Annotated in this window: 44 protein-coding genes and 5 pseudogenes (2 of these 49 only partly in view); 19 read left to right on the top strand and 30 right to left on the bottom strand. The window is 68.1% G+C overall.

Features of this window, described 5'->3' with window-relative positions:
- Window positions 1–222 carry the 3' portion of a PIN domain-containing protein gene (locus OHT52_RS31125; protein WP_328723517.1) on the top strand. Its footprint begins 1,077 nt before the window's first position, so the window shows 222 of its 1,299 coding nt (coding positions 1,078–1,299); its start codon lies beyond the left edge, outside the window; its stop codon occupies window positions 220–222.
- 181 nt (window positions 223–403) lie between these two features.
- Here the strand turns inward: OHT52_RS31125 and OHT52_RS31120 are convergent, their stop codons facing one another.
- Complete coding sequence (locus OHT52_RS31120; RefSeq protein WP_328723516.1) at window positions 404–1,216, bottom strand: hypothetical protein; 813 nt, start codon at window positions 1,214–1,216, stop codon at window positions 404–406.
- 643 nt (window positions 1,217–1,859) lie between these two features.
- On the opposite strand from OHT52_RS31120, the gene OHT52_RS31115 reads away from it, so the two are divergent.
- From OHT52_RS31115 to OHT52_RS31105, 3 genes are all read left to right on the top strand, one after another.
- Window positions 1,860–2,084, top strand: coding sequence for a hypothetical protein (locus OHT52_RS31115; protein WP_328723515.1), 225 nt, complete (start codon window positions 1,860–1,862; stop codon window positions 2,082–2,084).
- A 592-nt stretch (window positions 2,085–2,676) separates the two neighbouring features.
- A complete protein-coding gene (locus tag OHT52_RS31110) occupies window positions 2,677–3,987 on the top strand; it encodes a DUF1254 domain-containing protein (RefSeq protein ID WP_328723514.1) in 1,311 nt (436 codons plus the stop codon).
- 58 nt (window positions 3,988–4,045) lie between these two features.
- On the top strand, window positions 4,046–4,675 hold the full coding sequence (locus OHT52_RS31105; RefSeq protein ID WP_328723513.1) for a GAP family protein: 630 nt from the start codon (window positions 4,046–4,048) through the stop codon (window positions 4,673–4,675).
- A gap of 375 nt (window positions 4,676–5,050) precedes the next feature.
- Here the strand turns inward: OHT52_RS31105 and OHT52_RS31100 are convergent, their stop codons facing one another.
- The 4 genes from OHT52_RS31100 to OHT52_RS31085 all read right to left on the bottom strand — a co-directional run bounded on the left by OHT52_RS31100 (window position 5,051) and on the right by OHT52_RS31085 (window position 12,938).
- Window positions 5,051–5,896, bottom strand: coding sequence for a LamG-like jellyroll fold domain-containing protein (locus OHT52_RS31100; protein ID WP_328723512.1), 846 nt, complete (start codon window positions 5,894–5,896; stop codon window positions 5,051–5,053).
- A 3,869-nt stretch (window positions 5,897–9,765) separates the two neighbouring features.
- Entirely contained in the window at window positions 9,766–10,299 is a 534-nt protein-coding gene (locus OHT52_RS31095) for a hypothetical protein (protein WP_328723511.1), read from the bottom strand.
- A gap of 268 nt (window positions 10,300–10,567) precedes the next feature.
- Complete coding sequence (locus OHT52_RS31090; RefSeq protein ID WP_328723510.1) at window positions 10,568–11,473, bottom strand: LysR family transcriptional regulator; 906 nt, start codon at window positions 11,471–11,473, stop codon at window positions 10,568–10,570.
- Window positions 11,474–11,540: 67 nt separating this feature from the next.
- Window positions 11,541–12,938, bottom strand: a complete 1,398-nt coding sequence (locus tag OHT52_RS31085; protein WP_328723509.1) for a DUF1254 domain-containing protein — start codon at window positions 12,936–12,938, stop codon at window positions 11,541–11,543.
- Between the two features lie 265 nt (window positions 12,939–13,203).
- Here OHT52_RS31085 and OHT52_RS31080 point away from each other — a divergent pair, with 265 nt between their 5' ends.
- Both OHT52_RS31080 and OHT52_RS31075 read left to right on the top strand, forming a co-directional pair.
- Window positions 13,204–13,881, top strand: a complete 678-nt coding sequence (locus OHT52_RS31080; protein ID WP_328723508.1) for a GAP family protein — start codon at window positions 13,204–13,206, stop codon at window positions 13,879–13,881.
- Between the two features lie 59 nt (window positions 13,882–13,940).
- Window positions 13,941–15,608 carry a SulP family inorganic anion transporter gene (locus tag OHT52_RS31075; protein WP_328723507.1) on the top strand — a complete coding sequence of 556 codons (1,668 nt, stop codon included), beginning with the start codon at window positions 13,941–13,943 and terminating at the stop codon, window positions 15,606–15,608.
- A 243-nt stretch (window positions 15,609–15,851) separates the two neighbouring features.
- On the opposite strand, the gene OHT52_RS31070 is transcribed toward OHT52_RS31075, so the two are convergent.
- Complete coding sequence (locus OHT52_RS31070) at window positions 15,852–16,778, bottom strand: DMT family transporter (protein WP_328723506.1); 927 nt, start codon at window positions 16,776–16,778, stop codon at window positions 15,852–15,854.
- A gap of 73 nt (window positions 16,779–16,851) precedes the next feature.
- On the opposite strand from OHT52_RS31070, the gene OHT52_RS31065 reads away from it, so the two are divergent.
- Window positions 16,852–17,766 carry a LysR family transcriptional regulator gene (locus OHT52_RS31065; RefSeq protein WP_328723505.1) on the top strand — a complete coding sequence of 305 codons (915 nt, stop codon included), beginning with the start codon at window positions 16,852–16,854 and terminating at the stop codon, window positions 17,764–17,766.
- A 1,157-nt stretch (window positions 17,767–18,923) separates the two neighbouring features.
- On the opposite strand, the gene OHT52_RS31060 is transcribed toward OHT52_RS31065, so the two are convergent.
- The 5 genes and pseudogenes from OHT52_RS31060 to OHT52_RS31040 all read right to left on the bottom strand — a co-directional run bounded on the left by OHT52_RS31060 (window position 18,924) and on the right by OHT52_RS31040 (window position 22,610).
- On the bottom strand, window positions 18,924–19,376 hold the full coding sequence (locus tag OHT52_RS31060; protein WP_328723504.1) for a DUF6415 family natural product biosynthesis protein: 453 nt from the start codon (window positions 19,374–19,376) through the stop codon (window positions 18,924–18,926).
- Window positions 19,373–19,576: a hypothetical protein gene (locus OHT52_RS31055; protein ID WP_328723503.1), complete on the bottom strand. Its 204-nt coding sequence runs from the start codon at window positions 19,574–19,576 to the stop codon at window positions 19,373–19,375. Before OHT52_RS31055 ends, OHT52_RS31060 begins: the two co-directional genes overlap by 4 nt.
- A gap of 96 nt (window positions 19,577–19,672) precedes the next feature.
- A pseudogene (locus OHT52_RS31050) lies at window positions 19,673–20,196 on the bottom strand (Scr1 family TA system antitoxin-like transcriptional regulator); the annotation flags it as partial.
- Window positions 20,197–20,298: 102 nt separating this feature from the next.
- Window positions 20,299–21,039: an SDR family oxidoreductase gene (locus OHT52_RS31045; protein WP_328723502.1), complete on the bottom strand. Its 741-nt coding sequence runs from the start codon at window positions 21,037–21,039 to the stop codon at window positions 20,299–20,301.
- A 293-nt stretch (window positions 21,040–21,332) separates the two neighbouring features.
- Window positions 21,333–22,610: an MFS transporter gene (locus OHT52_RS31040; protein ID WP_328723501.1), complete on the bottom strand. Its 1,278-nt coding sequence runs from the start codon at window positions 22,608–22,610 to the stop codon at window positions 21,333–21,335.
- A 56-nt stretch (window positions 22,611–22,666) separates the two neighbouring features.
- Here OHT52_RS31040 and OHT52_RS31035 point away from each other — a divergent pair, with 56 nt between their 5' ends.
- Window positions 22,667–23,692: an ArsR/SmtB family transcription factor gene (locus OHT52_RS31035; RefSeq protein ID WP_328723500.1), complete on the top strand. Its 1,026-nt coding sequence runs from the start codon at window positions 22,667–22,669 to the stop codon at window positions 23,690–23,692.
- A 543-nt stretch (window positions 23,693–24,235) separates the two neighbouring features.
- On the opposite strand, the gene OHT52_RS31030 is transcribed toward OHT52_RS31035, so the two are convergent.
- Window positions 24,236–25,237 (bottom strand): alpha/beta hydrolase, encoded by a 1,002-nt coding sequence (locus OHT52_RS31030; RefSeq protein ID WP_328723499.1) that lies wholly within the window; start codon window positions 25,235–25,237, stop codon window positions 24,236–24,238.
- Between the two features lie 143 nt (window positions 25,238–25,380).
- Here OHT52_RS31030 and OHT52_RS31025 point away from each other — a divergent pair, with 143 nt between their 5' ends.
- Window positions 25,381–25,701 carry an STAS domain-containing protein gene (locus tag OHT52_RS31025; protein WP_328723498.1) on the top strand — a complete coding sequence of 107 codons (321 nt, stop codon included), beginning with the start codon at window positions 25,381–25,383 and terminating at the stop codon, window positions 25,699–25,701.
- Window positions 25,702–26,054: 353 nt separating this feature from the next.
- Here OHT52_RS31025 and OHT52_RS31020 read toward each other — a convergent pair whose 3' ends face one another.
- Both OHT52_RS31020 and OHT52_RS31015 read right to left on the bottom strand, forming a co-directional pair.
- On the bottom strand, window positions 26,055–26,624 hold the full coding sequence (locus OHT52_RS31020) for a GNAT family N-acetyltransferase (RefSeq protein WP_328723497.1): 570 nt from the start codon (window positions 26,622–26,624) through the stop codon (window positions 26,055–26,057).
- Window positions 26,621–26,821: a hypothetical protein gene (locus OHT52_RS31015; RefSeq protein ID WP_328723496.1), complete on the bottom strand. Its 201-nt coding sequence runs from the start codon at window positions 26,819–26,821 to the stop codon at window positions 26,621–26,623. Before OHT52_RS31015 ends, OHT52_RS31020 begins: the two co-directional genes overlap by 4 nt.
- Window positions 26,822–26,881: 60 nt before the next feature.
- Here OHT52_RS31015 and OHT52_RS31010 point away from each other — a divergent pair, with 60 nt between their 5' ends.
- Window positions 26,882–27,022, top strand: a complete 141-nt coding sequence (locus OHT52_RS31010) for a hypothetical protein (RefSeq protein ID WP_328723495.1) — start codon at window positions 26,882–26,884, stop codon at window positions 27,020–27,022.
- A 49-nt stretch (window positions 27,023–27,071) separates the two neighbouring features.
- On the opposite strand, the gene OHT52_RS31005 is transcribed toward OHT52_RS31010, so the two are convergent.
- Window positions 27,072–27,689 (bottom strand): hypothetical protein, encoded by a 618-nt coding sequence (locus OHT52_RS31005; RefSeq protein WP_328723494.1) that lies wholly within the window; start codon window positions 27,687–27,689, stop codon window positions 27,072–27,074.
- Window positions 27,690–28,016: 327 nt separating this feature from the next.
- Here OHT52_RS31005 and OHT52_RS31000 point away from each other — a divergent pair, with 327 nt between their 5' ends.
- Both OHT52_RS31000 and OHT52_RS30995 read left to right on the top strand, forming a co-directional pair.
- A complete protein-coding gene (locus tag OHT52_RS31000; RefSeq protein ID WP_328723493.1) occupies window positions 28,017–28,355 on the top strand; it encodes a hypothetical protein in 339 nt (112 codons plus the stop codon).
- Window positions 28,352–28,756 carry a restriction endonuclease gene (locus tag OHT52_RS30995; protein ID WP_328723492.1) on the top strand — a complete coding sequence of 135 codons (405 nt, stop codon included), beginning with the start codon at window positions 28,352–28,354 and terminating at the stop codon, window positions 28,754–28,756. Before OHT52_RS31000 ends, OHT52_RS30995 begins: the two co-directional genes overlap by 4 nt.
- Here OHT52_RS30995 and OHT52_RS30990 read toward each other — a convergent pair.
- Window positions 28,740–28,946 carry a hypothetical protein gene (locus tag OHT52_RS30990; RefSeq protein ID WP_328723491.1) on the bottom strand — a complete coding sequence of 69 codons (207 nt, stop codon included), beginning with the start codon at window positions 28,944–28,946 and terminating at the stop codon, window positions 28,740–28,742. The genes OHT52_RS30995 and OHT52_RS30990 overlap by 17 nt on opposite strands.
- Window positions 28,947–29,249: 303 nt before the next feature.
- Here OHT52_RS30990 and OHT52_RS30985 point away from each other — a divergent pair, with 303 nt between their 5' ends.
- Window positions 29,250–32,909, top strand: a complete 3,660-nt coding sequence (locus OHT52_RS30985) for a WD40 repeat domain-containing serine/threonine protein kinase (RefSeq protein WP_328723490.1) — start codon at window positions 29,250–29,252, stop codon at window positions 32,907–32,909.
- A gap of 639 nt (window positions 32,910–33,548) precedes the next feature.
- Complete coding sequence (locus tag OHT52_RS30980) at window positions 33,549–33,839, top strand: hypothetical protein (protein WP_328723489.1); 291 nt, start codon at window positions 33,549–33,551, stop codon at window positions 33,837–33,839.
- 436 nt (window positions 33,840–34,275) lie between these two features.
- On the opposite strand, the gene OHT52_RS30975 is transcribed toward OHT52_RS30980, so the two are convergent.
- The gene (locus OHT52_RS30975) at window positions 34,276–34,587 is read right to left on the bottom strand and encodes a hypothetical protein (protein ID WP_328723488.1); all 312 of its coding nucleotides are present in this window, start codon (window positions 34,585–34,587) and stop codon (window positions 34,276–34,278) included.
- Window positions 34,588–35,846: 1,259 nt separating this feature from the next.
- Between OHT52_RS30975 and OHT52_RS30970 the strand changes: the two genes are divergently transcribed.
- A complete protein-coding gene (locus OHT52_RS30970; protein ID WP_328723487.1) occupies window positions 35,847–37,445 on the top strand; it encodes an ISL3 family transposase in 1,599 nt (532 codons plus the stop codon).
- 27 nt (window positions 37,446–37,472) lie between these two features.
- Here the strand turns inward: OHT52_RS30970 and OHT52_RS30965 are convergent, their stop codons facing one another.
- Complete coding sequence (locus OHT52_RS30965) at window positions 37,473–38,042, bottom strand: suppressor of fused domain protein (RefSeq protein WP_328723486.1); 570 nt, start codon at window positions 38,040–38,042, stop codon at window positions 37,473–37,475.
- A 183-nt stretch (window positions 38,043–38,225) separates the two neighbouring features.
- On the opposite strand from OHT52_RS30965, the gene OHT52_RS30960 reads away from it, so the two are divergent.
- Window positions 38,226–38,576, top strand: a complete 351-nt coding sequence (locus tag OHT52_RS30960; RefSeq protein ID WP_328723485.1) for a hypothetical protein — start codon at window positions 38,226–38,228, stop codon at window positions 38,574–38,576.
- The gene (locus OHT52_RS30955; protein WP_328723484.1) at window positions 38,566–39,504 is read left to right on the top strand and encodes a hypothetical protein; all 939 of its coding nucleotides are present in this window, start codon (window positions 38,566–38,568) and stop codon (window positions 39,502–39,504) included. The genes OHT52_RS30960 and OHT52_RS30955 overlap by 11 nt, the downstream gene beginning before the upstream one ends.
- 262 nt (window positions 39,505–39,766) lie before the next feature.
- Here OHT52_RS30955 and OHT52_RS30950 read toward each other — a convergent pair whose 3' ends face one another.
- The 6 genes and pseudogenes from OHT52_RS30950 to OHT52_RS30925 all read right to left on the bottom strand — a co-directional run bounded on the left by OHT52_RS30950 (window position 39,767) and on the right by OHT52_RS30925 (window position 50,729).
- Window positions 39,767–40,012 (bottom strand): hypothetical protein, encoded by a 246-nt coding sequence (locus OHT52_RS30950; protein ID WP_328723483.1) that lies wholly within the window; start codon window positions 40,010–40,012, stop codon window positions 39,767–39,769.
- A gap of 487 nt (window positions 40,013–40,499) precedes the next feature.
- Window positions 40,500–40,655: pseudogene (locus OHT52_RS30945) on the bottom strand (IS5/IS1182 family transposase); the annotation flags it as partial.
- 177 nt (window positions 40,656–40,832) lie between these two features.
- The gene (locus tag OHT52_RS30940) at window positions 40,833–41,447 is read right to left on the bottom strand and encodes a hypothetical protein (RefSeq protein ID WP_328723482.1); all 615 of its coding nucleotides are present in this window, start codon (window positions 41,445–41,447) and stop codon (window positions 40,833–40,835) included.
- On the bottom strand, window positions 41,447–46,222 hold the full coding sequence (locus OHT52_RS30935) for a polymorphic toxin-type HINT domain-containing protein (protein WP_328723481.1): 4,776 nt from the start codon (window positions 46,220–46,222) through the stop codon (window positions 41,447–41,449). The genes OHT52_RS30940 and OHT52_RS30935 overlap by 1 nt, the downstream gene beginning before the upstream one ends.
- 3 nt (window positions 46,223–46,225) lie before the next feature.
- Window positions 46,226–47,430, bottom strand: a protein-coding gene (locus tag OHT52_RS30930; protein ID WP_328722102.1) for an IS3 family transposase whose coding sequence is annotated in 2 segments (ribosomal slippage) — window positions 46,226–47,139 and window positions 47,139–47,430 — 1,206 coding nt in all. Because the reading frame shifts where the segments join, the coding sequence is not laid out codon by codon here.
- Between the two features lie 50 nt (window positions 47,431–47,480).
- Complete coding sequence (locus OHT52_RS30925; protein ID WP_328723480.1) at window positions 47,481–50,729, bottom strand: hypothetical protein; 3,249 nt, start codon at window positions 50,727–50,729, stop codon at window positions 47,481–47,483.
- A 321-nt stretch (window positions 50,730–51,050) separates the two neighbouring features.
- Between OHT52_RS30925 and OHT52_RS30920 the strand changes: the two are divergent.
- Window positions 51,051–52,253, top strand: a pseudogene (locus OHT52_RS30920) (IS3 family transposase).
- A gap of 20 nt (window positions 52,254–52,273) precedes the next feature.
- Here the strand turns inward: OHT52_RS30920 and OHT52_RS30915 are convergent.
- From OHT52_RS30915 to OHT52_RS30900, 4 genes and pseudogenes are all read right to left on the bottom strand, one after another.
- Window positions 52,274–53,007 (bottom strand): annotated as a pseudogene (locus OHT52_RS30915) (transposase family protein).
- 270 nt (window positions 53,008–53,277) lie between these two features.
- Window positions 53,278–53,670 (bottom strand): beta/gamma crystallin domain-containing protein, encoded by a 393-nt coding sequence (locus OHT52_RS30910; RefSeq protein ID WP_328723479.1) that lies wholly within the window; start codon window positions 53,668–53,670, stop codon window positions 53,278–53,280.
- A gap of 1,268 nt (window positions 53,671–54,938) precedes the next feature.
- Window positions 54,939–55,097: a hypothetical protein gene (locus OHT52_RS30905; protein WP_328723478.1), complete on the bottom strand. Its 159-nt coding sequence runs from the start codon at window positions 55,095–55,097 to the stop codon at window positions 54,939–54,941.
- 53 nt (window positions 55,098–55,150) lie between these two features.
- Window positions 55,151–56,091 (bottom strand): IS5 family transposase gene (locus tag OHT52_RS30900; protein ID WP_443046827.1). Its coding sequence is split into 2 segments (ribosomal slippage): window positions 55,151–55,758 and window positions 55,758–56,091, totalling 942 coding nucleotides; the frame shifts between segments, so codons are not numbered across the junction.
- Window positions 56,092–56,146: 55 nt separating this feature from the next.
- On the opposite strand from OHT52_RS30900, the pseudogene OHT52_RS30895 reads away from it, so the two are divergent.
- Window positions 56,147–57,102, top strand: a pseudogene (locus OHT52_RS30895) (IS630 family transposase); the annotation flags it as partial.
- Here OHT52_RS30895 and OHT52_RS30890 read toward each other — a convergent pair.
- Entirely contained in the window at window positions 57,103–57,336 is a 234-nt protein-coding gene (locus OHT52_RS30890; RefSeq protein WP_328723477.1) for a hypothetical protein, read from the bottom strand.
- Between the two features lie 190 nt (window positions 57,337–57,526).
- Window positions 57,527–57,671: the 3' portion of a hypothetical protein gene (locus OHT52_RS30885; protein WP_328723476.1), read on the bottom strand. 125 nt of this gene lie beyond the right edge of the window; the window shows 145 of its 270 coding nt (coding positions 126–270); its start codon lies off the right edge, out of view; it ends in the stop codon at window positions 57,527–57,529.

Here is a 57,671-nt window from a genome sequence, read left to right as displayed (position 1 = left end):
ATTCGTCGTGTGGTGGAAGCGGTACAGGGAGGAACCCGTTGGGAGAAGGTGCTTGCCTCGCTCTGGGCGATGTCTACGGGGCTCTCCTTCGATGACGCGGCCAGGAGGCGGTTCATCGAGACGGAGCGCGAAAACAAGATCCGCATGGACATCGAGGCGGATGCAGCCACGGCTGAGGACTGGACCGCCGGCGACGACCTCTGGTCTGGACTCGACGACTGAGCCTCCGACCGCCCGCCGTTCATCCGTCGCCGCCACCGGCGTCGCCCAGGAGGAACGAGAGGCAGGCGACCCCACTGCCAGCTCTCTGTGCCCACAGCCGCACTGCCGCAGCACAGCGGCGCGAACCGTGCCCCTGGGGGGTGATCCCCAGGGGCACGTGGTGTGTCCGGCTCCGGCCCGGTCAGTCCCTGCTCGCCGCTGCGGCGGTGAGCCAGTCGGCGGCTTCGGTGTCGGTCATGAGCAGGAGCTGCGTGGGGTGGGCGGTGCCCTCCTGGACGACGTGGGCGTGGCCCGGGTGCTTGCTGCTCTTCGGGGCGGGGCCGGCTATCGGGGCCAGGCGCTGCCAGGTGTCGGCCGTGAACCGGGCCAGGATCACGGTGGCGAACAGTTCGTGGGCCGCCGCGCCGAGGACGCTGGTCTGGGGGGTGCCGTCGAGGATGACGTGGACCCGGACGGAGCGTCCGGTCCACAGGGCTTCCTCGAGCGCGGTGACGGCCGGGGACGTCGTGGGGTCGTCGTGCTGGCGGAACGTCTCCCAGTAGCGGGCGAGCCGGTGCAGGGTGCCGTTGGCGCTGTCGATCGCGACGATCAGCCTCGGGGCGTCGGCGAGTTCGTGGTCGGGAAGCTGGTTGCGGCGCTTGAGTTCGTCGGCGAGGTGGACCAGGGCGTCGTGGATGCCGGCGATGTTGCCGCGGTGGGTCACCGTCGGCAGACCCTTCGCCCACAGGTGGGAGATCCGCTTGAGGTCGAGGACCAGGGCGTGGGCGCCCTGGTGCAGGAACTGTGCGGTGAGGGAGCGCAGGACGGTGGTGCTGCCGCCGCCGCTTGAGGTGCAGTCGAGGACGTGCGGGGATTCGGCGTCCAGGTCGACGGCGATGGCGCGGCCGTCAGTGCTGATGCCGATGAGGGCGGTTCCCTCGGGCATCGCCTCGATCTGCTCGCGAAGGCCGGGGGCGGAGAAGCTGAGCATCGTCGGGAGCGCGGTCTTCGTCATGGCGGCGGTGTTCCTGTTCTGTGTGGTGCCTGGTGAACCGGGTGTTCTCCAGGGCCGGGGGGATCGCATCGGAGAAAGCGGACAGGTCCGGATCGGCGGGCGGCGGGCCGGATTTCCGACCCGCCGGTCTCTGGGGGGGGTCAGTCGAGGTCGGTTGTGCCGGTGGCCGCGCGGGGCCGGTTGTGCCGGTGGCCGCGCGGGGCCGGTTGTGGGCCCACCTCTTGAGGTCGCTGACGCGGTAGAGGAGTTCGGCGCCGCGCTTGCCTGCCGGGCCGGGGAAGGCCGGGTCGTTGGCGCGGGCGAAACGCAGCGCGAACAGGGTGATGCCGGGCAGGTAGTGTTCGGCGGCCTCGCGGAGCCCCACCGCCTGGTCCTCGTCGACCACGGCCGGGACCGGGGTAGCCGGCGGCGGTGCCGTGGCGTCGGCCGCGAGCTCACCGGACGCGGTCGCCGGGTTCCGGGCGTCAGCGGACCGGTCTTCGACCGTGGGCGGCTCGGAGGCGGGCGGGAGTTCGCCGGTGCTGAACGGGTTTTTGGGGGGTGGGCGGTGGGTGACCCGATCGGGTGAGCGCTGCGGGAGCGGGTGCTTTCGCCGGTGCGGGCCGGAAGGATGGCGGGGTGATCCTGTGGGAAGGGTGGCGGCGTGAGTGACCGGGGGCTCGTGATCTCGTACGACCCGGAAACGGGCAGCGGCCTGATCGTGCGGATCCGGGACGGTGCCGAGCTGTGGTTCCACCGCAGCTGTCTCGAGCCGCACGACACGGGCGTCGCCGCGCTGATGTTCCTCGACGTCCTTGAGGTCGAGCCCTACCCCTGGACCACGGACGGGCTCCGCGCCCTGCGGGTCAGAGTCCGGCCCACCCAGTAACCACCCCCGCCCTCAGCCAGGCGGCCGGGCGGGCGGTGGATCGCCCCGGGCGCCTGCTGGCCGGGCGGCGTTAAGCGGTGCCGCGGGCCGGTACGGCAAGAGGGACCCGGACGGCGGTCGGGTCCCTCCCTCGCATCGTGACACACACCGGCCGGGGCAGGAGGCGGGTCAAGGAGTTATGCCAGGCCCGGGGGGCCAGGTGAACGTCGAGGCGGGAACGGCACCGAAGGGCCCAACCGGCCGGCGCCACAGCCGGGACCGTCCGGACGCTGAACCCGGCGGAGGCCGAGGCAGCAGGGGTAGCAGCACCAGGACGACGGCGAGGACAGCGGGCACCATCCACGACGGCACGGCCCGGGGTGGGGCCGGCGACTTCCAGCCGGGCGCCCGACTGGAAGTCGGTGCTGCCGTAGTGGTGCACGCCCCTGCCCGTCCGCGCAGTCGTTGCCTCCCATTCGCGGGCAAGCCCGGCCGCCGCACGGTCCAGGTGGCGGCTGGCTCGTTTCGGAAGGCCGGACAGGTGTCCGGTCTTTACGATCACTGTAGGACTATGGGGCGCATTGCCCTGATTTGAGGGCGACGGGTGAGTGGCATGGATCTGGACGCGGTGCGGGCGACGGCGGCGGAGGGGTGGGTGTACGGGCATCCGATGCTGGAGAACTACCGGACGATGTACGCCCAGGCCGTCGACGCGGACGACCACCGGTATGTGGGCGGTTTCGGGGTGTTCCGGCATTACGCGCAGCCGTCGCGGCCGGAGAACACCGATGTGGTCACGCCGAACAACGACACCCCTTACTCGTGGTGCTGGCTGGATCTGCGGGTGGAACCGTGGGTGGTGTCGGTGCCGCCGATGGACCGGTACTACGTGCTGCCCTTCCATGACCTGGACACCACCTACGTCGGCTTCGTCGGCGCGAGGACCACCGGGCAGGAGGCCGGGGACTATCTGATCGCCGGGCCGGGCTGGGACGGCGCGGTTCCAGGCGGTCTGGCGGGGGTGCTGCGCGCGGACACCCATCTGGTGGGCTGTGTGGGCCGCACCTACCTTGCCGGGGTGTCCGAGGCGGACGTGCAGGACCTGCGCGCCATCCAGGAGCAGTACCGGCTGCGTCCGCTGAGCGCGTACACCGGGCAGGACGCTCCCGCTCCCGCGGCCGAGCCCGTCTGGCCCGTCTGGCGGGAGGAGGCGGGCTCGAGTATCGAGTTCTTCACCGTGCTGGACTTCCTGCTCGGCTTCTTTCCCGTCCTGCCCACGCAGAGGGATCTGCGCGACCGGCTGGCGGCTCTTGGGGTGAACGGCACCGGCACCTTTGACCCCGCCGGTCTGCGCCCCGAGGTTCGGGCGGCGGTGGAGGAGGGTATCGCCGAGGGCCGCAGGCGGCTGGTCGATGTCATGGACTCCGCGACCGATTCGAGTTCGTTCTTCGGCACTCGCGAGGAGCTGGGGGAGGACTACCTGATTCGCTCGGTCGCCGCGGACAAGGGTTTGTATGGGCTGCCCGCCGCCGAGGCGTGGTATGGCGGCTGGGTCAGCGATGATGCCGGCAACCGTCCTCCGAACGCCGCGATGCGCGACTACACCATCCGCTTCGCCGCCGACCGGCTCCCCACGGCCCGGTTCTTCTGGTCCGCCACCATCTACCGGCTGCCCGAGCGCCTGCTGGTGGACAACGAGATCGACCGGTACTCCATCGGTGACCGCACCCCGGGTCTCATCTACGACGCGGACGGCGGCCTGACCCTGTATGTCCAGCACGCCCGGCCCGCCGACCCTGGACAGGCCGCGAACTGGCTGCCCGCCCCCGATGGCCCCTTCACCGTCATCATCCGCCTCTACGGGCCGGGCACCGGCGTCCTGGACGGCACCTGGCAGCTGCCGTCCCTGACCGTGGCAGGCTGAACGGGACAGACGCGATCGGGCAGATGCTCGCTCCGGCTGTCGGTATCGCATCAGTCCGGTGCCGGTCGTCGCGGTCGTCGCGGTCGTGCTGATGCTGGCGACACCTCGCGGACGAACCAACGGCATCGCCTTCACGGCCGCCTGGACGGTGACCCTGCCGGCGCTGAGCACCGCCGTCGTGCTGCTGGGCCCCGGCGCCGACGCACACGCGAACGGGCAGACGGCTCCCTGGGTGTCCTGGGTGAAGCTGGCGGCCGGTGTGCTGTTCGTGCTGATGGGCGCCAAGCAGTGGAAGAGCCGCCCGCACGAAGGCCAGCAGGCCGAGCTGCCCGGCTGGATGAAGGCCATCGACACCTTCACTCCGGGCAAGGCGGCGGGACTGGCCACCGCGCTGTCCGCGCTCAATCCGAAGAACCTGGTACTCGCCGTCGGCGGCGCCCTCTCCATCGCCGGCAGCTCCGCCTCGGCTAGCGGCAAGACCGTCGCCGTCGTGCTGTTCGCACTGATCGCGTCGCTGTGCGCGCTGCTGCCACTTGGCGTCTACCTCACCGGCGGGGAGAAGTCGGCGCGGGTCCTGGAGGCATGGAAGGGGTGGATGGCCGCGCACAACGCGGCCGTCATGACTGTGCTGCTGGTCGTGCTGGGAGCAAAGTTCATCGGCGACGCCCTCACCGGTCTGAACGAATGACCGCCCCGGTACGGGCGCGGCCCTGGCCGGTCGCCGACTGGGCACGCCGCTACCGCAAGCCATGGCTGCGGGGTGATGCGCTGGGTGCGCTCACTGCCTGGGCGCTGATCGTTCCCGAATGTGTCGCCTACGCCCAGATCACCGGCGTGCCCCCGCAGAACGCCTTCTACGCCGCTCCCGTCGCCCTTCTGCTCTCCGTGAAGGACCGTGTGTGCTGGGACCCGACGGCGGCGGGCCGGGCGTCAGGCTGGCGGTCCCTGCACGGTGCGCGGCCTCGCCGTCCTGCTGGTCTCAACCGCCGACAGCGCGGAAGCGCCGGCACTGCTTTGGTCGAGGCACACACCAGAGCCGGCGATCGATCTGGCACGGTGTTCCTCAGACCCCTTGCATGGCGGCGTGGTGAGCGGCGATGCGGGTGGCCGGCAGCTCGGCACCGTAGACGGCGACTTTCCCCATGGCGCCGTGGAAGAAGGACGCCAGGTCACGCGTGGCGATACGAAGAGGTGCAGTCCCGTTGCGCGGCCGAAACGCATATTGCCGGAGACTGTCCTGGTCGCGGAGGTGTCCGTCTTTGTAGATCTTGGTGTAGCCCGCCGGGTATTGGTTGCTGCTGGTCGTGGTGTTGACTACCAGGACGTAGTGGATCCATTGACCAGGTGTCAAAGGATCCTGAAAGTAGCTGCCGTTGCCGAGGCCGCCCCGAGGAGAGAAGGCGTATCCGGAGATGCGGTTGGCGCGTCGCTCGGAATTACTGAGGGAGTAAATTCGAGCGGCGTATTCTTGCTCGCCTTTGGTTCCTTTGCCGAGCCAGTGCACGTAACCGGAGGCCTCGCTGCGGGAAAATTCACGGGCGTCGGGGCGCATCCACGCTTCGATGGTGAGGACGCCCCGGGTGGTCACGCTGAGGTCGTTGGTGTCCGGAATCTCGGCGTACTGGGACGAGCCGTTGAAGACTGTGGCTGGTTCGCCGTCGGGGAGTGTCGTACGTGAGGGCGTGCCGTAGAAGGTGCCCGTGTGCCCATTGCCGGTGCTGTCGGTGGCGGTGTCCTGGGTTGCCAGAGGCCAGTAGGCGACGGGGGAGTCTTGGCGAACTACTTGGTCGTACGAGACGGGGGTCTCGGCCGACGCGCTGCGGGCCGGCAGAGCTACGGGCGTGAGAGCGCCGAGTAGGGCGATTGTCGCGGCAGCGGGAATCGCGTTCCGGGAGGCGCGGGCTCGCACGTGCAGTCTCCTGGCGTATGGGAAGCGGCTTTGATCAGGACTAAAGCACTTCTGTCGCGGGGCCCGGGCGTTCAGCCGTGGTGGGCCGTTTTTGCGGCCAGGGGATGTGGGCACGGAACAAAGGCGAGTTTCCGGCTCTCATGTTGGTGTACTGGCGTGTTCTCACTCAGCCTCGGCGCCATCCCTGTGGTGGGACCGAGATCGAATGAGGAATTACCCGAGGGAGTTGCTCTTCATCGCTTCTGAGAACGAGACGGCCTCGTAGAATCATGAGGCGCGCTCCAGCAGCTGGTCGAGGTGCCCGGAGCGCTGGTCGGAAACGCGTCGGTCAACGACTCACACGAACAACGACTGGCGGTGCTGGTTGGAACGGCGCCGCTGTCAGGCGGTCGGCTCAGTGCGGAGCTGCCGCACGTCATGCATGAGCGTGCACGAAGCGCTGAGGAAGATCACGTTTTACAGCCGCGAGCCAGAGGCTGTGCCAGAACCGTGCTCACGAACGCCTGCAACGGCCATCAGCGCGCTGGCAAGGACACCGAAGGCCGAGATCAGAGCGCTGATGCGGTGGGTCACTTCCGCCGGCCGATAACTTCGGCCGGCGGAAGTGACCCAAACGAAACGCCCTAGTGTATTGATCATGAGCGTTGATCACACAGGGTCTCCGGTGCATCTCGGGGTCATCGAGACCAACGAGTATGTCGGGGCGCCCTGTTGCCGCTGTCATACGCCTTGAGCGGCCGTCGTCCGCCGTCAGGGTCCGGTCTCAGCCTGAGACGGGAATGCACAGGGCATAGAAGGTGACCTCACGGTTGAGTGAGGACCCGTTCGAGACCGCGGTGAGCCAGGTATTGCCGGACGGGAACGTCTGCTCGACGACCACTCCCCCCCCGATCGGGTTGACGGAGGCGCCGCCTCCCGTGACAGCCGTACCGGCAGGGCAGACCGCACCACCCTGCACTGAGGAGTTGGCAGGAAGTGGCACGGTGTTGGTGACGATCTGCGGGGCCTCTGTGGGGCCGGCAGGACCCTGAGGACCAGCAGGACCAGCAGGACCAGCAGGACCCTGAGAACCAGCAGGACCGGCGGGACCGGCAGGACCCTGAGAACCAGCAGGACCGGCAGGTCCCTGAGGACCGGCGGGACCGGCGGGACCCTCAGGTCCGGGCGGTCCCGCCGGTCCGGGCGGGCCGGGCGGGCCGGGCTCCGGCTTGCACGAGTGGTCACAACCCCCGCCGCCGCGTCCGGTCGCGTCAGCGGCGTGAGCCGCCGGCATGGCTACCGCGCCCGCGAGCGCGATCGTCGCCAGCGGCAGTGCGAGGCGTGAAATGCGCCTCACATGTCGATGCATGGACTCCTCCTGGGCTTAAGGAATGGCCAGCCGCGCGAAGGCGCTCCGGCCCCTGCCCGCCGGACCGGCGGCGCGTACAGAGCTGAAAATGTGCCACCTCGACGGAAACTGGAATTTATCCATTTATGCACCGATTTTCAACGATACGCGCCGCCCTTCCCAAGAGGTTGGCCAGGCAGCCGATCGCAGCCGGGAGAACCGCCATCACCAAGGGCGGGTGCCCACGGCAAAGGTGGCGCCCGCGTCAACAGAAAATGGCCGTACGGCCCGGAGGGCTGCGGTCTGATCGTGCAGGTCCGGGACGGTACCGGACTGTGGTTCCACCACAGCTGCATCGAACCCCCGAAGCCGAGCCCTACCTCTGGGCGAAAAGCGGACTGCACGCCCTCCGGGTCCGCGTCCGGCTCATCAAGTGACCGCCCCGGAATCAGTCGCCGGTCGCCAGGCATGGGGATTCCCTGCCAGCGGCGGGGCCGGCCGACGCGAGGCGAACGCGGCAGGGTTCGGTGGCGGGAGGGACCCGGACGGCCATCGGGTCCCTCCCCCTCACATCGTGGAACAGAGCGGGCGCCGGGAGCGGCACACTGAAGCCGGGGCCGGGCTGCTCATTCCGGTTCCTTGAGCGAAGACGCGGAGCGGTGCTGGATCCGTGGAGGACAGCTCGGCACACCCACGGACTCCGGCGCCGTACCGCTTGCCGGGCCCCACGGCGTGGGTAAACCCGACGGGGACACAGCATCACGGCCACGAGACGCAGTACGGCTCATAGGGCTGCCGGGGTCGGGTGGAAGGCCGAGGCGGAAGTAGACATGGGCGAGGGTGACCAGGACACGGGCGTTGTCCCGCCGGCCCTGGTCGAGAGCTTCGGACGCCCGCTCGGCCAAGTCCCGGGCGACAGCATCCGGTTCGCCCTCCCCCGGCCCCGGAGCGGAAAGCCAGAACTCCAACGCTTCCACCAGCCCTTCACGCAGCTCAAGGCCGTTCAAAGCGCAACGTGCTTCGAACGCCGCCAGCAGGTGCGGGGGCAGCGAATCGCCGAAGGGAAGACGGACACGCGACTGGAAACTCATGACCCGTCCAACGAGCCGCGGCCCGGCGGGTGCCGCCGCCCACGAACACCCGCCCGGCACGGCGAACACCAAGCAGGTCCTCCACCCGGGGCCGGTGCCGGTTCTGGGGCGGCGCGACTTCCAGGAGCACGGCAATGCCCCGGTGCTCCATGAGCGGCGGGCATGGCTCTGCCGGAGAAGGCACGTGCGGCCTGGGTGAGAACCGGGCGGTGAACACCGCTTCGTTGCTGTCCCTTGGAACAGACCGCATTTTCCGGGGCGCGGCGGACGCCGACTACTTACCTGGGAAGCCCTTGCGGGACGTACCGGCCCGGTCCCGCCGCGTCCGGACCCGCCGCGCGCACGGCGGGTCCGGACGCGGAGCCGGCCGCGGTGCCCTGCTCCGCCCTTGGTCGGCGCCACCGGGTGAGGGGCGGGCCGGAGTCGAGCGGGGGGTTGCGGAGCTAACCCGACCCCGTCAGATAGTGCCGCTCAGCCCCCGAACCACGTGCAGATTCTGACCAGTTGTTCGGATTCTGTGCAGTCTGACCCGTCTGCTGGTCGGGGCTGTCGCCCCCCGCGGCGGCGGCATGGTCGCTCCGGCTGTCCTGTCCACCGCCCGCCCCGCCAACGAAGAGGTGGAGCGCATCCCGCGCCCGCCCCTACCGGAAGGAACCCCTGCCGTGTCCCACCTTGAGGCTCGCGTCCTCTTCCTCACCGCGCTCGTCGTCGTCCTGGGCCGTCGCGACCCTCCTCGCCACCTGCATGGCCATCATCATCACCGTGTGACCCCCCATCGAGGCGCCGGACCCACCGCGGCAAACCCGTGGCGAGTCCACCAGCTCAACCTGGTGCGTCCACCGGCCTGCCCCTCTGAGTGCCGGGCCGGCCGTCCGGGGCACCGCCACCCGACACCGCCCACCCACCGCTCCACCACCGCCACCCCGCAAGCGGGCGTAGCCGCGGTAGGCGCGGGCGAGGAGGGCCGGGGAGAGGGCGCCGTACACCGCCGGTCCGGGTCTGGACTCGGTTGTCTCGGCGGGGGTTGGGGTGGTGGCGCTGGGGGTGGGTGTGCGCATGCGGGCCCCGTCTCCTGGTGTGCGTCGGTGGTGGCGCGTCGCCGAAGTGCGCCTGGAGGTGCTGTTCGTGGTGGTGGGGTGGTCTCGTTCGTCAGCGGGGTGACTGAGGCGTGCGATTGGCTGCGGCGGTGCTGACGGCGGTTCGGGCCCGGTCGGCGTCGAGCCGCGGCGCCTGGGCATCGGCCAGGATCCGGGCGACGTCGGTACCACGGTCGTTCAGGACGCCTGTGGAGCACCGTGTGGTGCCGCTGTCGCGGAACCGGGGCGGGGACACGCAGAAGGGCCGAAGGCGGGCTCAGCGCCTCCGGCGCCTCCGGTTCAAGCACAGGCTGGTGCAGTGGCTTCGTCCCGGTCGCGGTTCCCGGCGCGCACCCACGCCGGGAACATACCGGCCTACAGGGAGGTGAGTTCGAGGGTGAAGGTGCCGGTGCGGCTGCTGATCCCGTTGAGGGCGCAGTTCAGGGTGTCCAGTGTGGGGCCGACGTTGACGACGACCGCGCTGTCTCCGGCGAACAGGCCTGCGGTGACCGCGCCCGTGCCGACGGAGACGATTTGGCCGGCGGCGTTGTTGTTGACGTAGTTGACCAGCAGGGTGCTGGTCTGGCCGTTGTTCCAGTTGATCGTCAGGGTGGCGGTCGACGGGGAGGCCACCGTGAGGCAGGAGCGGGTCGCGTTGAAGGAGATGTTCATGGTCCCTGTCGTGATGGCCGGGTTGGTCGACAGGCACGGGCCGAGCTGGCGGACCGTGTTGATGTGCACGGACTGGGGGGTGAGCGTGACGGGTGGGCTGTAGGTCGTGGTCTCGGTGCCGAGCAGGCAGGTCGCGTCCGCGACTCCTGCGGAGGCAGGGGTGGCGAAGAGCAGGCAACTGGCCACTGAGGTCACAGCGGCTGCCAGCAGGGCCATGGGGCGAAAACGCGGGCGCATCGGGGCCTCCAAGTTTCAAGCCCTCGTGCGGAGGGCCATACCTCCGTTGTGACAGGCACAACAGGGATAGGCCATAGCCCGATATGACCGGTTAGTTAGGGCCAGAGACGAGTTGCTTCCGACTCGTCCGGTGTTGCCCGTAGAACGGTCACCCCGGGCCTCGTTCAGAAACAGAAGAAAAAAGAGGGCCGGAAGCGAAGAATGAGGACCACCGCAGACTCCGGTCCGCCGGGCGGGAAGAACTCCTTCGGCTGCTTGTGGGGGTGGGTCAGGAGCCCTTCGCGCGGCGTTGTGTGGCGACCAGTTGAGTGGACTGCCTCCAGAGCGACATGAGCGGTGTCATCTGGCCTCCCCGTTTCCATAGAAGCGTCGCCTGCATGGGGGCAAGCCATTCCGGGGGGTCGAGGAGGGCCACCGCCTCGTTCCCTTCCGCGATGCGCTGGGTGGCCGGCGCGACGCCCAGTCCTGCGGCCACGAACGCGATCGCTGTCTGCGGCGTGGAGACCTCGAGGACGTCGAAGCCTTCGTCGTCGGCCAGGGTCTCTTCGACGATGTCCGGCATGCCCGAGAACGCGGGAATCCGGTAGGGCAGGATCCAGCGCCCCCAGCCTTTTCCGCCAGGGTGCTGCTCGTGTGCCCGCTTCCGCGGTACGGCCAGTTTGATGTCGATGCCGACGATCGGGTACCACTCGCAGACGTCGGTGACGGATTCGGCGAATCCTTCCTGGCCGAAGGGGACACAGCCCATGTCCAGATTGCCGTCCACAATCCCCTGGATGATGACGTCGGGTGTGACATCGCTCAGGCTGACGCGCGCCTCCGGGGCGCGCTTCAGGAAGTCCGCCAGCACGTCAGCGATGAGCTCGTTGATGACCATCGGCTCGACACCGATCTGGAGATCACCGACCGCTCCCGCCCCCATCAGTCGGAGCGCCTCGGTGACCCGGTCGCGGTCGGCCACCAGGCGGCCGCCCCTCGACAGCAGATAGAGACCCGCTCGAGTGGGGTTCGCCCCCTTCGCCGATCGCTCCAGGAGACGCACGCCGAGTTCCCGCTCCAGCGCCGCGACGGCATCACCCACCGTTGGCGGAGTCACACCAAGGTTTTCTGCAGCCTGCGAGACCGAACGTGCCTCGACGACCGCCCTGAAGAACTCGATCTGACGGAAGTCCATCTCCATCACTTCCTGGCGGCGCGTCGCGCACTGCGCCGGCATTCTCACTGGTTTCCGACGGGGGGGGTCAGGCAGGTGTGATGTCGCCGAGTTTCCAGGTGCGGTCCAGGTAGGGTTCTTGGGGCCCGTAGAGGCGGAAGTAGGAGAACCAGTGCCGTCCGGGCAGGGTCTGTACCCAGTTCGACTCGCCGGTCTTGGGGGGATGCGGTCCGAAGGACAGGTCGACCGACCCGTCGCCGTTGACCAGAAGGTCGTGGTCGCGTGAACCGCGGTCCCCGCGCTGCTGGGGGTTGTCGATCAGGCAGCGGGTGGCGGTGTCGTACACGGTCACCGACCAGAACAGTTTGGCCGGCACGTCTGCCGGTACGTGCAGGGTGTAGTCGCGGCCGCCGTCCAGCCACGCGCTCCGGCCGTCCGTGTATGCCCCGAGGTAGGCCTGCCCCGCGCCGGGGGTGTGGCTCTTCATCGCTTCTGAGAACGAGACGGCCTCGTAGAACCATGAGGCGCGTTCCAGCAGTTGGTCGAGGTGTCCGGCTCGCTGGTCGGAGTGGTCCAGGACGATCGGCTGGTCCCAGAGGCGGTCGGGCCACCACCGGCATCCCTCGAACCGCTTGGCGAAGGTGTTGGCCTGCGCCATCAGCTCGCCCGCCGCGGCGCCCTGTTCCAGGATGCGTGTCGTCCGCTCGTCGGGTGTGAACGCCTCGCCCTTGGTGATCCCGAGCCGGTGCAGCATCGCCAGGTAGAAGCGGTCGCGTTCGTCCACGATCTCGCTCTGGTAGACGGCGTGCAGGGTTCGGAAGAACTCCAGGCCACGCGGCTGGTCACCGGACCACGGCCTGCCGTCGGGGGTGACGATGCGGGTCGTGCAGCTGGCGGGGTCGCTGTCGTGCGGGCGGATACGGACCGCGTCCACGAGCGCCCGGGACCGGTCGGGATCGGGATCCAGTGTACGGAAGCCGAACATGACGTTCATGCCCGTGGCGTAGAGGACATGGACTTCGCCGGGTGTCCCGTCCGGTACGGGTTGGCCGGGCGGGACGATCAGATGGGTGCCTCCCTGCCCGCGGTCGGGGCCCATCTCGCCCATGACACCGATCTCACGCTGCCAGAAGTCCGACACCCCGCCCGCCGTGGGGCCGGCGGGCAGTTCCACCAGCAGCGGCCCCGTCTGCGCCAGATCGAAGAAGTTCAGGATGTACGGGGTGGTGGCGTTGGCTGTGATCAGTCCCAGCCGGTCGCGGTACGTGCTGTAGCGGACCAGGTCGCACGGCCCCGCGCCGAACACCTCCCGGTGCACCCGCTGCCACTGCGCGTACGACACCAGAGGCAGCGCCCACAGATACACCTGGCAGGCCATCTGGTAGTCCAGCTCGTCGAAGACCAGCCCGAGATCCTGCCGAGCCGGCAGTTCACCGTCGTAACCCACCCCGCCCAGCCGGCCAGGAAGCTCCGCGTTCTCGCTCATCCCCCGACGCTACGAGCAGCACCGCCCCCACGCATCCGCGCCAGCGCGCCCGCCCACCCGTGCCGCACCCGCGGATATGAGGCCTCGGCGGCAAGGTACGTACGCACTGTTCGTGGGTGGTTGGCTGACAGGAACGTCAACCTCACCGGCGACAACCCCCTCTGGTCCAGTCGGCCGAGCTTGCCTTGCGCCTCCCCGGGAGCCGGGACAGGCTCGTTGCCGGCTCGCCTGCCGTACGCGGGGTGACGGTATCGAGGAGGCAGGGATGGGTGATGCTGTCGGGCAGATGCTGGCGTCGGCGGTGGGCATCGCGATCAGCCCTCTTCCGCTGATCGCGGTGGTGCTGATGCTGGCCACCCCGCGCGGCAAGGTCAACGGCATGGCGTTCACGCTGGGCTGGATGGTCACCCTCGGGGTGATCACCACGGTGGTCGTCCTCGCAGGATCAGGCGCGGGTGCCGACGACGGCGGCGCACCCGCCCGGTGGACGTACTGGCTCAAGCTCGCGCTCGGCGTGCTCTTCCTGCTCATGGGAGCCAAGCAGTGGAAGGACCGCCCCCATACGGGACAGGAGCACGCGCTGCCGGCCTGGATGCGGGCGATCGACCGCATCACCCCGGGCAGAGCGGCCGGTCTCGCCGCCCTGCTGTCGGGTGCCAACCCCAAGAACCTCGTTCTCACGATCGGTGGCGCGGCTTCCATCGCGAGCAGCCCGGCCGGCGTGGGCGGCAAGGTTGTCGCGGGGGTCCTGTTCGTGGTCGTCGGCTCGGTGTGCGTCCTGCTCCCGCTGCTCGTCTACGTATTCGGGGGCAGCAGGTCGGCCGCGGTGCTGGGCGGCTGGAAGGCGTGGATGGGTGAGCACAACAGCGCGATCATGACGGTGGTCCTGGTCCTGCTGGGCGCCAAGTACGTGGGGGACGCGATCAGCGGACTCACCTCGTGAAGCCTCCGGCCGAAAAAGGCGGGCGACTGCGCGCGCTCGGCAGGCCGAGGCCGTCCGACGTGTCCGCCGGCCTCGTGACGGGACTCTTCTCCATTCCGGAGGGCATGGCCTACGCGGCGATCGGCGGCTTCAACCCGGTCGCCGGCATCTACGCGGGCATCGTCCCCACCATTCTGGGTTCCCTCTTCACCCGTACCGTCCTGATGGTCACCACCCTTACCTCCGCGCTCGCCCTGACCTCGCAGAGCGTCATCCAGGAGGCCGGCCTCGACGCTCTGAACGCGGGCAACGTCGCCACCCTGACCGTGCTGACCGGTGCGGTCATGCTGCTGCTGGGGGTCCTGCGGCTTGGGCTGGCCCTGTCGTTCGTCTCGAACGCCGTGATGACCGGCTTCTCCACCGGCATCGCCCTCCAGATCATCACCGGCTCCCTGAAGGACGCCACCGGCTACGAGCCGGACGGCCACAACAGGCTCGTCCAGCTCGGCAACTGGGTCCTGCATCTCGGTGACTGGACGCCCGCGGCCACCCTCGCCGCCCTCGCCGCGATCGCCGTCTGGGCGCTGGTACGGCTGATCAAGCGGCTGGAGCCGGTCGCCGTCCTGATCGCGCTGCTCGTGGTGAGCATTGCCGTCGGTGTTCTCGGCGTGGACGTGGAGCTGGCGCGGGACATCGCCCGCATCCCCGGCGCCCTGCCCGCTTTCACGCCCCCGGACCCCTCGGCTGTCGGGGCACTGCTGCCCGGCGCCTTCGCCGTCGCCCTCGTCGGCCTAGCCCAGGCCGCCTCCATCGGGCCGAGCATCCCCAACCCGGACGGCACCAAGTCGTCCGTCAACGGTGACTTCATGGCGCAGGGCATCGGCAACATCGGTGGCGGGCTGTTCGGGGCGCTGCCCGCCGGCGGCTCGATGTCCCGCACGGGCGTCGCCGTCGACGCCGGCGCCCGCACCCGCTGGACGGGCATCTTTGCCGGACTGTGGCTCGCGCTGCTCGTCCTGACCCTCGGCCAGTTGGCCGAACGCATCCCGATGCCCGTCATCGGCGGTCTCATCATCGTGATCGGTTGCGAACTGATCATCGCCCGCAGAGCGGACATCGTTCTCGTCCTGCGCACCTCTCCCCTGTCGGCCACCGCCATGACCGTCACCTTCCTGGCCACCACCCAGCTTCCCCTCCAGCAGGCCATCGTCGTCGGCGCACTCCTCTCCCTCCTCCTGTACTGCGTGCAAGCAGCCCGCCAAAGCCGCCTCCACGCCCTTGAAGAAACCGCAGAGGGCCAGTGGCAGGTCACCGACGTCCCCGCCCGCATCGACCCCGGCACGGTGACTGTCCTCCACTACGGCGGGACCTCGCTCTTCGCCGAAGCCCCCCGGATCGACGCCCAGTGGCCGGACACCACCCGCGCACACGGCGCGGCCGTGATCCTTGCCCTGCGCGGGGTCCCCGACGTCCCCTCCTCCGCCGTCCTGAAACTGCTGCGCCGCTACGCTCGGGACCTGCGGGCTCATGGAGGGCGGCTCTACCTCGCGGGGGTCGAGCCCCGCCTCCTCGCCGTCCTCCACCGCACCGGCCTGGTCGCCGAACTCGGCGAAGACGCCGTCCTCCCCCACACCTCCGAGATCTTCGGCGCCCAGCGCGAGGCCGTGGCACGCGCCCGGCAATGGACGGAAACCGCCGCACAGCCGCCCTCCCCCGGCCGGCCGCGCGATCCGGGCGAGGGCTCCTAGCTGGGCGACGGCGTACCCCGTCTCCGTGCAGCCGGTTCGCCCTTCGTCCCTATCTCGCGCCGCTGCCGGGATGCCACAGCAGGGGGCAACCGTCCAGGTCTGCGGCGCTCAGGCGCTCTACCCTTCCGATCGAGGCCGTCGGACCCCACGCCTGCGAATCGGTGCGCCCATCCTGCGGCGCCGGACGGACTCGAGACCTCAGGGGCGCGGGCGCACCGCCCGCGATCGGGCTGTCGGCCGGGGTCAGGAGTGATGGCGTGGGAAGACGGTCTCTCCCGGTCGCGGCGCGAGGTTCGGTGTTGCGGGCCGCGGGGGCCGGGGGCGCTTGTTGAGGAGCAGAAGGCCGGCGATGGTGATGAGCCCGCCGAGGACGGCGGTGGGGTGGGGGTGTTCGCCGAGCCAGAGGTAGGAGACGGCGAGTGCGACGGCGGGAACGAGGTAGAGGGCGGCGGTGGCGGTGGTGACGCTGAGCCGGGCGACGGCGTAGCCCCAGACCAAGAACCCGGCGGCCGAGGGCAGGAGTCCGAGGCAGACAGCGGCGGCTGTCGCTCCGAGGGGGGCGTGGGGGACGGCCCGGATGGTGGTGGGGGCGAGGGGGAGCAGAAGGGCGGTTCCGGCCCACATGGCGTAGGCGGCGACTTCCAGTCCGGTGTAGCGCCGGAGTAGGGGCTTGATCGTCAGGTGGTAGACGGCTTGGCCGCAGGCCGCTGCGAGAACGGTCCATGCGGCCGCCGTGTATCCGCTCTCCGTGCCGGACAGCGCGATGAGTCCCGCGCCGGCGAGAGCGGTCAGTGAACCACCGGCCTTGGCCGGAGTGAGCCGCTCGCCGAGGAAGCGGGCCGCGAGCAAGGCGCTCATCGCGGGGACGGCGGCCATGATCAGGCTGGCGGTACCGGCGGGTACATGGAGCTCGCCCCAGTTCAGCAGCAGCTGGTAGGCGCTCATCCCGGTGCCACCGGCGAGGCCGATGCGCCAGAGGTCGTCGCGTGCGGGACGACGGATTTTCAGCCACGGAGTGACCGCGGCGAGGGCGAGGGAAGCGACGGCGAGGCGGAGAAAGGACAGCTGGGCCGGTCCGTAACCGTCCAGGGCCACGCGGATCGCGGGAAAGGCGGTGGCCCACAGCAGCACGGTGGCGGCGAGAGCGAGCGGGGTCTTGTCGAGCTTCACCCTGCCGACTCTGCCGGGTACCATCCATTAGGTCCATTTATCTTTTTCTTGTTGATCAGTTAGGAAATCTTCCTTGTTGGATGTTCGCCGTCTGCGGGTGCTGGCCGAATTCGCCTCGCAGGGCACCGTCGCGGCCACCGCGCAGGCCCTGCACCTCACCGGCCCGGCCGTCTCCCAGCAACTGACGGTGCTGGAGAAAGAGGCCGGGGTACGGCTCCTGGAGAAGCGGGGCCGCACCCTCCACCTCACCGGCGCGGGACAGCGCCTGGTGGACCACGCGCACGTACTCCTCGGCAACCTCGCCGCAGCCGAGTCGGACCTGACAGCACTGCGCCAGGGCGAACGCGGCACCGTCCGCATCGCGGCGTTCGCCTCCGCCGCCCGCACGATCATCCCCACACTCTGGCCCACGCCCGGCACCGCACCCGCGCCGGAAGCGCCCACCCTGTTCTTGGCCGAGCACGAACCGCCGGCCGCCGAGACCGCCCTCGCCCGGCACCAGGTCGACATCGCCGTCACCCACTCCTACAGCCTGCTCCCCCGCCCGCTCCCCGCCGGCTGCGAGCACCTGGCCCTGTTCGACGAACCCGTCCACCTCGTCCTGCACACCGCCGACGCCACCGACCACCACCTGACACCCGGCACGCCCGCAGACCTGCGCCACTTCGCCGACGCCCCCTGGCTCCTCCCGGGCCCCGAGACCGCGTGCCACGAAATGACACAGCGCGCGTGCGGCGCCGCCGGCTTCGTCCCGCGAACCGCGGCGGTGGCCGGCGACTTCACCGTCCTCACCACCCTCGTCGCCCGCCGTGCGGGCGTCGCCCTCATCCCGCACATGGCCCTCCCCACCCCCACACCGGAACTGAGCATCCACCCCCTGCACATCCCGGTCCACCGCAGCATCCACGCCCTCTACCGCTCCGGAACCGGCCAGCGCCCCGACATCCGATACGTCCTCGACCGCCTCCCCACGCCTCCCGACCATTGAACCCAGCCCTCCAGAACGCCCACCAGCACGAACGGCCCGGGTGGAGCCGGACCGGGCGCGACCAGCACCCCAGAAACCGCCCGTTGAGCCACCAAGGCGCGGTGCCGCGCACGCGCTGCCAGGCAGGTACGCAAACGGAGCCCCACCCGGAAGATCCGAGGGGGCTCCGTCACCACGCGGAGAACCGGTCCTGACCGCTGACCGCCGGCACCCGACGCTGAACCGAAACCAGGAGCGCCACACCCGTCGCGGGACGGCGTGCCGCTGCCCGCTCGCCGGGGGAACTACCTCATGAAGTGGGCAGACACAGGGCGTAAGCCGTCACTGTCGCCGTCGAGGCACTGGTCGCGTTGAAACTCGGCAGAAGCTCGACCGTCCACGTTTTTGCCGCCGCGTCGGGGTACTCGCTGGACACCCCGAGGACATCACTCGGCGTCGCACTCCATCCTCCGCCCGTCAGCGTGGTCCCGTCCGGACAGGTAGCAGTCACCCTGAAGGGAAACGGCGAATTCTGGTCATGGACCACCGGAGTGCCGGTGACCACGACCGCGGGCTTCGCCACCCCAGCAGGACCCTGCGGCCCGGCAGGACCAGCAGGACCAGCAGGACCAGCAGGACCAGCAGGGCCCGGAGGCCCAGGGGGACCAGGGGGGCCGGGAGTGGGGGTGGGGCAGTGATGGTCGGCGCGGGTGGCACAAGGCTTACTGTGGTCTCCCGGCTGAGCCGCGGCCGTGGAAACAGCAGCTGCAGAGAGACCGATAGCCAACAGGCCGCTCAATACCGTGGCGGATGTACGCATGTGACCTCCTGTACAGGTGAGCTGCCCCCTGCCTTCCCGCCCGTAGCACCGCACCACCGCCCCACCGCACACGTTCCTACGAACAGAGCACAACATCATCGGCAAATGCGGCCAACCGATAACGACGCAGCCCAACTGCCGCGACAGCCGCGCGGACGGAGCCCCGACGGGGGGCTGCCGCACGATCCGGCCGCCGGCTGTGCCTGCGGGCGCTTGGTCCCGACAACTCGGCCCCTGACACGCCGACCGACCCGACCAGGAATGCTCCACCACTTCCGTGGGCCGCCTCAGGCGGGCATTGAGAGTGAACCGCCCGCAGACCCTCCGGATCAGCATGCTCACGCGACCATTCACCAGCTCAACCGCCGCTCGGTGCAATGCCCTGGCCGGTGGGTGCGGCATCCAAGCGGTCCAGGCGTTCATAGAGGGCGCGGACGGTACGGGCGCGGGCCTGGACGCAGCTCATGGTGCCCTCGGGCAGCGGGGACAGCTGGTCTTCCGCCTCGCGCAGGACGAGGTCGGCGAGGGCCTTGGGTCCGCTGGACTTCGGCAGTCGGTCGGCGCGCGTGCGGAGTTCGGCGGCGACGGCGCGGGCATGGCCGGTGAGCTGGAGGGCGATCTGGTGGTAGTCGCGGATCGCGAGTGTGTCGGGGCAGGTCCAGGCGAGGACGGCCGTGATGAGGCTCTCGTAGGGTTCGCGGTCGAGCGGGAGCCCGGCTTCGAGCAATCCGTCGGGGTCGTACAGGACCGTGTGCGTGCTGGGACGCGACGGCGGCGCGGCCGAGACTTCGGGTGGCAGGTCGGCGGTCACCGCGCGGTGCTCGTACGGTGCGCGGCCTCGTCGTCCTGGCCCTCGGGCCCGTTGTCGAGGAAGCGGGCGTAGCCGCGGTGGGCGCGGGCGAGGAGGTTCGGGGAGGTGACGCCGTACACGGCCGGTCCGGTACCGGACTCGGAGATTTCGGCGGCGTGTTGGGGCGCCGGGGCGGTGGTGCTAGGTGTGGGTGCGCGCATGCTGCCCCGTCTCCTCGGTCGGTGTGTCGATGGGCGTTCCGACGGTAGGGAGTGCTCGACTTTCCCTTCAAGGAGGTTGCGCGAAATTGCGGAGGTTCACTCGTCGAGGGTGTCGATCGCGGCCCGGATGAGGCTGCGGGCGGCGTCGCCGTAGACGGCCATTTCCGTGAGGCCGGCGAACGCCTTGGTGTAGTCGGCGAGTTCGCGGGGCTGTGTCACCTTGATCTCCGCCGTCAGGGTCTCGACCACGGCCATGCGTCGTGGAGGTAGAACGCTTCCAGCGGCCACACGGTGCGCTGCGCGGTGAACGGGATGATCCCCAGCGAGAGGGACGCGAGCGGCATCACGGTGGCGGAGCTGGCCCGCATGGCATCGGGGTCGGCGGTGCGGAAGCGCAGGACGGATTTCTCCATGAGGACGACGTAGCGGTGGCCGCCTTCGTAGAGGAAGCGGGAGCGGGCGACGCGGGCGGCGACGGCTTCGGCGACGTCGTCGGGGGTGCCCTGGAAGCGGGTGATCTGAGTCATGAGGGCGGTCGCGAACGCCGGGGTCTGGAGGAAGCCCGGGGGCAGGGTGGAGAGGTAGACGCGGCAGTGGTGGGTCTGCTCGTGGAGGGTGTTGCGGGAACGGCTTCCGGGGAGGGCAGGTCGACGTCCCCGGTACCCAGGGATCCGTACCCGCCCCGACTGCACGTGCCCCGGGGTGGTGGAGCTGCCGGTGCTTCACATTCCGCCGGCGATCCTCATGACCGTGCCGGTGGCGTAGGAGGCGTCGTCCGAGAGCAGCCAGGCGACCGCTCCGGCGATTTCCTCGGGCTGGCCAGCGCGGCCCATAGGGACGAGTGCCGCCACCTTGGCGGGCCGCTGCGGGTCGGCGTGGAAGTCGGTCCAGATCGTGCCGGGGGCGACGCAGTTGACCCGGATGCCGTCAGCCGCCACTTCTTTGGACAGCCCGACCGTCATGGCGTCCACGGCGGCCTTCGCCGCTGCGTAGTGGACGTAGGTGCCGGGGCTGCCGAGGGTCGCTGCGGCGGAGGAGATGTTCACGATCGCTCCGCCCGCCGTCATGTCGCCGATGGCCCGTCGGGCGCACAGCAGGTAGCCCAGGATGTTGACTTCCAGGGCCTGCCGCATCCCTTCCGGGTCTGCGCTGGCCAGTGGTCCGACCGGCCCGCTCACCCCGGCGTTGTTCACCAGCGCGGTGACCGGTCCCAGGTGCGTGGCCGCGGTGTCGAACAGACGGTCCACGTCCGTCGCGTCGGCGGTGTCTGCCGCGACTGCAACGGCCGACCGGCCCAGCGCGCGCACCTCTTCGGCCACGCCCTCGGCCGCCCCGGCGTCCGACCGGTACCCGACGGCGACGTCGTGCCCCTCGGCTGCCAGCCGCAGGCAAATCGCCGCGCCAATGCCCCGGCTGCCGCCGGAGACCACCGTCACCCGCTGCCGTGCTCCGTGTTCCGCCATGTTCCGGTCCTCCGAACTGAGCCGATAAATGATCGATCAAATAGTCATGCTAGTCAGATGGGTGTCACGTCGATCCCCGTCCTCCGGTGCGCGAGGCGCCCGTCTACGCAGGTGGGCGTGATCACCGCGAGCCGTAGCTTGTCCCGGCTACCGCGTCCCTCCCGGCCCGAACAGCGTCGGATGCTCCGGCTCACTGGACTTCTCTGCTGGATACACCGTGAGCGCCCGTGTGATGCGGGAGGCATGCCTCCTGCCTTCCCGCCGAGGGGCGGATCACGGCTTCTTGGGAGGCGTCATCCGAAGCGTGCGGTTTTCGCCTGTTCGGCGCGTCGGGCTGTGGGCGGGAGGGCGAGTGCCGCGGCGCAGAAGACCGCGCCCAGCGCGATCCAGCCGATGGCTCCGTGAGGGAGGACGAGGGTGGTGATCAGGACCGGGCCGAGGGCCTGGGTGAGCGAGATCCCGGTCTGGAAGACGCCTTGGTAGTCGCCTTGAGCGTGGTCGGGTGCCAGGGCGTAGCCGAGGGTCCAGCTGCCGGCCTGTGAGGTGACCTCGCCGAGGGTGAGGAGTACGACGGCGGTCAAAAGGATCACGGTCGCGGTCGTGGGAGAGCGGTGCGGGGCTGCTGCTGCCGCGGCACAGGCGAGGGCGGTGAGTATGCCTCCGAGTCGGAAGGAGCGTGTGGCCGCGGGGAGCGTGGTGGCTCGGTGTGCGGCGCGGATCTGAAGCACGACCACGAGAAGGGTGTTGAGGATCAGCAGGGCGCCGACCAGGGTTCGTGGAGCACGTGTGTGGTTGACGAGCCACAGGGGCAGAGCGACTTCCAGGACGACGTAGAGGGTGTTGACGATCGCGTTGAGCCCCGTGACGAGCAGGTAAGGGCCGTCGCGCAGCGCGCTGGGCGCCTTGGGTTGACCCGTGTGGGCCGGTGGGAGGGTGGCCTGCGTGGCGGGGACCTTGCGCAGCGGGACGAGCGCGAGGAGGAAGGTGGCGGCGTCGGCGAGGATCGCGGCTTGGAACGCGCCGGGGCGGTCGAGGGCGACGACTGCGGCTCCCAGGGCGGCGCCCGCGCCGATACCCACGTTGTTGACGGCCCGCAGCAGCCCGAGGGCGGGAGCGCGTGTGGCCGCGGGAAGGCTGTGGGCGTACAGGGCGCTGCGTACGGCGGCGTTGGCTCTGCTGCCCGCGGTGACACCGCAGGCCAGCAGTAGGAAGGCGGTGTACGTGTCGGCGACGGCGTAGCCGGCCATCGCCACTGCCTGGATCAGGTGCACGACGGCCAGGACGCGTCTGGCCCCGTGCCGGTCGGACGCGCGCCCTGCCGGGATGGCGGCGAGGACGCCGCACAGGCCTGCGAGGGTCAGGGCGAAGCCCACCTGCGGGGCGGAGTACCCCAGACCGCGGGTGAACCAGAGGGTGCTGATGGTCAGGAACAGGCCGTTGCCGGTCGCGTTGACCACGAGCAGAGCGGCCAGGGCGCGTACGACCGGATCGGTCGACAGGGAGACGCGCCGTCCCCCTGCGGGCGGTGCGGCGGGCACGATCGGCGGCCGGGAAGGTGGTGCGGAAGTCATGGCCGTGAGCCAACCCGGCGTGCGGCCGGAGCAGAATGCGTTAAGACTGGGGCTTAATGATCCGGTTCCGTCTCAGCCTCTCCGACCTCGCGGCGACGTCCTTCGCCTACTCGCCGCTCCAGGAGACCGTCCTGAGTCTGCGTCTGTGGGGCAACCACGCCGCCCGCATGCCCCACCTGCGGAGGCTACGCACCGCGATGCGTCCGGCGTTCGAGCGGCTCGATCAGGATCTACTGACCTCACTGGTGGCCCGGCGACGCTACTGGGTGCCCGATCTCCTCACCCCTCGTCCTCATGAACCCGCTCCCGGCATCCGCTCGGAGCTGACGGCCCTGCGCGCAGTCGACCCAGCCAGGCTCGGACCAGAACTGGAACAGACCTTCCACCCCCTGGGTGAACCGGTCCCGCCCCGGCTGCTGGCCGGGCTCGCGGACCCCGCCCGGCTGCTGGCCGACATCGCCGACGCACTGGAGGCGTACTGGCACGCGTGCCTCCTGCCCCGCTGGCCGCGCATCCGGTCCGTGCTGGAGACGGATATCGCCCACCGGGCCCGCACCCTGACCGAACATGGGGCCGGACACCTGTTCAGCGATATCAGCCCACGTCTCACCTGGACCGACGGTGTGCTGAGCATCCACCGCAACGGACCCTGGGCCGCGTCCGCCACCGACATCCCCATCGACGGCCGCCGTCTCCTGCTCACGCCCAGCTGTTTCGTCGACGGCGTCTCGACCATGCTCGGCCCCGGCGCACCACCCCACATCATCTACACTGCCCGCGGCCTGGCCACCCTCACCGAAAGCCCGCCGCCTTCCGCCTCCCCGTCCCTGGACAGGCTTCTCGGCGCTCCCCGTGCCCGTCTTCTCACCCTGCTCGCCGAGCCCGCCTCCACCACCGAGCTCGCCCACCAACTCCATGTCACCCCCGCAGCCGTCAGCCAACACCTGTCCGTGCTCGCCGCCGCCCGGCTCGTCGACCGCACCCGCCACGGCCGCCACGTCCTCTACCGCCAAAGCCCCCTCGGCACCGCCCTCCACCAAGCCCAGCAAGACACCCCACCCGATCAGGATGCGTCTCCATAAGCTCGGCCGGGGCCGGCAACTGGCTACCCACCCCGCCTGGGCCCTTCCGCCCCATCCTGCGCATGTACCAGCCACAGCCGGCCGTCTTCGACGGCACCTACACTCTCCCCCCGATCAACCCCGCCTGACCGATCAGCACCGGATGCCCGGTGCGGTGACGCACGGGTGCGGCCCGCACACTGCACGATGCGCCGAGCGGACGATGCAACGGACTCCCCACCCGGTCAAGCGCGTCGAGTGGACTCCGCCCGCACCCGGTGCGCCCCCACTCCCCCGTCGGTACGGACGGCTCGGTGCGCTCCACCCGGTGGAACACACCCCGAAGCGGCGAGCGGGCGTTGCTGCTTGGGAAGTCCGCTACGTGACGTCTGATCAGGGAGAGCGCCATAGCCACCCATCGGAAGTCCAGCCGGCTCGGAGGAGCCTGCGGCACCGGCCTGGCGCGAGCTCGCCACGGTCACCGGTGCCCAGCGCATCCGATGGCGGGAGCACCGGGCCCGTACAAGCCGCCCGGGTCGGCCTCAACGCCGCGACCGGCGAGTATCACCGGCGTAGCGCCGTCGTGAGCATCGGCAGAGCGTGGCGCAGTTCCCTGTACCCGTACGTGCCGGTGTGTCCGCCTGGGTAGATGTGTGTGGTGGCGGGTGCGCCCAGAGCTGTGAGACGGTCGCTGAGCATCCGTGTTTCCTCACCGCACACCGCCTCGGTGACGGATACGACGCCCTTGTCGGCGAGCGCGACCCATTTCTCGGTGCCGGGGATGTGGGGGTCGGGCTCGTCGCTGTCGAACGGACCGGGGGTTCCGTCGCCGGAGGCTAGGTAGACGTGAGTGTGACGCAGGCTTTGGGCGTGATGGTGGGGATCCCAGTCGAGCCACGTCTTCCACTGCTTCCAGGGGTCGCCGAAGATCGCGTAGCCGTCCACGCCGACGAATTCGGCACCTGATAGCCACATCTCCGGGTGGCGGACCGGGTGGACGGGTGCTCCGAACGCGGCGACGGCGCCGAACAGTCCCGGCAGACGGGCAGCGAGCCCGAGGGCGCCGAATCCGCCCTGCGATTCGCCTGCTGCCGCTCTGTCTGGACCTGCGCCGTAACTGTGCTCCACCAGGGGTAGGACCTCGCGGAGGAAGTAGGTACGTACCCGGGGCGCTCCTCCTTTGCCGTGGTTCCACCAGTCGGTCCAGAAGCCGAAGAGCGGCATGGACGGCATCACCACCAGAACGTCACGTAGTTGCGCCAGGTCCTGCACTCTGAACAGGTTCGTCCAGGTCGTGTGGTCGCCGTCTCCGCCAGCGAACAGATAGAGCGTGGGCCAGCGGTCGCCGGGGCGGCGCCGATCCCAGCCGCGCGGTGTCAGCAGAGCCACCGTGCTCCGGCTGCCGAGGGCAGGAGAGTCCACGGTCAGCTCGACCAGCCGGTCGTTCAGACGGCGTTCGGCAAGGACTCTGCCGGTTGCGTCCGCCGGGGCGGCGCCGAGGAGTGCTCCGGCGCCCAGGAGGGTGCCGGTGGTGAGAACGGTGCGGCGGGTGCGTGTGTGCGGCATGTCCGAGTCATCGGCCTGCTTCCCGGCCGTCTTTAATGCACGGCCCTCGCCGTCCGGCACACGGGCGCCGTCATCGCCGCCGGGCGCCGTCGGAACCCCGGAGGCGCATTTCACGTCACAGGCAAGCCGGGAACAATGGCGTCATGAATCACCGTGAGATCCGAGACGATGTCTCCGCACCCATACCGGTATTCGCTCCCCGGGGAGAGCTGGACCTCGACTCCCTCGGGCCGCTGACGGATCAGATCGATGCCGCCGTCGCCCAGCACGGCGTCGTCGTCCTGGACGCCGGCGGCATCACGTTCGCCGACTCCTCGTTCCTCCGGCTGGTCCTTGCCACCCACGAGCGCGCCGACCTACGGATCGCGAACCTCTCCCCCACCGTGCAGCGGCTGTTCCAGGTGGTCGGCGCCGACACCTTCCTCCACCTCTACCCCACACTCGAAGACGCCCGCACCGCCTGACCCAGTCCGCGACCACCGGCGGCCCGTGCTCACGGCCTTGAGCGACTGCTTCCGTGGTGGCCATGGAAGGCTTCGTCCGGGTTCTGCTCGACGCCAGCACCAGGGCCACAGATGCTGACGAACCTGAGACGGGCCCCTGCTCACCCTCACGTGTAGGGGCCCGCCCGGCAGAAACGATGCTCCCGCCCCGACGGGTTTCGGCACGCCTACGCAGAGCCCGCGCTCGGCTGCTTCCAGCCCAGCGGACCAGGCGAAGTGGCCGGTGCACTTCGTGCTCGGCTCTCAGGTACGGACACCACCTCCTGGCCGTATGAACGGCACCCGGGTCGCCCTGGAGGAGCTGTTCGCCACGCTTACCGCGCTTCGGCGTCGACCTCCAAGATCAGGAGGTCGTAGACCGGGCCGCCGGGCTCGTTGCGGTAGGGGCCCGCGTACGTATACCCGAGGCGGTCGTACAGGGTCCGGCCGGCGGTGTTGTCCGGGCGCACCAGCAGCGAGGCGTAGTCGGGATTGATGGCCTTGAGGAGTTTGGTGTGGAGGCGGGTGCCGATGCCGTGGGACTGGCGGGCGGGGGTGACGGCGAGTTCGCACAGGCCCATGAGGCGGCCCGCACGGACGTGTTCGGGGATCTCGGGGAGCAGCTCGGGGCCGTACCAGTACTCCGGGGTACACGGGAAGGCGTAGCCGAAGCCGACCATGGAGCCGCTCGCGTAGGCCGCGACCAGGGTGAAGCCTTGGTGACGGAGGTGGCTGGTGACCTGGTGGCGCAGTGCGGCGGCGGACAGGCCGTCGGTGGAGGCCCCGGGGGTGTCGACCAGTTCGGGGTGGGCGTCGGCCCAGATGTCGGCGATCGTGTCGAGCAGGGGCGGGACCTGGCCGGGGCCGTAGGTGCGGATCACGACGTCTGTGCGGGTGCTGGTCACGCCCGTCCTCCTCCGGTAGTGGTGGCGCGGTATTCCTCGATCCAGGACGCGACCGCGGGGACGCGGCCGTGGCGCTGGAGTGCGCCGGCGACATTGTGCAGGGACTGCAGCAGGCGGTCGGAGCGCACTTCGGGGAGGAACGCGAGGAGCCGGCCCGCGGCTTCGGCGGCTGCCTCCGGCTCGGGACGGCCCCTCACCGCATGTTGGATGGCGATGTCCGCCGTGTACAGGGCCCTGCTTCTGGCGAAGGTGTCACCGTGCAGGAGAACGGCCTGTTCAGCGCCGGAGGCCGCGCGTTCGTGCTGACCGAGGTCGGCGCGGGCGAGGCTTTCGAGCTCACCGGGTGCGTAGAAGTCCAGCCAGGCCGGGTCGGCGTCGTCGCGGGGCCCTGGGCGTAGAGCGTGTGGGCGCGGACGATCGCCTTGTCCGTGGCGGCGGCGTCGCCCATCAGGGCCCACCCGCCGGCCTCGCGCAGGCGGAACCGGTCGCGGTGCGCAGTTTCGTCTCGGTGCGGTGGGTGTAGGTGCCGGACTGGAGCCACTGGTAGGCGGTGTGCAGGGCTTCGGACGCGGCCTGGCGCAAGGGTGCGGAGCCGTGGTCGGGGTCGTACAGGGTGGTGACGGCTGCGGTGACGGCACGTACTTCGCGGGCGCCGATCTTCCCCGGTGCCGATCCGGCGGTGAGCGGGAGGGCCAGGAGGGCGGCCGCGCCGTCAAGGAGGAAGGACCGCCGGTCCGCCAAGGCCGGTTCTTCCCGGCGCTCGTGCGCACCGGTGAGGGGCTGAACGGACCGGGCGGCGCGGGCGGGTGGAGCGGGGAGGGTGAAGCCGAGGTCGGTCATGCTTCGGCCGTGGGTCATCTGCGTGAGGATCCGCTGGTAAACGGCGCGGGGGCACAGCACGTTGCCGTCCTCCCAGTCGGCGACCAGGCGCGGGCCACAGGCCACGTCCGCCCTGCCGGTCTCGTTGACCTTCTTCGCGAACTCGGACCGGCTCATCTGGAACTCGAGTTCGCGCACCCTGCGCAGCCGCGTGTTGCGGACAGGCTTGCTGGGGTGGTCGTTCATGCCGGCTCCGGGTCGGGTGCCGTGACCGTATCCCTTCCCGGTGCTGCTCTGCCCGGGATTCGGCCCGGTTTACCGGGACTTGCATCGTTCTTTCATCGGTGCGGCATCGCGTCCGTACGGGCGTTGCTGCTTGGGTAGTCGGTTACGTGACGTCTGATCAGGGAGATGGCGATGGCACCTGCGTACATGGGGAGACCGGCTGGCTCCGGAGAGCCTGCGGCGCCGGCCTGGCGCGAGCTCGCCGTAGTCACCGGTGCCCAACGGACCCGGTGGCGGGGGCACCGAGCCCGTACGCGGTGGGTGGAGTGCGGACGGGCGTGGGACGCGGTGGCCGTCGAACCGATGGCCGCCGGACTCGACGCGCTCACCGCGATGGGCGCGGGCACCCGCAACGGCTACCGGGTCCTGGTCGACCACCTCCGCGACCAGCTGTTCGCCTTGGTGCAGGCAGGCACCGGCGACGTCTTCGCGGGCATCCCCGGGGGCCGGGTGCTGTCCGTGGGACACCAGCTCCTGGCCCCGGTCACGCCGCAGGACGGCACGGCCGCCGCCGACTGGATCAGCCACCCCGACGCCCACACCCTGTCGGCGCCCGTCTCGGCCGCCCCGTTCGCCGACCGGTTACGGCAACTCACCTCCCCCTCCTGCGCGAAGGCCGCGTCATGAACGGGCACACCGTGCTTTACGACCCCGAAGGCCACCTGGGCGCCCACCTCCCGCTCGACCGGACCACGCACGAGCACCTGCTGCGGGCAGTTCTGTCGTGGACCGATCCGACGGCGTTCCTCCCGGACGACTACGAGCAGATCGGGCTGCTGCTGACCGGCGCAGCCCGCGCCGTCGCCGCCGACGTACACGAATACGCGAGCCGTCTGCCGGCCCACGACGGCCGGCGCCTGTTCACCGAGATCGTCCTGGGCGAAACTAACGACCCCCTCTCCCAGCGCTCCCGCAATCTGACCGGGGTGAAGACGAAGGCCGAGGTGCTGCGCGCACTCTACGGACGGCTCGACCGGCTCCAGGACGCCGCTCCTGCTGCGGAGGAGACCCCTACAGCCTCCCCCTGATCGCCGCTCGGATCAGCTCTCCCACTTCGGTGAGATCGTCGTCGGGGAGCTGGTCTCGGCGCTTGAGTTCGTCGGTGAGGTGGACCAGGGCGTCGTGGATGCCGGCGGCCGGACGGACAGTGCCGGGTCCCGCATCAGCCCTTTTCGGTCTGCGTGACAGCGTCCACGCGGAAGCCTCGGTCTCGCTCACGAGCAGGACCCCGCCCGGGTGGGTGCTGGCATTGCGGACTGTCTGGAACCAGCTCTGCCGCTCCGTCGTCCCAATGTGTTCCCATATCTGCCCCATGGGCAGTCAGCGGAAGGTCGACGGTCTGAAGGCTTAGGAGACGGGTTGGTCGTGAAGCTTATGGAGTAGCGCGCACTACCCCACTGATACACGGGGGCAAGTGGACCCATGTTCGCTACGCGGGCATCTCCGCGTAGTGATGCCCCGCCGGAGCCGGGGCGGATGAGCAGCAGCACCTTCGAACAATAAGGCGATAGGGAGCGGACGTTGACGCTGCAGGCGGGGGACCCTGAGCGCTTGGGTGATTACTGGTTGGCCGCGCGGCTGGGAGCGGGTGGCCAAGGAGTCGTGTATGAGGCGTATGACGGGTCGGGCGCCCGGGTCGCACTGAAAGTGCTGCACTACGACGCTTCTTCTTTTGTGCGGGAGCGTTTCGAGAAGGAGCTTGAGTCGGCGCGGCGGGTGGCTTCTTTCTGCACAGCGCAGATCCTCGACTCCGAGACGCAGGGTGAACGTCCTTACATCGTCAGCGAGTACATACCCGGCCCTACGCTCGGTGCCCGGCTGCGAGATGAGGGGCCGCTGTCGGCCGATGAGACGACGCGCCTGGCGGTGGGGATCGCCACCGCGTTGACCGCCATCCACCAGGCAGGTGTGGTCCATCGCGATCTCAAGCCGGGGAATGTGCTCCTTGGTCCGGACGGGCCTCGGATTATCGACTTCGGGATCGCTCGAACGTCAGAAATGTCACTGACGGCCACGGGCGCCCTTATGGGTACGTATGGGTATATGCCTCCCGAGGTCCTCGCCGGGCGTCGTGCCACTGCGGCCTCAGACATATTTGCGTGGGGCGCGCTGATTCTCTACTGCGCGGGTGGGGAAGAGCCCTTCCGCGGTGGCAACTTGGCTGAAGTTGCGTATCGCACGGCTACGGTCGAACCGGCTCTGTCTGCCGTCCCGGCCCGGCTTAGGCCGCTAGTGGCCGCGGCACTGGCCAAGGAGCCTGAGCGGCGGCCGTCTGCGAGTGAGGTGTTGCAGGGGCTGATCGGGGCGATGCCGCCTTCCGCGGACCCGCGCTTGGCTCTGCTGCAGGCAGGTGCCGAAGCCGCTGAGTTTTCCGGTGCCAGCGCTGCTGCCGGGACGCACCTTGATCTCGGCCTGGGCGCGCGTGCCGAGCAGGCGTACGCCGCCTTGTCGGATGCTTATCACCTTGCTGTGCAGTCCTTGCTGTTGCGGCTGGTAGTTCCGGGCAGTGCACCGGACGGCTCGCAAGACTCGGTTCGCACAGCCGCTCCGGAGGAGTTGTCCGGTGCAGGCTCCGATGAGGAGGCTGCGGTTGTACAGGTGGTCATTGCTGCCTTGGCCGACGCAGGAATCCTGGTGGTGGGCGTGGACGGCTCCGTCCGCCCGATCAGTATGGCGCTTCTGCCGGCCTGGCCCCGTCTGCGCGGCTGGGTGCAACAGGACCGGGACGGCCTGGCCCTGCGTAACCGGCTGGGGGAGGCAGCTCTGGTGTGGGACCGGGGCGGCCGACGCGGCGACGACCTCCAGCACGGTTCAGTGCTGCGGACCACGCTCGACTGGTCGGCTACAGCCGCCGCTCATTTGCGACCCAGCCCTATTGAGACGCGTTTCCTCACTGCGTCACGGGTGGCGGCCACACGCTCTGTAAAACGCCGTCGGCAGTTGCTTTCGACTTTGTCGGTCTTCGTGGTTGCGGCATTGGTGGCCGGGTTGTTCGCGGTGCAACAGAGACGGGAGGCGCGTCAGCAACAGGAGCGGACCATCGCCCGGTCCACCGCCCAGGCAGCGGAGAGCCTGCGGGCGTCCGATCCCGTGAACGCCATGCTGTTGAGTCTCGCGGCGTGGCGGATCTCCCCGACCGAGGAAGCACGGGCCTCGCTGCTCGCAGCAGCTACCCAAAGGGAAGCGGACGCCTTCCAGGTTCCGCACGGTATCCGAGATTTGGAGGTGGCCAATCAAATTCTCAGTGCGGACGGGCGGCTGCTCGTTCTCAATGTGCGAGGCAAAAGCCAGATCTGGGATTTGACGAAGAAGAAGCAGTTGCTGAGCCTCGACCGGTTCGAGGGGATGCAGGAGGCCGAGATTGTGGACATCAGCGGTGGCTCACGCTACGCCCTGATCAGCTGGGCTGATGGACGACACCAGGGGCTTGACCTCGTCAGCGGAACCCTAGCCGGCCCCCAGATGAAGCATGGTGACGGCGCGACGTCCATCAACGACCAGGGGCAGATCGTTGTCAGCCTTGATGACGAAGGCGGCGGCTACGAGATATGGGATGCGGTGACAGGCCAGGCCACCATAACGGAGACGTTGAGTTTCCAAGCCGCGCTTTCCCCCGACGGTTCCCTGCTGGCCAGATGCGACCCATATCCAAGCGTGTCCTTGCAGCGACTGTCGTCCGACGGGAAGTGGACTCGGGTGGATCTGGACGAACTGCCCGACAACTCGCTGGCAAACTGCTTCGGCGGTGGAGGGTCCCGTATGAGATTCAGTCCGGACGGCAGTCGGCTGATGGCCGGAGACGCAGCCGCACTGTGGGTCTGGGACACGCAGACGGGAGCCCTGGTGACAGAGATGCAGCTGGAGGACCCACCGGAAGGGGTGGAACCGGAGATGCAAAACCTTTCCTTCAGCACCGACGGCCGCCACGTCCTCGGCTACTCGGCGAGCAGCGGTCTTCTGGTCTGGCGTGAGGGACTGACTCCCGAGCCGATCTACGCATATGACAGGCAAGACCTCCACGGCGTGGCCGATCCCGGGATAGTGACCTATGCCCTGAACTCGGAGCGGAAGGAACTGGTCGTCGTTACCCGCAACGGAAGCCAGGTACAGACCCTTGACCTCTCCCGAGCGATAGCACCGGACCCTCTCACCCTGCCTATGGGGCAGCCTGAGACCGCCATGTCATCCAACGGGGAGTACGGCGTCGTCAACGTCGGTGGGCCGTACACCCCCCAGCAGGTGTACAGCATGAGAAGCGGTGAGCTCGTCGGCCACAAAGTCCCGCTCCGTCAGCGCACACCGACCGGTCCCAATCTGGCCCCGGGCGAAATCCAGGCACTCAGCAACGACGGCGGGCTGCTGGCCTTCGAAGACTCCCACACGGACCAGCTGGACGGGGGCACAGACCTCGTCGTGTACGACGTCCGGAAGGGCCATGAAGTCCTGCGGAAGTCGATAGCCCAGCAGGACAGCGTGATCAACTCGGTCTCCCTGTCTGCCGACGGAAAACACGTCGCGGTATGGACAGGCAAGACCGTGGACGGGATGGCGGTCCAGGTCTGGAACGTTTCTAGGGGGGCCCCGCAACGTTTCGCCGACGCCCAGGGCCAAATGGTGTTCAGCCCGGACGGGCGCACTCTTGTCACCACGAGAGGACAGGTACTGGACCTGGCTACGGGCAAGGTCAAAACCGGCGCCCTCGGTTCGATCCCTCTCACCGGCACCGCTTTTTCGGCCGACGGTCACTCGCTGGTTACCACCACTGCCGAAGGGTGGGTGGAACTCCGAGACACCGGTACCTGGCGCCTGATCGGCAGGATGCCGAGCAGCACCACCCAGGGGGCCATTTACTACGGAGCACAGCTCGATATGCCCACATTCTCACCTGACGGCAAGACCCTTGCCGCCCGCGTGGGCTACCAAGCCACACAATTCTGGGATGTCTCCTCCCGCATCGCGCTGGGAGACGCTTTGCACCTGGGCGGTGGCACACTCACGTCCATGCGCTTCGACAACCGCGGAGTGCTGCGCATGATCGGAAACAGTAACCGCCGCCGAGCCTTCAACCCCGCTGCCGAGACAGCTGCCAAGCAAATCTGCAACCGCGCTGGCCGTGACATCACTCCCGACGTATGGCGGACATACGTTCCGGACGCCCCCTACCGCACGGTGTGCACATAGGGAACCCGCTACCGCGCCTGGCTAGTCGGCGGTCCAAGCAGGTGCCTGCCACGCTGGTAACTCGGATCTCTGCGCTGCCACATCGCGCGCAGAACACTTCTTGGGTCTTCATGGTTCTGGTGTACATCACGTGCGCGGCAACGTTGCCCCTGCTCCGGTCCGGCAGCATTGCCGGCGGTCGAAAAGCGCGTGACGCGGGGCCCGCCCCGTCGTTGGACAGCGCGAACCCGTACCGGGCCCGGAGATGTCACGGCTGATCCCCCGGGCCCGTGGTAAGCCCGGCTCCAGGTCAGCTCCTCGCGGCCGCCGCGGCAGCGAGCCACTCAGCCGCTTCGGCTGTCGGTCATCAGCAGAACCTGCGTCGGGTGGGCGGTGCCCTCCTGGACAACGTGGGCACGACCCGGGTGCGAGCTGCTCTTCGGGGCGGGGCTGGCTATCGGAGCCAGGCACCGCCAGGTGACGGCCGGGGACGTCTTCGGGTCGTCCTGCTGCCGGAACCGTCTCCCAGTAGCGGGTGAGCTGACGCAGGGTGCCGTTGATGCTGTCGATCGCGACGATCAGCCTGAGGGCGTCGGCAAGGTCGTGGTCGGGGAGTTCGTTGCGGCGCTTGAGTTCCTCGGCGCGGCCGAGGAGGGCGTCGTGGATGCCAGCGATGTTGCGTGGGCGCGGGAGCGCGTCGAGCGCCGCGAGCGCCGGCTCGCCGAGCACGCCGCGTTCATGGCGCAGCGGCGGGAGCAGGCCGATGAGGTCCGGGCCGAGGTGTGGCTGGCGCCCGTACCGGGCCAGCTGATCCGCCAGATCGCCGAGCGGGCCGGGCTGACTCCCGGGCAGGTCCTGGAGCAGCTCGCCGAGCGGGTCGCGGTCAGCGACGACGGCACGGTGTCCGTCGCGCCCTTCGCCCCCGCACCGTACGGCGGTCAGCCGCAGTGAGCCCGCGCGAGCCCCCGCGGCCGACAGGCTGAATGGCGACCCCGTGCACCGAGCCGGGCCGTACCTGGAGACCACCGGGGAGCAGGCGCGGCCGGCGGGTGCCCGCCTCCTCGCCGCGCGGGGGTGTGCCCGCGGCCGGGGGCCGACGGCCTGGTCGCCACGCTCACGACCGGGATCGCCGCGGCGCGGTGCGAGGTCACCGAACTCGGCGGCACGGCACCGGCCGCGCGGCGAGGACTTCGCGAACAGCCTCGAAGCCGGGGCGGTGGCCGGGTGCCCAGGACTGCCGGGCCGGCGTGTCCTGCGTCGGCGGGCCTGCGGAGCAGGCCTGGATCGGCCTCGGACCCTCACCGCTGCCCGCCGGCCGCTCCGGCCCTGGCTCACCGCACGGCGTAGTGCATCGGCGGCGCCCTGGTCGCGACCCGATCCAACCGGGTCACGGCCGCTTGCGGCAGGCGATGACCAGGGCAGCCGCAGTGAGCAGGAAGCCGCCCACGCCCACCGCCGTGTTGATGGGACCGGCGGCACCGGGGCGGACCAGGACGAGGATCCCGGCGAACGCGCTCGCCAGCACGCCGGACACGATGGCGAGGCCGGCCAAGGCGGCCTTGGCCCACGGCGGAAACACGACGGCGGCGGCCGGAGCGGGCGCCGGGGTCGGGGCGGGAGCGGCCGGGGTAGCGCTCGGGTCCGGGGCGGGAGCGGCGGGGTCGGCGGGCTGCTGCGGGAGGTGGGGGACGGTGGACATGGCTGGTTCCTCTCGGTGGTGGGATGTACGTCGGTGACGGTGTCGAGTGCCAGGTGGCGGGCACGGCCTGCCGCCCCGGGAGTGGGGCGGGCGGGGAGTGGAGCACGGGCCGGTTGCTTGCGTCGCGGAGTCGCTTCGTCGGGCGGCAGGCAGCACTTTGCGGGGCGGCGGGGTTAGCCCCGCAACCCCGCTCTCACCTGCCTTGAAGGGAGTCGGTGACGAGGTCACCCCCTCGGCGGCCGGCCCTGGATCGCCGTACGGCGGCCTGATGGGCAAACAGCACCGCCCCGGGCCTTGGAGAGGCCCGGGGCGGACGAGTTGCGCTGTGGTCGGCGTGCGGGGGCCGGAGCGCCTGCTGCGGCTCCGGATCGGGACTTCGCCGCGAATTCGGCTTACCCCAGCTACACAAAAGGCCACCACCCGGATCGGGTTGGTGGCCTTCCTGCGGGCATGCCCGTCAGATGACGGCGATTGTAGCGATTCTGCTCACCAGGCACCAGAGTGATCGCCAACGAATGACACACGATCACCGAACAGCGACCTGACGGGCGAACAGGACCGCCCCGGCCCTGGAAGGCCCGGGGCGACTGATGTGTGGTCAATCGCAGGTCAGCGCCTGTTCCCGGAGCGGGGCGGCCCTGACTACTCCCCGGAGACCGCACCGGCCCGGACGCGCCCGCGACGAAGCCGCGCAAGGGCAAGGCGCAGCGGGCGTTCGAGCGCGGTCTCGCAGCCCTCGCGCAGTGGGTCGAGCGGGAAGGTGCGGGCTGGCCCGTACCGCGCGCACCAGGAGCACGTCGTCGACGGCGAGAGGGAGCCGGTGCCCGTACGGCTGGGCGTCTTCCTGAGCAACACTCGAAGCCGGCGCGACAAGTTCACCGCGGAGCAGCTCGGCGCACTTCGGGCCTGGGCGTGGAATGGGTGGCCCCCGGCTCCCTGCTGGTGAGCCGGCGCGTACGAGGCCCTGGGCCGCTGGTCCCAGGGCCTCCTGTGTGATGTTCCGTGTCTTGTCCCTGGTGGGGGCGTTGTCCTCGGCAGAGCCATAGTGCTGGGACGAGCGGGAGTGGGCAGTGAACTATTACGGCGGAGGCGGCCCCGAACTGGCCGATGATCGGGGCTGGCTTCGTTCACTTCTAGGGGTTCTGGCTCAACTTCTGTGACGCGGCCACTCTCCGTGACTGCTGGGCCTCTTCGAGCTGGGGGTGAAGTTGCCTGAAAATGATCCCTGGGTAACGCAGTCGGGCTGAATGTTCAGGGCCGTGGAAGAGGTCCTGCTCCGGCTGAAGGAGTTGTTGTTCCCGTCGATCGCGGGCGTCGCGGTGCTGTCGGTAGACGTGAACATCGCGATCGTGCGCGTTGACGCGCAATGCACCGCCGAAGGCGCCGTGTGCCCAATCTGTGGCACCTGGTCGAACCGGTTTCACGGTTCCTACCTGCGGTTTCCTGCTGATGTTCCCAGCGGAGGCCGACGGGTTGTCCTTCAATTGAAGGTCCGACGGTTCACCTGTGGAAACTCGGACTGCGCACGCCGTACCTTCGTCGAGCAGATACCGGGCCTGACGCGCCGGCACAGTCAGCGGACCGAACGGTTGCGCTCGACCCTGGCGTCGGTCGGCTTGGCGCTCGCGGGCCGGGCCGGGGCCCGTATCGCCGGCGTTCTCGGCGTTTCCGTCAGCCGCAGCACGGTGCTTCGTCTGGTGGACGCGCTTCCCGAGCCCGAGGTGGCCGCACCACGGGTTATCGGCGTTGACGAGTACGCGACCCGGAAGGGCCGCCACTACGGCACAGTCCTCATCGACATCGAGACCCGCCGCCCCATCGACCTGCTGCCCGACCGGGAGGCGTCCAGCCTGGCGGCCTGGCTCGCCACGCGGCCGAGCGTTGAGGTGATCTGCCGTGATCGGGCGCCGTTCTTCGCCGAAGGTGCCACCGTCGGCGCTCCACAGGCGGTCCAGGTCGCGGACCGCTGGCACCTCTGGCACAACGTGAGCGAGGCTGCCGAACGGGCCGTCGCTCAGCACCGCCGCTGCCCCCGCGCCCTTGGCACGGCCGCCCCCGATCCCGATCCGGAGCCTGCGCCGGAGAAAGATCCCTCTGGCTCGCCATGGCCGACCGGCCATCGTTTCGCCGACCGCACCAGGGCCCGGCACGCCGACGTCCACGCACTGCTGGAAGCCGGGCACAGCCGTCGCTCGGTCCAGCGGCAGCTCGGCATGACCTGGCGGACCGTCAAGCAGCTCGCCGAGGCCAAGGCTCCGGAGGAGCTGTTCACCGGCCAGTGGCAGAACCGGCCCTCGGTCCTCGATGATCACAAGCCCTACCTGGACGACCGGTGGAACGAGGGCTGCACCAACGCCTGGAAGCTGTGGGAAGAGATCGTGCCGCTCGGCTACAAGGGCAGCTACCAGCGCGTCCGCGCCTACCTGCACAAGAAGCGCACCTCCCCACGACCGGTAGTCGCCCGGCCGCCCTCACCGCGGACCGTCTCCGGGTGGATCCTCAGCCGACCGGAGACCCTCACCGAGCCCGAACAGATCCAGCTCAAGACTCTCCGCACGCACTGTCCCGAGCTCGACGCCCTCACCCGGCATGTCCGCTCCTTCGCGATCATGCTCACGCAGCGCCAAGGTGAACACCTGCCAGCCTGGCTCGACGCCGTCCGGCAGGACGACCTGCCCAGCCTCCACACCCTCGCCGCTGGCATCGACCGCGATCTCGACGCCGTCACCGCCGGACTCACTCTGCCCTGGAGTTCGGGCGCGGTCGAAGGGCATGTCAACCGGATCAAGATGCTCAAGCGCCAGATGTTCGGCCGAGCCAGCTTCTCGCTCCTACGCAAGCGAGTCCTGCTCGCCTGATGCTGTCCACCAGCTGGCCTCCCCAGATTAGATCGCGGGGCGCCGGAGCACGTTGGTCGGCTCCCAGTCGCTCTTCCAGAAGGCTTCAAGCCCGTACTCGTTGATGAACTGCCGCTCGACCTCGTGGATGGGGTACATCCCTTGGATGTTGATCACGTCGTGGCCCTCGTGTCCCGGAATGCCGACGTCGATGCCCAGGTAGTCCTCTCTGTCGAGAACCAGCGGCGCGAACACGCAGAATGCCGTCATCTCTGACTCGGGCACGATGCGCTCACCGAAGTTGATCGTGCTGCCGTAACTGAATGGGCAGGTTCCACGGAGCTGCTCGGCGAGGAAGCCCACGGCGTGGGCCCAGATCACGTTGGTCGAGTTCACGCTGAGGCAGAGTTCCGGCGAGCCGTGCTGCCAATCGGGATGCTCCGCCAGCGACAAGCCGTAGGTGAGCGCCGTGAGAAGCCCGTCCGGCAGGTTGTCGTAAACGATCTCCGTAACGCCCCGCAGCCCCTGCTTGGTCGACTCGACAGGGAAGAAGCCGGGCTCCCTTGTTCCGGAAAGTCGATCAAGATGGGCGAGGTACTTCTCAACGCGACTGGCCATGCGTCCAGCCTGCACGATCGCTCACCGGTGCACGCCACCGGGGCCGTCACCGGTAACGCTCCGCAACAGGTCCACAGAAGTTGAGCCAGAACCACTACTCGTGAATAAAGCCACACGGGCACCAGCGGGCAGACCGCCCTCAAGTCGGTTCTCAAGTTGCTGCTGACCGGCCAGGGAGAGCCGGTGACCGACGCCAGGCCGAACGCGGCACAGCGGCGGCTACAGAAGGGCAAGATCGGGCTGTTGGACGAACTGATCCTGGACCTGCAGCGCCAGCTCGATCCGCACGGCGGGAACGAGGGCGAGCTGGCTGCGCAGCTGCACCGGCTGCTCGCCCACCAGGACACCGTCGCGAATTCCCTTCGTGAGATCACCCTGCGGCACACGGCCGCCGCCGGGCGCCGGGCGGACGTTGCCATCACGCTCGGCCAGTACGACCAGCGTCTGGCGGAGATCAACGACCTTCTCGGACGGTTCGGGCTTCTGCGCAGCCCAGTACGAGTCCGACCTTGCTCGCCTGGCCATGGTCAGTGAGGCAGGCAACCTCCTGGGGTACTTCCGCACCGGGGCGTGTGTCTTCTGCGGTGCCGATCCAGAGCACCAGACGGCAGAGCACGATCGGGAGACGACCGCCCTGCACGCCGCGGTCGCAGCCGAGAACGACAAGACCCGTCACCTGCTGTCCGACCTGCGCCTGACCATCAACGATCTCCAGATCCAGCGCGAGGACGTCGCCGGGCAGCGCGCGCACAGCGCGGCCCAGGCCGAACAAGCGGATCTCGAGATCTCCCGCATCACCGAAGAGCTGCTCCCGGTCGAGCACCTGGCGTCGGAAGCGATGGCCGCGCGTTCCCGGGTCGAGAAGGAACTCGGACTCCACCAGCGGATCCTAGAGCTTCAGGAAGTCCGCGACCAGCTGGTCGCGGACGGTGCTGTGCCCGGCGGGCGCCCTACAGGCAGCATCCCCGCCGGCATCGTCGCGGCGTTCGACCGCGCCATCGAGCGGGCCCTTCAGGCCTGGCACGTCCAAATGCGCAGCGTGTCCTACGACCAGTACACCGCGGAACTGTTCGTGGGCGACCGTGGCCGCGCCGGCCACGGCAAGGGCATGCGGGCGGTTCTTCACGCCGCATTCGCCGTCGGTCTGGCCGACTACTGCCTTGGCGAGGAACGCATTCATCCCGGGTTCGTCATCCTCGACTCTCCTCTGGTCACCTACCGGCAGCCTGTCGCTGCGCGGCGCACCGACGACGAGAACTTGCCCGACAGCGTCAGCGACTACTTCTACCGCGACCTGTTCCACCGGTTCACCGGCCAGGCGATCGTCGTGGAGAACACCGGCCCGCCCGCCGACATCGCCCGGGAAGCACAGGTGTATATGTTCAGCCGCGACCCCGATGACCATCACTTCGGGTTCTTCCCTGTCGGGGCGGCTCGGAGCGGCGAGATGAACGAAAGCTGATTCTGCTCGCCTCGTCGGACACCTGAGCCTGTTCGGCGGAAGCTCTCTGCGGGTAATTAGGTCGGTTCCTTGGCGAGGCGGATGAATGTGAACGGTGTCTGGCAGTGAGGTGGGGAGAGCAGCGCGCTCAATCTGCGCTGCTCTGGAAGGGGCGGGCATGTACATATCCGAAGCAGGAACCGGGACAGCTCCTGGGTCGACTGGCGCGGGCCCCGCCGGGGCGCAGCGGATACTTGACGGGCTAAGCCGCTCCTCTGCTGCGTCAGCGGTAGCGCCACACCTGCCGCAAGCGCAGCACCTCGGCTGCCCAGTGGGACTCAAGCTCTTCGTCCGGGATTAGGTCGCGTCCCAGGCTGAAGCGGACGTGCCGGTAGAGCCAGTGCAGGGATGTGTCACCGCTGGCGATCAGTGTCGAGAGCAGGGATTCGTTTGCAGGCGTCTCTCGGTCCACGCTGACCAGGAGTTCACCCTGGTCGTCGGCGACGAGAGGGGGCAGAGCTGCGCCCATGCGGTGACGCAGCTCGCCCCAGGTGAGAAGTCTGCCTCCTGATCGGGCTTGATCGGTGAGGATCTGTCGCGCTGCGACGGCCAGCTTGTCGATGGTCTCCAGGGGCAGATGAACCTCCTGGGTGTCTGGTACAGGCGACTTCTTGTGGGTGCCCGATGGGCTCGCGGCGGGTGGCTGAACTCGTTCGGTCTCGGTTCGCTCCCGATGCGCTAAGGGCTGTCCCGCAATTCGTGGTGGATCAGTGCGCGGCGTCAGATGCGGTGCATCGCAAGGCGGAGGGGCGTCCGCATACTGGATGTATGTGGACGTTCCGACAACGCGGCGAGGTGCCGTAGCTGTCGTCGCGCACCCGCCAGGAATTGCGGGACAGCCCTTAGCCGACTCCCTATACAGAGCGGCCCCGGGTCCCGACCCTCTACTAGCGCCGAAACCTACAGCAACCGCACAACCTTCTTCACCTCCAGCGACCAAGCCCGCGCGTTCCCCACAGGATGTCGTGCTTGCGCAGGTACACCAGAGCGACGAGCGCCCGCCTGTGCGGCGGGAGCTTGCAGCGGCGTTCACCCTCGCGGGTGACGATGAGCATCGTGACCCACTCGACCAGCGCGTGAGGCAGGTCGAGTGCGGCAGGATAGGGAACCAACGAGGCTCCTGTGTTGATGAGTTGAGACTTCGAACCTCTCCCTCAACGGCACGGGTGCCTCGTGCGTTGCGGCCTCACCGCCGTCACCCGATCGGTGGCCACTCTGAAAACGCTCACTCACGCACCATCGCTGACCCTGAACCCGAGGCGCCGGATCAACTCGAAATTATGATTGCGCTACATACTGAGCTCTGATCGGATTTCAAGCCAGGATTCCACCTCAGTACGGAGAGTCAATTCAAGGCGAGATGAATCAATCCACTCCAATGCAATGAGGACCCTTTCGGCATCTTGCAGCAAGTCGATCGCAGGATCGCGCTGCCCCCATCTTGGATCGGCAGCACCGACAGGTGCATAGAAATCGACATCGGCATCCCGGTAGCGGGATTTTCGCTCTCGGGCGTAGCTAATTATTTCTTCACGTGAAGCCGGCATGTGGCGTACGGCCCACCGGGCCGCACCTTCTGGCGTTAGCGTCTCAATCAGTCCAGAGAGCCCCGGATCGGAACGCATGGCGGCAACACTGAGTCGTAGCTGCCAGTAAGCGATCAGGGAAGGGGACAGATCTTCTCGCGCGCCCCCTAATACCAACAGCCGAGCACCGACGTTGAGCAGATCAATCCTCTGATCTGCCGAGATGCTCCGAAAAATGCTTGCGTTCGATTCGATTGCCTCTAGAACGCCCCACCACCACTGAGGTGATGCGGAAGCAGCTTCATGCGCGTCAAGCCATACGGAAATATCCCGATCACATAGCGACTGAATACTAAAAAGGTCATCGTTGGCAGTCATTACGGAGCCATCCCGCCGTAGTCCCTAATTACGTTACGTGGAATCCTGACGCCTTGTGTAGCAAATGCATCCACCCCCCTTTGGATGAAAACGCAAGCGCACTCCGGTTTAGGCGTATAGTGACCCGTCAGATTATCGAAAGAGGTAACTCGGCCGCCATTAAACGTTACCTGACCGGCAGCCATCACGGATTCCCCGTCGGAGGCGATAGTGTGGTGAATACCTGGAGAACTCCGAACCATATTGAGCTCACCGCCCTCACTCACAATCCACAGATAACTACCATTTCCCGCTGCAGCTTTCGTGAATTCAGACGTTCCGGCCGAAATCTTGGTGACTCCTTCAAAGTCGGCCGCCATCCTCTCGAACGGGAGTTCATCCCCTTTGCTGTTCTTTACGGGACCACAGCTGTTGTGCACTAGCACTGGAGTCGTACCCGACAAAACATAGTACGTGTGCAGTTCAGACACCGTGAGGTTGCGCATTTCGGCTGTGTCGACACGAACCTGGACCTTGATCACGACTACGTGGTGGCCGTTCGCCGTGTTCAGTTCATGCCCTGGGGTGAGCCGTCCTGCTGGCACCCAGGCATGTTTCGAATCGTCCCAGAACGGGTGGAGCGAGGTGGTATGGAGAGTGGAGTCGGCCCCCCCGCCATCCTCAATCGTCAGGTCGACAAGGTCCTCGTCACGGTGAACCCACGTGGCAGTTACAGTCCGTTCACCCTTATGCTTGCCAGTTTTCGGGTCGGCTGCCTCTACCTTGTCACCAAGTTCGATGCTGCCGATGGCTTTCGTTTTACCATCTGCCATCAACACTTGCGTCGAAGGGGTAAAACTACAGGGGGCCCCTCCGGGCTTCGAATTCGGCCTCACCTCCCCGGGGTCGCGCGAAGTGAACATTTGTATCAGGAAGCTGGGGACTTGATAGGCGTCACTGTCCGGGTTCCCCCCGTGATGAGCAGCCCAATTATCGAAGTCGCCCCCATAGTCACATCCCGGGGCGCCGGCCCCACCGTTCCAACAGTCGCCGTCGAAGAGCCACCCGAACAGTGACGCGGTAGCGGGAACATTACTTACCAAGCCGAGGATGACATTCCAGACTATTGCTGACGGGGGCGGGGCCATACCGGTAGTACCGCCTGCACCACCTTCTTCAGTATTCCCAGAACTGGGGGTTCCGGTCCCCGAGTCCAGGTATCCGCTGTCGCCTCCGCTGCTGTCGTCCGTGCTGCCGCTGTCGGGCTCGTAGGTGCTCGTGTCGTAGCCGTCGTCGCCGCCGCCGGGGCAGTAGATCGCGTCATCGTGCATGCAGTCGTCGCCTGGGTGTCCGCACTTCAGGCCGCCGCAAGGGTCGAGACCGGTCGGGTCGGAGTGGCTGGCAGGGTTGTCTGCGGCGTAGGTGTATCCGCCCATCTGGTTGGGGTCGCCAGCTTCGAAGACAGGGTCGGGCGTGAGAAAGCGACCTTGGGCGGCATCGTAGTTGCGGGCACCGAGGAGGTTGAGGCCCGTGGTGGTGTCAGCGGGTTTGCCCAGAAAGCCGCGGTTTTCGTCCGCGGAGACCCACGTGGTGGGTTGGGCGCCGCGGGGGTCACCGTAGGGGCTGTACGCCCTGCGGGTGACGGTCAGGGTCGAGGCGTCGACGGATGTGGTGGCGGTGCCTTGGGTGTTGGCGACCTGGTAGGCGAGGCCGCCCGCAGATGTACGGGTGACGCAGGTGCCGTCGGGGCCGATGTAGTTGCGCAGGCCTGTCCAGGTTTTGGCCGCGACGTTCAAGGTGATTTGTTCGGTGCCGCCAAAGAGGTAGAGCACGCGCGTCTTGTCCGCGCTGCCGGCGGCAAGGGTCTGCTCGAGGAGTTGGCCGTTGGCGTCGTAGAGGTACTTGCTCGTGTTGGTGGTGGCGCCGGTTCCGGTGGTGACGGTTGCCGTGCGGCCTTCCGGGTCGTAGGTGAAGCTCTGGGTCTGGCCTGCGGGTATGGCCCCGGTGGTGGCGTTGCTCCACTTCTGTCCGGTGCTACCGCAGGTGGCCAGGGTGAGTTGGGTGCCGCTGGCCGCGGCGGCGGGGTCTGTCAGGCACATCGTGGTCTTGGCGTTGTTGACCAGGGTGCCGTCGGTGGCGACCTTCCACTTCTGGGTGGCGTCCGCGCTGCACGTGTCCAGCACGACGAGCGTGCCCGCCGTGGTGGCGTTGCCGGTGGTGTCCAGGCATACGCCGAGCACCTTGACCGTGCCGTCGGTGCTGATGGTCCAGTTCTGTGCGGCGGAGGCGTTGCAGGTGTAGACGCGGACCTTGGCGCCGGGGGTGACGGAGGCGTTGGCGTCGTCGATGCAGAGCTTTCCGCCTGCGGCGAGGGTGAAGCCGGTGGCCAGCGGTCCGGAGGTGACGGTCTTGCGGGTGATGGTGTTGCCGGCGTTGGTGTTGCTGTAGGCCGGGTCGGTGTAGGTGGGGGTCTGTGTGGTGGTTCCGGTGGCGGGGTTGGTGGTGGTCGTGGCCCCGGCCTGGTCGGGGAGGGTGGCCGTGGTGGTGCCGTCGGTCCCGGTGTAGGCGATGGTCTGGGTGGTGTCGTTGAGGGCGTTGCCGGTGGTGTCGTGGTTCACCATGCCGGTGCGGTCGCCGAGTTGGTCGTAGGTGTAGGTCTGCCAGTACGCAGCGGGGCCGCCGACCGTGCTGGTCTTGACCGGTGTCGTTCCGTTGGTCTGCACGCGGGTGGTGGTGCAGCCGCCGACGGATCCGACGGGGGCGCTGGTGGGGCTGGTGATTCCCGCGGTGTCCGTCCATGCGTCGGTGAGGCGCTGGAAGGAGTCGTAGGTGAAGCACTGGGTGTCGTGCGTGGTGTTGTTCTGCAGGTCGTCGATCGCCGTGACTTCGCCGGCTTGGTTGTAGCGGTAGTTGACGACGTCCAGTGCTGCGGTCTGCGTCTGGAGCATGCTGCTGGTCTGGGTGACCGCGCCGGTCGTGTCGTCGTACTGGGCGAAGGTGGCGATTTCCTTGCCGACCGACCCGTAGTTGGCCTGCTTGATCCGGCCAAACGGGTCGTGTACGGCGATGTCCAGGTAGGCGGGGGTGTTGGCGGCGTTGATGTAGCCGCCGAAGCTGTCGAGGTTGCCTTGCAGGGTGTAGCCGTAGTCCACGTCCTCGGCGGGCAGGTTGCCGTCCGCGCCGTAGTGGACGGTGGACAGGAGCCCGGTGTGGGGCGTGTAAGCGGTAGTGCTGGTGTAGGTGACGTTGCCGCTGGTGGGCGCGGTCGTCTGTCCTGCTGCGGCGAATCCGTCGGCGGCGGGGACCGTCGCGGTCGTGCTGGTCGGCTGGTAAGCGGTGTTGTACCCGGTGACGGCCTGGGTGTAGGCCTTGCCGGTGCTCCCGCTGCCGCCGACGTAGCGGGTCGAGGAGGTGGCGTAGCCCTTGGCCAGGGTGTCGTACGTCCAGGAGCCGAGCTGCGTGTCGGTGCTCGGGGAAGCGGACCAGGCTCCCGCGTACTCGGCGACCTTGCGGTTGTCCCAGTCGTAGGCGTACGACAGTTTCTGGCCGCGCGAGTCAGTGGTCTGGAGGAGGTTGCCCGCGACGTCGTACTTGTCGAAGGTAGTAGTACCGGTGTTCGGGTCGGTCTGCTTGGTCTTCCGCCCCAGCAGGTCGTACTGGTAGGACCAGGCGTTCCCGGCGTTGTCCTTGATCGTGGAAACCTGGCCGGCGGGGCTGTAGGTGTAGCTGGTGGTCGCGTCGGCCACGGCAACGGCTCCGGCCGTTCCCTGCTTCCAGAGCAGGGTGCTGCCGTTGGCGGCCACGACGGCCACGGTGGAGTCCTGGCCGACGCGGAAGGTCGCTCCGGTAGTTGCTGTGAGTCCCGTGGTCCACTTTTGTACACCGGCAGTGGTGTAGACGACGAGGTTGCCGTCGGTGCTGAACTTGGCGTAGGCGCCGGGGTTTCCGCTCGTTCCGCTGGACCAGATGGTCTTCCCGGTCGCCAGACCGGTGAGGACGAGGTTTCCGTCGGCCTGCATCGCCAGACGGACGCTGCCCGAGGTGAGCGAGGTGCCGGAGGGGATGACCTGGCCACCGGAAAGCATCGCAGTCGTACCGGTGTTCTTCACGACGCTGCGGGTGGTCTGCCCCAGGGCGTTGGTGAAGGTCGCCGTGGACCGGCCGCCGACGGGTGCGGTGGTGTCCACCTCGTCGGCACCCGGGTAACTGGTTGTGGTGGACCACTGCTTGATCGCCTGGTGCCACAGGCTGCTCGCCAGGGTGCGGCCCTGACCGTCGAAGGTGGTGGTGGTCTCCGACGGGATCTCGTTCTCGTTCGCCGCAAACAGCGTGGTCGAGGGGTCGCTGGTCGGCTCGGAGTAGGCGGCGTAGGACACGCTGGGCCAGCCGTGCGAGTCGTAGAAGGTGTCGGAGATGATCCGCCCTGCCGCGACGTCGCCGCTCGCGGTGGCCTGGGTCTGGCGCGGCTGCAGCATCCCGTCATAGATGGCGATGGACGTGGAGTAGCTCTCGTCCTCGCGCAGCGTCTTGGTCGTTACCGAGGTCGGTGCTCCGGGTTGGGTGATGGTGCCGCCCGGTGCGCCGACGGCTCCGGGGTTGACGGAGTAGGTGAACGTTTTGTCGGCGCTCTGCCCTGTCGACTTGTCCCGGCCGGGCAGCCAGACCGCGGTTTGGCGGCCGAGCGCGTCGTACGTCATGTCGGTCTTGCGGTTGTTGGCGTCGACGGTTTCCAGCGGCAGTCCGCGCAGTGGATCGAGAGTGGAGGTGACCGGGCCTTGACCCCGAATCCTGAACACGGGTTATGCGGCTTGTGCCAGCGTAGTTGGTGTGAGGTGGAGGGCGTTCTCGAAGGCGATCGGTGATCGTTGTCCGAGGTGGGAGTGTCGGCGTCGGGTGTTGTAGCGGTGGAGCCATCGGAAGGCATCGAGTCGGGCCTCGCGCTCGGTCGGCCAGTTCTTTCGTCCTTGCAGGGTCTCGCGTTTGAAGGTCGCGTTGAAGGACTCGGCGAGCGCGTTGTCCGCGCTGGACCCGACCGCGCTCATGCTTTGCTGAACCCCTGCTGACCTGCAAGCTTCGGCGAAAATCCTGCTCGTGTACTGAGCTCCGTGGTCGGTATGCATGATCGATCCGGCGAGACTGCCGCGGGTTCGGATCGCCGCGGCCAGGGCCTCGGTGACGAGGTCCGCGCGCATGTGGCCGGCGATCGCCCAGCCGGCCAGACGGCGCGAGGCGAGGTCGATGACGGTCGCCAGGTAGCAGAACTTCCCGCCCTCGATGGGCAGGTAGGTGATGTCACCGACGTACTTCGTGTTCGGCCTGTCCGCGGTGAAGTCGCGGCCGATCAGGTCCGGCGCCTTGGCCACTGCCGGGTCGGGGACGGTGGTGCGATGCCGGCGACGCAACCGGACCCCTTCGATCCCGGACGCCCGCATGATCCTGGCGACGCGCTTGTGGTTGACCGCGACACCGTTCTCCTCGCGGAGCTCGGCGGTGATCCTCGGGGCTCCGTAGGTGCCGTCCGATTCCTGGTGCACCGCCCGTATCCGGGCGGCGAGGCGGGCGTCGGTCACCTGCCGGGCGGCCCGGTCCGCTGCCGTCCGCCGCCAGTAGTAGAAGCTCGAGCGGCTGACGCCGAGGATGCTGCAGAGCCGCTTCACGCCGTGACGGCGCTGGAGGTCGGCGACGCACTGGAAGCGGTTCACCAGCGCGTCTCCCCGGCGAAATACTTCGCCGCTTTGCGCAGGATCTCGCGTTCCTCCTCCAGCTCACGGACCTTCTTCCGCAAGGCGGCGTTCTCCGCCTCCAGCGGGGCCGGCGGCTGGGCCGGCTCCTGCGTCCGCCGTCCTCGGGGACGGCTCACCCCTGCTGCCCTCACCCAGTTCCGCAGTGTCTCCGGGTTGATCCCCAGATCGGCTGCGACCGACCTGATCGTCGCTTCCGGCCGCGACTCGTACAGCGCGACCGCGTCCGCCTTGAACTGCGGCGGGTAGTTCTTCATGACCACGAGATGTCCGTTCTCAGATCCGCAGGATCCAGTGTCTCGTGTGTCCAACATCAGGGGTCAAGGCCCATCTTCCAGCTCTTGGTGTTGAGGGACGCAGTGGAGGTGGGGTTGCTGTTGTTGCCGCTGTTGGACCAAGCTGGCGTGAAGTCGGTATGGGTGTTCTGTCCGGCGGCGTTCGCTGTGTCGGTGATCCGGCCGGCGCCGTCATACTTCATGGCGGCGTTGGTCTGCCAGTTTTCCGTGGTGCCGGTGAATCCGGAGGCAATCTGTATGTGGGTGATCTGAGCGCCGGAGGACAGCTGCCCGAAGGTGCCGAGTCCGGTGAGGGAGCCGTCGCCCGTGTAGGTGCCCTGGTAGTAGATCTTCTTGTCCGAGAGCAGCGTGGTCGCGGTGAGTGCGGTGCCACAGGCGCCGCTCACGCCGGTGACCCGGTCGGGGTAGCTGAGCATCACCGGGTTGGTGCTGGGCGGTGTGGCGTACGTGGTGATGGTGCAGGTCTCCTGGGATGGAACGCTCAGGTCACCGTGCGTATCAACCGCGGTCACTCGTCCTTGCCCGTCGTAAGTGGTGTCGGTGCGGGAGTGACGCCAAGTGCCGTCGGATAGGCGGTCATACGCGTGAGCCTGCGTGCCCTTAGTGCGGTGGGCCGTCAAGTCGGGCAGTGTGGAGAGCGTCGGCTTCGTCTCGCCCGGATTGTCTTCCAGCGTCCAGGCTGACCATGCCTGTTGAGGCGAGGATTCGCTCGTGGTGAAAGCGAAGGGGCCGTTGATATTGACTGCATTGATGCTGCCGCCGGCAGTGGTGTAGCTGTCGGCCTCCAGTGCGGTGCCGGCTAGGTGATTATCGTCTGTGACGCTCTCGACGATGCTGCCACCGACCTTGGCATCCACGGTGACCGAACGGCGGGTCTTGCCGTCGGCCGTATAGTCGCCGTCCATCCCCTGCAGATAGATAGTCGTCCGCTGGGTGATCGGCTCGGGTGATCTACCGGTCTGCACGGTGACCGTGTGGAAGCCGCGGAACTGGTCCCATGTGCGGTACTCGTCGTCCGTCTGAGCCGAGTCGTCGCGGTGCCAGGCAGCCCCTGCGTAGCTGTAGGTCGAAAGCTGGCTTTCCGAACCGGCAGAAAGCTTGGAGCTATTGGGGTTGTACTGGGAGGCAATTGTCAGGTCGGAGACGTTGACGGTGTGCACCGTCGTCTTGTTGAACCAGTCCTCGATCGGCTTCGAGGCTCCGGGCACCGTCCAGTACACGGGATAGCAGGAGTTGGTGTTGGAGTCTGCCGTCTTGAAAGACAGCGTCTTGCCCGCACAGGGGTTGAGGTTGTAGTCGACCGCGATACCCTCGCCGGTCTCCGTCTGCACGGTGGAGATACGCGGGCGGTAGAGCGGCGGGGCGGACGGGGAGACGTCGTTGACACGGTTATCGATCTCGGTGCCGGTGAAGGACACCTGATTCAGCTTGATGTCGCTGTTGCCGTTGTTGTACGTGCCCTTGCCGGTGTGCGTGATGGATTGCAGCCACATCACGGCTTGCAGGGATCCGGCGTCTTTGGGGTCCACCGTGGTGCCAGTGACCGGGTCCACCGAGCCACCCGCATCAGAGTAGGTCTGGCTGAGTTTGTAGCTGTCGACGGGCAGGAGTTTGTCGGTGCTGGAATCCTTGACGTGGACCTTGGTGGTGATGGTGTCCAGGCGAGTGGTGGACCAGAAGGTGGGGCCCGCAATAATGCAGACGTCTCCCGGGATGGACGTCGAGCCTGCTGGCAAGTGCGTGGTGTCGCTCGCGTCGCAGTTCTGGTCGTAGGGAACGTCGGGCCAGTTGGGGGCCGTGGTGTCCTTGAGGTTGTCCGACGAGCAGTCGGTGAACGTGTCCGTGGATTTGCAGCGCTGGTCGGAGGTGAAGTCCACTTCGCCTGCCGGAATACGCCCTGCCTGCTCATCGGCCAGGGTGTAGCCGTAGGCGATGGAGTCGAGGGTGCCGCCGCGGGTGTAGGAGGTCAGCTTGCCGTCGTCGCCGGTCGCCGCCTGTCCCGCGCCGAAGTCGTAGTGGTTGGTCTCAGGCGTGTAGTCGTAGCGCTGGACGAATCCGGTTGGAGTGACAACGAAGTCCAAGTTCCAGCGCCAGCCCTCCACCTTGTCGCACTGAGAAGCCTTGCCCTTGGCCGAGGTGTAGCAGGGATCGCTCGGCTGGGGGTGCAGCACCGGCACGCCCCACGCGGAGTGGGTGGAGGCATCGGTCGGCGAGGAGGACTGCGCCAAGTCCGAGCTACCGGGGCCGGTCGGGGAGTGGTCCGCACCGAAGTAGGCAATCGCGCCGTCGGTGGTCAGGACGCGGTAGTAGATACCGTCGTGCAGACCGTTGGCCGCACCGGACAACTCCTGGACCACGGTGCCGTCATCGCCTTGGAGCTTCCACTCCTGGACCTCACCGGAAATGCTGGAACTAGTGGTGGGCACCAAAACGCCGGAGTGGGAACCGAAAGAGATGGTGGCGTTGTCGCCACCCCAGCACTCGTCACCCGACTTCTTGAGGATCTTGTTGCCGTCGGCGTCCAGCAGGCTGTTACAGGAGCGGTAACTGCGCTCGATTAGGCCGGGCTGGTAGCTCCAGCCATCACCAAGCCAGCCGGACTGTGAGTTGCGGGCCGAGGTCTCGCCGTCCACCGACTGCGAGTCGTACGACAGGCTCAGCGATGGCGCGTTGCCTCCGATCGTCGCGGGGACCGCGATCGGGTAAGCGTAAGTGAAGGAACCGGTGCCTGAGGTCTGCCAGGTTCCCGACGGGTTAAGTGAGGTCGCACCGTAGTTGCCTTGGGAGCCAGAGCTGCCCGAGGTCACCTCGAGTGCCGTGGTCGCGATGTCGGCGGAGAGCGCCGAGATCGCCGCCCCATCAGTGGTAGCCGTCTTCGCGGCGCCGACGGAGATGGAGGCGGTGAGCTGGCCTGCGCCGGCCCGGTTGGTGAAGGCGATCGGGGTCCGCGTCCGGCACTGCTCGAATTGCGGTGTCGTGAGCGCGCAGGCGGGAACCTGGATCAGCTGGAGGCGGGATCCGAAGCCTCCGCCATATGCCTTGGCCAGTTGGTTGTAGTCGATGACCACATGGATGCGGTCGCTGTCCGTCATCCCTCCGGCTCTGGTGAAGCCCAGGAGCATGCCGTTTGCCCCCGCGCTCAGCGACTGGGTGTGTGAGGCGACTTGTACCCGTACTCCGGACGGCTGGGACTGATGTCCGGCACCGGGCGCGGACGATACCCATACCGGCAGGCTGCCTGCCTTGACCGGCTTGGTCACGGGCACGAGAGGCTTCTCGGGGGCGGCCGTTGACGCCGAGGGTGATGGCGCCTCCGTGGTGTCGTGGGCCTTTGCCGAAGCCGATGCGGGAGGGGTGGGGGCAGAGGGCTTCGGAGACGTGGAGAAGTTCGCTCGCTCCGCATGCGAATCAACGGACATGTTCGTGGGACTGGTGGCATTGACTTCTGAAGAAAGCTCTTCTGCCGCTATGCCCTGGGTGAGCGAAACCGTGGAGCTGCCGGCCTTGGGCCAGGTCGGTTCGGGCCTTGACCCCGGATGTTGAACACACGAGACACTGGATCCTGAGGATCTGAGAACGGACATCTCGTGGTCATGAAGAACTACCCGCCGCAGTTCAAGGCGGACGCGGTCGCGCTGTACGAGTCGCGGCCGGAAGCGACGATCAGGTCGGTCGCGGCCGATCTGGGGATCAACCCGGAGACCCTGCGGAACTGGGTGAGGGCAGCCGGCGTGAGTCGGCCTCGGGGACGGCGGACGCAGGAACCGTCCCGGCCGCCGGCCCCGCTGGAAGCAGAGAACGCAGCCTTGCGGAAGAAGGTCCGCGAGTTGGAGGAGGAACGCGAGATCCTGCGGAAGGCGGCGAAGTATTTCGCCGGGGAGACGCGCTGGTGAACCGCTTCCAGTGTGTCGCCGACCTCCAGCGCCGATACGGCGTGAAGCGGCTCTGCAGCATCCTCGGCATCGCTCGCTCGAGTTTCTACTACTGGCGCCGGACAGCCGCGGACCGGGCCGCCCGGCAGGCGGCCGACGTGAGGCTTGCCGTCCGGATACGGGCGGTGCACCAGGAATCGGACGGCACCTACGGGGCCCCGAGAATCACCGCAGAGCTCCGCGAGACGAGCGGTGCGGCGGTCAACCACAAGCGGGTCGCGAGGATCATGCGGACGTTCGGGATCGAAGGGGTCCGGTTGCGCCGCCGGCACCGCACCACCGTCCCCGACCCGGCTGCGGACAAGGCGCCGGACCTGATCGGCCGCGACTTCACTGCCCCGGCCCCGAACACGAAGTACGTCGGTGACATCACCTACCTGCCCATCGAGGGCGGGAAGTTCTGCTATCTGGCGACCGTCATCGACCTCGCCTCGCGCCGTCTGGCCGGCTGGGCGATCGCTGACCACATGCGTGCGGATCTCGTCACCGGCGCCCTGGCCGCCGCGATCCGCACTCGCGGCAGCCTCGCCGGATCGATCATGCACACCGACCACGGAGCCCAATACACGAGCAGGATTTTCGCCGAAGCCTGCAGGTCAGCGGGGGTTCGGCAGAGCATGAGCGCGGTCGGGTCCAGCGCGGACAACGCACTCGCCGAGTCCTTCAACGCGACCTTCAAACGCGAGACCCTGCAAGGACGAAAGCGCTGGCCGACCGAGCGAGGCCCGACTCGACGCCTTCAGTTGGCTCCACCGCTACAACACCCGACGCCGACACTCCTACCTTGGACAACGATCACCGATCGCCTTCGAAAGCGTCTTCCACCACACACCAACTACGCTGGCACAAGCCGCATAACCCGTGTCCAGGATTCGGGGTCAAGGCCCGGCCTTCACCAGGTCGGTGATCCGGTTGGTGCTGCAGCGGAGCTTCCGCAGGAGCCGCCAGCCTTTGAGGGTGGCCATGGCCTGCTCGCCGAGGCAGCGGATCTTGGCATGGGTGCTGTTGTGCCTGCGCTGCCACCGCTTGAGGCGACGGCCGCGGAAGGGCACTCGGATGGAACCGCCGGCGCCCTGATATGCCTTGTCGGCCCAGCACTTCAGTCCGGCCTCGGCGAGTGCGTCGACGATGCCGTGGTACGGGCGGCGGTCAGGTCGTGCGTAGAGCCGGGGAGCGTGGGCGAAGCCCACAGGAGCCGTCCGAATGGGTCGGTGAGGACTTGGACGTTCATGCCGTGGCGCTTGTGCTTGCCGGAGTAGTACGGGGTGTCGGCGGCGATCCGGTCGATCGGCAGGAGCGTCCCGTCGAGAATGACGAAGGCCAGCCGGCGTGCGGTCCGCACCGCCTCGGCCAGGCTAGGAGCGAGTGCAGCCAGGACGTGTATCGCCTCGCGGACGTAACGGTAGACGGTCGCGATCCCGATGCCGAACGCGGCGGCCAACTGAGCATAGGTGTCTCCGCAGCGCAGGTGAGCCAGGACCAGAAGCGCCTGCCGGCTCGGCGTGATGCGACGCCATCGGGTGCCGATCTTGCGGCGGTGAGCAGCCAGGCACCGGGCAAGGTGACGAAGGTGTGCGCTGGACAGATCGATCGCCGATGGGTAAACAAGCACGCGAAGCTCCTGGTCGACACGGGTGATCTTGGTCGTGAACCCGTCTACCAGGAGCTTCGTCGTTCACCTCGCGCAGGTGCCCCAACCCGCCAGCCCCTCCGTCAGGTTGGAAAAGGCTCACTGTCGTAACCGGTGGAAGCGGCCGCGTGCCCGTGGGCGCTGGCCCAGGTGCGCAGCGTGGCGTTCCCGGTGAGTCAGACCTCGCTGGCTTCTCCGGCGACGCACCGAACTTGCGGGGTTCGGCGAGGCTGCTGACCCCCGGAACCCGCTTTAGAACACGGGGCACTCCGTAGGGCCCCCACAGACCAACACCTCGTACACGTGGGCGTGGAGACCCCAGCCAATGGTGACCTCCTGCCAGCTACTCACGGTGAGCTCGTGGTAGTAATTATTCTCCTCGATGTAGTAGCTGAACCGGACGGTATTGTTCCCCGAGTGCAATTTTGTGACGCCGTTGAAAGACACATTCAAGCTGCCGGCGTTGGCGAAACACATTCGATTACCGTCGCCCGTCTCCACCCATGCGAGATCATTCTGCGGGGGGAGCATCCAATCTCCACAATATGTGATGTTGGTCGCGTAGGCGGAGGTCGCCGGAATCGCGCATGCGAAGCCGGCAGCAGCCACCGCTGTAACGAGAACCCTCTTCACTGCCTGATTCATGGTTGTTCTCCTCTATAGGACAGAAGCGGAGATGGGCATGTGAATTTATCGGATTTCTCCGCCGCTGGCCCGGCACGAGCTCTGGGCCAGGTGAAGAGCTAAGAGGACGTCTCACGGGTGATGTCTGACGTGCGACATCACCACCTGAGACACCCTCGAAGGGCTGCCGCGGGTCGCATCATCACCCCGTGGAGCTGCCTGGGGGAAGTGCCCACGGGGGGCAGGTCCCCCTGCCACGTCGCGTAGTGCTCATTCTGCCGCCACCCATCACCCCGCCCTTAGACTTTGAGCCATGACGCAGCGTCATCGACCCGCTGGCGAACCGGCATCGCCATCGCGCTCCCACCTCTCGGCGTCCGCGTCGCCCACACACGCTCACGTGCCGGTGCCAGGCGCTCCCCCGGAGCCGGCGTGTCACCCGCCGAGCGCCAGGGGCCGACTTGATAGATTGGGTAGCACCCAGCCACACCCTGGCTCAGCTGCTGTTACACCTGAACCCGGAACGCGTCGTCCTTCTCGTGCTGTGCTGGTAGGTGTACATCTGCTGTCGCCACCCAGTTCCGGCTCACCGTCCGCGGACTGGTCACGTTGGGTGACGCGAGGCAGTTCACGGACAGTGGTCCTGATGTGCTTCTGTGGCGAGAAACCTTGGTACTGCGGCGGTGACGTCGTCCCCGACATGTTCTCGGCCCGGAAGGCCACGTCAGCGATCGATGGGAACAACAACTCCTGCATTCGGAGCACCACTTCTTCCACAGACCGGACTGTCAGCCACCCGCGCACCCGGTACGGGCCAATTCCGGGAAATTTTCCAGGCGCACTTGCTCGACAATCATCACCCAGCGTGCATGCTTCACGGAAAGTGAGCCAGAACCCGTTCTCGTGGACAAAGCCGGTCGAGGAAGGCGACCGGGGGCGCTGCACTCCCGGCGCGGGCGGCGACCTGAACAAGAGGGCCTTAGGCCGCCAACCACTTCCCTGAAGCCCTCCTCGGGGCGTACCGACCTGGTCCCGCCGGGCCCTCGGCCGCACACTCACCCGCGTCGCCGCTTTCGCACAAGTGCCCTCAACGCCCTGTACGGCGCTCTCCGGGCCGAACTGCCCCGCCCCGGACTTATTTTGTGAGGGCCCGGGGCTGCTGGCGCGCGCTCGGATCGGCGTACAAGAGCCCGTTCGGGCGGCTCGGCGCGAAGATGGGCGGGGCCCGGTACGGCGATGCGGGGGCCTCCGGTGCGGGATTCCTGGATGACTTCCCGCCAGTTGGTGTGTCACAGCCATGCCTTTTCCATCAGGTGGGCGGTCCAGTCCAGGAAGTCGGCGCGGAAGCGGAGGCGGTCGGCGGGGACGCGGTAGTGCTGCATGTCGTCGCGGTCGGCGTCGCAGCGCTCGTGGTGGGCATGCCGGGACGCGGGTTCCGGATACTCCAAGTGCTCGGCGAGCGTAAACAGAAGCCCGCCGCCGGCTTCGGCGCGTCGCTGGTCTAGGACGTTTCTCGGATCATGTTCGGAGCCAGATGGCGAGGGCTGACGGTGTCGAGGTAGATGTAGGCGCGTTTCTCGTAGCGGGTGGCGACGGCGCGGAAGCCCCTGAGGCGGTTGATGGTGCGTTCGACGGTGTTGCGCTTCTTGTAGCGCTCGCGGTCGAAGCCGGTGGGCCGGCCGCCTCGGGAGCGTCGGTCCTTGCGGTGCCTTTGCTGGTCCAGGCGTTCGGGGATGGTGTGCCGGATTCCACGTCTCCGCAGGTAGCGACGGTTCGTGCGGGACGTGTAGGCCTTGTCCGCCAGGACATGGTCGGGCCGGGTGCGTGGTCGTCCGACTCCGTTGCGGGGCACGGAAATCAGCTCCAGCACGCGTTCGAACTGTGGGCCGCCCCCGTAGTGCCCGGGCGTCAGGACGAGGGAGAGGGGGCGGCATCGCCCGTCGGCCGCGAGGTGGATCTTGGTGGTGAAGCCGCCTCGGGAGCGTCCCAGGCATTCGCCGAGCTGACCACCTCCTCCAGCCGGAAGACCAGTTTCCGCAAGACCGGATCGACCCGGTTCGTCCCTCGCGCGGCCCCCTTTTGAGGAACCGCGGGAGGGGGCGCGTTTCTCGCGCCTGCGGCGTGCTGGTGAGCCCGCACCACGGTGGAGTCCACCGACACGCCCCAGTCGATCCGGCCGACCGCGTCCTCGGCGGCCTGGACCTTCGAGAGCAACATCTGCCACGTTCCATCCGCTGACCAGCGGCGATGACGCTTGTAGACCGTCTCCCACGGCCCGAACCGCTCCGGCAGATCCCGCCACTGCACACCCGTGCGCACCCGGTACAGAACCCCGTTGATCACCCTGCGGTGATCACTCCAGCGACCTCCACGCGTGCCACCTCTCGGCAGGAACGACTCCAGCCGATCCCACTCCGCATTCGTCAGATCCCCACGACCCATCCACCCACCCTGAATCCAACACCCCACCCACGTCAGGAGATCCAAGAAACAGTGCCTAGTGCAGGCGGACGAGGACACGGTCCGCGACGTGATCCACCGGTTTAACAAGATCGGCCTGGACCCTCGCTGGGCGGGAGGCCGTCCCCGCCTGCTCAGTCCTGACGACGAGGACTTCGTCGTCGCGACGGCCATCACTCGCCCAACCAAGCTCGGCCAGCCCTTCACGCGCTGGTCGATCCGCAAACTCGTCATCTACCTGCGACGCGGTCACGGCCGCGTGATCCGGATCGGCAGGGAGGCGTTACGGTGCCTACTCGCCCGCCGCGGCGTCACCTTCCAGCGCACGAAGACCTGGAAGGAATCCCCGGACCCGGACCGCGACGCCAAGATCGACCGGATCGAGCACGTCCTGGACCGCTTCCCCGACCGGGCCTTCGCGTTCGATGAGTTCGGCCCCCTGGGGATCCGCCCGACCGGCGGCTCGGGCTGGGCCGCCTCCGGACACCCTGAACGGCATCCCGCGACCTACCGCCGCACCCACGGGGTCCGCTACTTCCATGGCTGTTACTCACTCGGCGACGACACCCTGTGGGGCGTCAACCGGCGCAAGAAGGGCTCCGGCAACACATTGGCCGCGCTCAGATCGATCCGCGCGGCCAGCCCGGACGGCGCCCCGCTCTACGTGATCTTGGACAACCCTGTCCGCCCACAAGGGTGAGAAGATCCGTGCCTGGGACAGAAAAAACCGGGTCGAGCTGTGCTTCACGCCCCACTTACGCGTCCTGGGCGAATCCGATCGAGGCGCACTTCGGGCCACTTCGGCAGTTCACCGTCGCCAACTCGAACCACCGCAACCACACGGTCCAGACCAGGGCTCTGCACGCCTATCTGCGCTGGCGCAACGTCAACTCCCGCCAACGCGATGTCCTGGCGGCCGAACGCCGCGAACGCGCCCGGATCCGCAGCGAGAAGGGGCTTCGCTGGGGCGGACGAGCCCGGATGGCAGCCTGATCATTCGCTGACGTTCGTCGTCGCGCACCCCGCGATGCCCAGTTCGGACAGCACGCGCTGCAGTCGCTCCAGAGCCACGGCAGCGTCCAGACTCTCCGCGACTTCAAGGTCGAGGTGGCAACGCCCCATGCCGCTGCCCGCCCCCGTGACCTCGCCGTCGAGCTCGAACGCCGCTTCCAACGCCTCCTCGACCTCGTCACGGTCGATCGGCAGCCCCACGAAGACGATCTCCATAAACACCACAGTCCTCCATCTCAACCCGGCGAACCATAGCGGTCACAGCACTGGAAAAGCCCCAGCTTGGGGGCGTCGTGGCCGTCGCCCCCAAGCACCTGGACACCGTTCTCCCCGAGCAGCAGGAGCGGCTCTCTGCAAGGCCTCGGGGCGCAATAGTTTCCCGGCGTCTCGTCGCGCGGGCGCCGGCTCAACCGCTGCTCGGTTTTGACCCTTCCCGCAGCGACCGGGGACGGCTTCCAGGTGGGTCCAGGCGTTCGTAGAGGGCGCGCACGGTAGGGGCGCCCGCCTTGTCGCAGCTCACGGGGCCCTCGGGCAGCGGGGACGGCTGCCCT

It is taken from the genome of Streptomyces sp. NBC_00247, assembly GCF_036188265.1.
In the GTDB taxonomy this organism is placed as follows: domain Bacteria; phylum Actinomycetota; class Actinomycetes; order Streptomycetales; family Streptomycetaceae; genus Streptomyces.
The sequence above is the reverse complement of the archived record's forward strand: the minus strand, read 5'-3'. Positions and strand labels throughout refer to the sequence as shown.

Coding starts and splice junctions, on each gene's coding strand:
- OHT52_RS31120 (WP_328723516.1), bottom strand. CDS start 1,216: ATGACGAAGACCGCGCTCCCGACGATGCTCAGCTTCTCCGCCCCCGGC.
- OHT52_RS31110 (WP_328723514.1), top strand. CDS start 2,677: ATGGATCTGGACGCGGTGCGGGCGACGGCGGCGGAGGGGTGGGTGTAC.
- OHT52_RS31095 (WP_328723511.1), bottom strand. CDS start 10,299: ATGCGCCCGCGTTTTCGCCCCATGGCCCTGCTGGCAGCCGCTGTGACC.
- OHT52_RS31090 (WP_328723510.1), bottom strand. CDS start 11,473: ATGGACTTCCGTCAGATCGAGTTCTTCAGGGCGGTCGTCGAGGCACGT.
- OHT52_RS31085 (WP_328723509.1), bottom strand. CDS start 12,938: ATGAGCGAGAACGCGGAGCTTCCTGGCCGGCTGGGCGGGGTGGGTTAC.
- OHT52_RS31080 (WP_328723508.1), top strand. CDS start 13,204: ATGGGTGATGCTGTCGGGCAGATGCTGGCGTCGGCGGTGGGCATCGCG.
- OHT52_RS31055 (WP_328723503.1), bottom strand. CDS start 19,576: ATGCGCGCACCCACACCTAGCACCACCGCCCCGGCGCCCCAACACGCC.
- OHT52_RS31045 (WP_328723502.1), bottom strand. CDS start 21,039: ATGGCGGAACACGGAGCACGGCAGCGGGTGACGGTGGTCTCCGGCGGC.
- OHT52_RS31040 (WP_328723501.1), bottom strand. CDS start 22,610: ATGACTTCCGCACCACCTTCCCGGCCGCCGATCGTGCCCGCCGCACCG.
- OHT52_RS31035 (WP_328723500.1), top strand. CDS start 22,667: ATGATCCGGTTCCGTCTCAGCCTCTCCGACCTCGCGGCGACGTCCTTC.
- OHT52_RS31030 (WP_328723499.1), bottom strand. CDS start 25,237: ATGCCGCACACACGCACCCGCCGCACCGTTCTCACCACCGGCACCCTC.
- OHT52_RS31025 (WP_328723498.1), top strand. CDS start 25,381: ATGAATCACCGTGAGATCCGAGACGATGTCTCCGCACCCATACCGGTA.
- OHT52_RS31005 (WP_328723494.1), bottom strand. CDS start 27,689: ATGAACGACCACCCCAGCAAGCCTGTCCGCAACACGCGGCTGCGCAGG.
- OHT52_RS30995 (WP_328723492.1), top strand. CDS start 28,352: ATGAACGGGCACACCGTGCTTTACGACCCCGAAGGCCACCTGGGCGCC.
- OHT52_RS30975 (WP_328723488.1), bottom strand. CDS start 34,587: ATGTCCACCGTCCCCCACCTCCCGCAGCAGCCCGCCGACCCCGCCGCT.
- OHT52_RS30965 (WP_328723486.1), bottom strand. CDS start 38,042: ATGGCCAGTCGCGTTGAGAAGTACCTCGCCCATCTTGATCGACTTTCC.
- OHT52_RS30955 (WP_328723484.1), top strand. CDS start 38,566: ATGGTCAGTGAGGCAGGCAACCTCCTGGGGTACTTCCGCACCGGGGCG.
- OHT52_RS30950 (WP_328723483.1), bottom strand. CDS start 40,012: ATGGGCGCAGCTCTGCCCCCTCTCGTCGCCGACGACCAGGGTGAACTC.
- OHT52_RS30940 (WP_328723482.1), bottom strand. CDS start 41,447: ATGACTGCCAACGATGACCTTTTTAGTATTCAGTCGCTATGTGATCGG.
- OHT52_RS30910 (WP_328723479.1), bottom strand. CDS start 53,670: ATGAATCAGGCAGTGAAGAGGGTTCTCGTTACAGCGGTGGCTGCTGCC.
- OHT52_RS30890 (WP_328723477.1), bottom strand. CDS start 57,336: ATGGAGATCGTCTTCGTGGGGCTGCCGATCGACCGTGACGAGGTCGAG.